The following is a 55,879-nucleotide window of genomic DNA, read 5'->3' on the forward strand; positions in this document are numbered from 1 at the left end:
GCTTGCCTTCGCTCGACATCCCCCCGAAGCTATACGCCTTCAGGAGAGCCCGATGAACCTTGTTGAACTGACCGAACGCCTGCACGCCATTCGCGACCGCAATGACTGGCGGCAATTTCACAGCCCGAAAAACCTGGCCATGGCCGCCAGCGTGGAGATGTCCGAACTGGTGGAAATCTTCCAGTGGCTGACCGAAGACCAGTCCCGCGAACTGCCGGCGGACAAACTCGCCCACGCCGGGCAGGAAGTCGGCGACATCGTTCTGTACCTGTTGCTGCTGTGCAGCGAGCTGGGGCTGGACATGAATGAAGTGGTGCGCAGCAAACTCGCCGACAGCGAACGGCGGTTCAGCTGATGAGCGACCGTCATTTCGATCAGTTGGCGACCCGTTTCGCCGAAAAAATCTACGGCGGTGCAAAAGGCGCGATCCGCCTCGCGGTGTTGCAGGCCGACCTCTCCGAAGCCTTGCCGGACCGTCCGCTGCGGGTGCTGGACATCGGCGGTGGCCTGGGCCACATGTCGCTGTGGCTGGCCGAGCGCGGGCACGAGGTGACCTTCACCGAGCCGGCCGAGCCGATGCTTGAAGGCGCACGCCAGCGCTTTGCCGACGCCGGGCAAACCGCGACGTTCATTCAGGCGCCCTGGCAGGAACTGCTTGGCCAGCTCACCGAACCCTACGATCTGGTGCTGTGCCATGCGGTGCTGGAATGGCTGGCCGAGCCGCACGCGATCCTGCCGGTGCTGCATCAGTTGACCACGCCCGGCGGCTGGTTGTCGCTGGCGTTCTACAACCGCGATGCGCTGATTTACCGCAATCTGCTCAAAGGCCATTTCAAGAAAATGCGCAAGAACGACATGGCCGGTGAAAAGCAGAGCCTGACCCCGCAGCAGCCGCTCGATCCACGGGAACTGGCAACGCAACTCGCCGGGTTGTGGCAGGTCGAAACCCAGAGCGGGGTGCGCGTTTTCCACGATTACATGCCGGTGGAATTCCAGGCCCGCGCCGAGTTGATTGATTTGCTCGAGATGGAACTCGCCCACCGTCGTCACCCAGGCTTCGCCGGGCTTGGGCGCTACTTGCACTGGATCTGCCGGCCGATCTGATCGGAGCGAGATATGAAAGGTCATTCAGGGTTACTGCTGATCTGTCTGGGGTTGGCCGCTTGCCAGGGCAGCAACCCCTACGTAGCGCAGTCGCGACCGTTGCCGCCGGCCCCTCCGCAGGCAGCGACCACTTTCGACCGCAGCGCTTATCCTGCGCCGCCACGGGATTACGGGCGCTATCGCAGTTGGGCGTGGCTCAACGGTCAGCTGCCGCCGGGCACGGCCTGGGCGGATTCGGCGCAAGTGGCCGAAGCCGTCAGCAGTGCGCTGGATCAGCGCGGCTTGCGCCCGCTGCATGACAATCGCCCGGCCGACCTGCTGGTCAGCGCCAACCTGAGCCTGGAAACCCGCCTGCGTCAGGTGCAGGACGATTACGGTTACTACGGCGGCTATGGTGGTTATGACCGTTACGGCCGCGGTTACGGGATGTACAACACGGTGCCGATCGTCCGTACCTACCAGGAACAGGTCGTGGTGGTGCGAGTCGATCTGTTCGACGCCGGCAGTGGTCAGCCGGTCTGGAGCGCCAGCGCCGAAACCGGCACGCAAGGCAAGCAAAGTGATCGCACCGACGCGATTCGGGAGGCTGTCGAAAAGGCCATGTCGGCGTATCCTCCCGGTTAGCTTCTGGCAAATGAGAAGCTCCTCCAGGTTCATGTCTTCCACCGGAGAAAAACCATGTTCCGCCGTCTCGCTTTACTGGCTGTGGCCGCGCTGCTCAGTGCCTGCGCCGCCAACCAGGTCAACCATGACTTCGACGCCAGCCGCGACTTTGCCGCTTACCGCAGCTGGAGCTGGAAAGACCCCGCCCTGCAATACCGCCCCGACGATCCAAGGATCAAGAGCGACCTGACCGAACAGCGCATCCGTCAGGCCGTCGCCGACCAACTGGATCAGCGTGGCCTGCGCCCGGCCGCTTCGGGCGCCCGAGGCGATCTGTTTGTGCAGACCTACCTGATCGTCGAGGACCGTCAGCAACAGGTGACCACCAACTACGGCGGCGGTTGGGGCGGCCCGTGGAACGGTTACTGGGGCGCCCCGATGTACAACGAAACCCGCAACATCACCTATAAGGTAGCGACCATTCAGGTCGATCTGCTCGACGGCAAGGACGGCAAACTGGTGTGGCGCGGCAGCGACGAGCAGATGCTCAGCCGCACGCCGAATCCGGCGGATCGCAGCAATGCCATCCGCGAGACGGTGGCGCGGATCCTGTCCAACTATCCACCGCGTTAATCTGTTGAAAAAGTACGGGAGCCAGATGGCTCCCGTTTTTTATGGGCGGGTAAAACTGGCGTCTTGCCAGCAGTGTTGCCTGCGCGTGTCTACACTCATACCCATCCATGGAGGTTGCGCCCGGCCGTGCGCCGGCAAAGGAGTGCGCCATGTCCCGCCATTCGCCGTTCATCGATCCTGCCCGACAACGCGGGGCCATTGGCCTGATGGCGGCGCTGACTTTGGGCATGGCGCTGGTGTTCATCCTGGTGGTGGTCGACAGCGGTCGCTTGTACCTCGAGCGTCGTCATCTGCAACAGATCGCCGACGTCGCCGCCCTCGAAGCCGCGACCCGTGGCGGTAATTGCGGCGCCGGGGCCACGGCCAACGCTTATGCGCAGGCCAGCGTCGTGCGGAACAATTTCCCGATTCCCAGTGCCGGTCGCACCTTGGCCGTCGCCTGTGGCACGCTGAACCTGGACGCCAGCAATCTGCGGGTGTTTGCCGCCAACGCCGCCAGCACTGATGCGATCCGCGTTGTCGTCAGCCATACCGTGCCTCAGAGTTTTGCCGGTGCCATCGGTGGACTGTTCGGCGGCGCAGGGCGCAATGCAACCATCAACCTCAGCGCCACGGCAGTGGCGGCGTTGCCACCGCCGTTGGCTTCACTGACCATCCGCAGCACCACATTGAGTGTCGATACTGGCCGGTCGGCCGTGCTCAATGCGCTGTTCGGCGGATTGCTGGGCGGCAACCTCACGCTCAGTGCCGCAAGCTGGAACGGGCTGGTCAACACCAACATCAACCTGCTCGGCTATCTGGACCGGTTGAAGATCGATATCGGGCTCAGTGCCGGCGGCTACAGTGAAGTGCTCGGCAACACGATCAGGGTCAGTCAACTGGTCCAGACCGCGATCAACGTCCTCGACCCCAACGGCACCCTGAGCGCCACGGCGACCATCCTCGGGTTGCAGGCGATCAAGGCAGCGGCCGGTGCGACACAAGTGGTGCTGGGCAACCTGTTGAACGTTCAGGCCGGCACTCAGGCCACGGCGCTGGCGGTGGATTTGCGGGCATTCGATCTGATTCAGGGCTTCGTGCAACTGGCGAACAAGCAGAACGGCCTGGTGGCCAACCAGACGATCAACCTCGGCGTGGCGCAAATTACCGCCCGGGTGCAGGTGCTGGAGCCGCCGCAATTGTCGGCTATCGGTAACCCTCGGCTGGCAGCCGCCAACCCCTTGGGGCCGAACCGGATCTATGTGAAGACCGCGCAGGTGCGAACCCTGTTGTCGGTCAATCTGCCTTTGCTGGATACGATTTTGTCGCTGGTCAACGCCGTGGCCGATCTCGCCGGGCCGCTGACCAATACGCTCAATGCCCTGCTCAGCCTGAATCTGGTGGGCGTGATCGATTCGCTGACGTGCGCCCTGGGCGCGCCTTGCCAGACACCGTCGATCGAGGTGCTGCCCGGGCCGATTCGTCTCGACGTGGCGCTGGATGTGGCGGCGGCCAACAGCTACGTCACCGCATTCAGCTGCCTGACGCCGACCAACAAGACCCTGACCACCAACACCACGACTTCAGTCGCCAACCTGAAAATCGGCCGGATGGATCCGGCAGCGGTGTTCGGCAATAACGTCACCCCGCCGGCCGTGGTGGTGCAACCGTTGAAGGTGATCGATATCGGCGTGAAGACCTGCCGACGCTTCCTGGTGCTGCCGGTCAGTTGCGATCCGCGCATCCCTTCCGTCGGCGGCGGCCTCGACATCTCGGCCGATACCACCGTCGGCCAGAACGCCAACATCCCCCATGTCTACTCCGCACCGCCGGCTGCCAGTCTGCCGGAGATCAACCAGCCGCCGTTCTATTACAGCTACAGCACCGGCAACGTGGTCAGCAGCCTGAGCGACACCCTGAACAACCTCAACCTCAACATGCATGGCCCGACGGGCAGTCTGGTCGGTGGATTGGGGGCGATTCTGAGCTCCGTGAAGACCTTGCTGGTCACCACCATCAATACGGTGCTCAGTCCGCTGCTCGACACCCTCATCAACACGCTGTTGATGGCCCTGGGGATCAACCTCAATCAGGTCGATGTCGGCGCCAATCTCAGTTGTCAGTCGGGGCGGGCGACGCTGGTGATCTGATCGTCGAGGGCGATCGGCAATTCGATGCAGAACCGGGCGCCGTCGTCGCCGTTGCGCACGCTCAGGCGTCCGCCCATGTTCTCGACGATGCCGTAACTCACCGACAAGCCCAGGCCAGTGCCGACGCCCACCGGTTTGGTGGTGAAGAACGGCTCGAAAATCCGCTCCAGCAAACGCGGATCGATGCCGCCGCCGTTGTCCTCGACCCACAGCCGCACCACGTGTTCGTCGTGTTCGGCATGCACGGCAATCCACGGCTGGAAGTCGCGATTGGATTCACGCTTGCTCAACAGCGCGTCCCGGGCGTTGACCATCAGGTTGATCAACACCTGTTCCAATTGATCGACGTACCCGCGCACCTGCAGCTGGAAGTTCGCCTCGCCGATTCGTAGCTCGACGCCTTTGCCGCGCAGACCTTCGGACAGCAACGACAAGGTGCCTTCGATGGCGTCGAGCGGATTGAACGGGTGCTGTTCGATTTCCGAGCGCCGGCCGAACACCCGCATATGATCGACCACCCGCGCCGCTCGCTGGACCTGAGTGTCGATACGGTTGAGTTTGTCGGTCAGGTAATCGATCTGCACATCGCCGTTGCCCAGACGTTTGAGCACGTTGACGATGGCCATGCGCATCACGTTCAGCGGCTGATTGATCTCGTGGGCCAGCCCCGTGGCCATCTCGCCGAGGGTGGCCATTTTCGCGCTTTGGGTCAGTTGTTGCTGCGAACGCCGGACCTCGGTGTTGTCACGGCCCACCGCTTGCACTTCAAGCAGACGGCCCTGCTCGTCGAACACTCCGCGATCCGACCAGATCCACCACGCATGTTCGCGCCCCGGCAGGCGCAGGTTGATTTCGGCACTGCTCACCGGCGCGTCCGGAGTCAGTTGCGCCAGGCGCTGGACGAAGGCCTCGCGTTGTTCGTCCGACATCCAGCTGCCCAGATTCACCCCCGGCAGTTGCTCCGGGGCGCACTCCAGATACATCGCCAGTGGCCGGTTGCCGAAGGTCAGGGTCAGGTCGGGGCGATAGCGGCAGATCATGGCCGGCGAATCTTCCACGAGGATGCGATAGCGTTCTTCGCTGGTCTTGATCCGCTCGGCGGCGAGGGTCGCGTCGGTAACGTCCAGCCACAGCCCGACAGCCTCCACTGGCAGACCGAGATCGTCGCGCAACAGTTTGGCTTCGTCGAGCAGCCAGTGGGTGTTGCCCTGGGTGTCGAGCATCCGGTAGCGCGTGCTCACCGAACCTTCGCGCAACAACTGCCGGGTGCGTTCGAAATACGCCGCGCGATCGTCGGGATGGACATGATTCACCAGCGCACCGTCGGCGCAGTCGGCAAGGCTCCAGCCCAGCAATGGTTGCAGGCTGGCGCTGAAAAACGTCGGCTGCAGCGCGCCCTCGACATAGCGCTGCACGTAGATCACCGCTGGCGCGCTGGCGATCAGGTTGTCCAGTCGCGCATGGGCAGCGGCGGCCTGCTGTTGCTGGTTCTTGATGTCGCTGATGTCGAGCATGAAGCCTACGAGACGCCGCTCGGCGCCGATGCCCAGTGACTGGCCCTGCAAGCGGAACCACTGCGGTTGCGCCTGATCAACGGGTTGCAGGCGCACGCACAGCTCCAGCGCCTGACCTTCGTCCTGCAAGGCTTGCAGGCGGCTGCGCAGTTCTTCGCGGTCGGCCGGGTGCACCCGGGCGAACCAGGCCTGAATCGGCAGGCGCCCGGCGCTCAAGCCGAGGCTGACGGCCAGCGCATCGGCGAGCAGCACTTCGGCGCTGTCGCTGAACACCTCCCACCAACCGGTGCCGAGCAGGCTTTGCAGGATTTCCAGACGTTCCAGCTGCAAGTGGTGACGATGTTCACGCAGGCGTTCCAGCAGCGGCGCGGCGACGGCGGCGGCCAGTTGCAGCCAGTCGTGATCGCTCAACTCGGCGGTGTGTGGCTGCGCGCTGAAACAGCCGAAGAGCAACCATGCCGCCACGCCATGGGCGTCGCGGTAAGGCACGGCAAACCCTTCGGCGGGGCCGAACACGCTGCTCAGGCGGGGATGCTCGGCGGGCAGCACGCGTTGCGGTGCGGCGCCGTTAAGGCTGTCGAGTCCGGTACCCAGGCGCTGCGCCATATCCCACAGTCGCGGGGCGTCGGGTGCGCTGTAATGCTGATGAATCTGCCAGCCCTCGGTCTCTTCATCCAGCAGCGCTACGGCCAGGCAAGGCACCTGAAAACGCTGGCTCAGGCACTGCAACTGTTCGCCCAGCACCTGTGGCAGACGCGCCAGGCCGCAGAGCCGCAAGTGGTCGCGGATGTGTGCGGCGAGCCACTGGCATTGCTCGCGGCTGTTCGCCTGACGTCTTTCGCTCAGCAGGTCGCCGATATCCAGCAGTTGAAGAACCCAGCCATCCCCCTGCGGCTGTACCCAGCCGCGCAAGTGCAGCGGCGGACCGGCGAGGCTGAAAAAATCCAGATCGAGCAACTGTCCCTGCCAGTCGGCGGGCACGCCTTCGACCGCAAGCGCGCTGTGCGGCAGCAGGTAATCGAGCAGATGCGGCGTGCGAGCGGCGGACAGTTGTTGCGCCAGCACATGGCGCAGTGGCCCGGTCAGGTGGATGACCTGGCCTTCGCCATCCAGATGCAGCTGCAAACCGACGCCGGGCACCACGGGGTCGTCCATGACCGCTGGCGGTGTGGACGTTTGACGATTGAGCAGGCGGTCGAACAGCTTGTCACCGGAACTCAAAATTGCAGGCTCGAGCTGGCGGTCAGGTTGGCCGGTAGATTGGGTACCGCCCCGATACCGGGCAAGACCAGAAACGGTAACGCCTGATTGAGCTTGTTGGTCGGGTAGTTGATGGTCACGGTCAGCAGGCCGCCCACGTAGGTGATCGTGGCGTCGGTGGCCGCGTTGAAGTTCAGTGCTGACGGTAGCCACGCCAGGCGTCGGGTCAGTTCGGCGCGTGCCACGTTCTGGATCGCGGTCGCGTAGTTGGCGGTCGCCGGATCCAGTGCCACGCCACGCCGCACTGCTTCGGACGTCGACTGGGTAAAGGCCTGCATCAGCAACATCGGCAGGCTGTAGCTCACAATCCCGTAAAACACGGCAAAGAAGATGACGAAGACCAAGGCGAATTCGATGGCGGCGGCGCCTTTTTGCTTGCGGGGGAGGCCGGTTTTCATGAGTGCGTCTACCCTGACAGTCACTACGTAGTATCAGCATAGAATCATTCAGCCAAAACGGACGATTTTTACCGGATGCACAGCTTTGTCCTACTGATCTGGCTGACACTCTGCGCCGCGCAGGATGCCCGCGAACGCCACATCGGCAACGGCCTGACCCTCGGCGTCGGCGCGCTGGCGCTGGTCTGGTTGCTGGTCACCGGCAGCACCTGGCTCGGGGCGGATGCGGCGCAGGGCGGCTGGGCGGTGTTGCTGGCGCTGGCGCTCACGCTGCCGGGTTACCTGCTGGGGCGAATGGGCGGCGGCGATGTGAAACTAATGACAGCCCTGGCCCTCGCGACAGACGGTCAGCACCTGCTCGGCGCGTTTATCGGCGCTGCTCTCTGCAGTGCGATGTGGGTGCTGCTGGTGCCAAAAGTCTGGCTGCATGCCAGTCAAGGGGTTAGAGAACGTCTTCGATATTTCAGTCCTGAAATGTCAAAAAAGCTGCCATTTGCGCCGTTTGTGCTGGTTGGAACAATCCTGACTTTTTATTGGATCCATTAGTCGCCACTCGCCACTACTGCTATGTACATAGTCGGAAAGTGCGTCTACTTTCAAATGAGCGGTTATACAGCCATAGGCTGGCGGTACAGGAATGGTCAGCTTTGGCCCGGGCATGGAGTGGCACGTGAACAAGCTTACGTCGGCGGTAAAAGTCCTTGTGGTCGATGATCAGGCGCTGATCGTTGAAGAACTCTGTGAGTTTCTTGAGAGCAGCGGTTATCGCTGCGTGCCCTGTGAGTCCAGCAGCGAGGCGGTCACGCGTTTCAGTGAAGACCCGGCCATCGGCCTGGTGTTGTGCGACCTGCACATGCCGGACATGGACGGCATCGAGCTGGTGCAGGCGCTGCAGGGGGTGTCCGGCAAGAGCCGGGCGTTCGAAGCAATCATGCTTACCGGCCGCGCCGACAAGCAGGATGTGATCAAGGCGTTGCGCGCGGGGATTGCCGATTACTACCAGAAACCGGTGGATCTGGATGAGTTGCTGGAGGGGTTGCGGCGTCAGGAAACGGTGCTGCAGGAGCGGCAGAAGACCCTGCAACTGGGGCACCTGAATCAGAAGCTGCAGGATCTTTCTTCGTCGATCGATGATTTGTATCAGGATCTGGACAAGGTTCGGCGCGGGCCTGCGCCGGCTGCCCAGACCGTGGCAGAGGGTGACAGTGCAGAGATACCGGCGATTTTCGAGCAGTTGTCGCCGCGCCAGCTCGATGTGGCCCGGCTGGTGGGCAAGGGGCAGACCAATTATCAGATTGCCTGTGAGTTGGGGATTACCGAGAACACGGTGAAGTTGTATGTGTCGCAGGTTTTGCGGTTGACGCATATGCATAATCGGACGCAGCTGGCGTTGGCTCTGGCGCCGGGGAGTTCTTCTGCTGTTCGGCGGGGGGTTACGGCGCATTGACCTTGGCGGCCTTTGGGCCGGCCAGGCCTTGGGTTTGTTTTGGGTGAATATCCGTTTCTTTGGGTGTTGCGGCTGGCGGTTCCGCCCTTACGGCGGGTCACTTTTGGCAAACGCCCCAAAAGTAACCAAAAGGTCTAGGCCCCTGCGTTCGGCACCTCGCTTTGGCTCGGTGTTCCTTCGTTCCGGGATTCATCCGGGGGCATCGCCTACGGTTTGCTTCGCTGCACCTCCTCTCGATGCATGCGGCTGCGCCGCACGGTCGCTGCGCTCCCCCCCCGGATGAATCCCTCCACTCAGCCTTCCGATGGGGCCGGCACGTCAAAAGCTTTACTCGAGCTAACGCTCATCGTGTTGAGTGGTGGGAGGCAAAGCCAAAGCCAAGCCAAAGCAGGGGGAGTTTTGTGTTTTTAACCTGAGTTCACCTCGGTGTCTCAAGTCGGCGTATCCCTCCCATACACCTCGGTCGGTCCCCTCTCCCTTCGGGAGAGGGCTAGGGTGAGGGCAGCGTCCTGACTGACCTACCACATACCGTTCTCCCGCAGAGATTTCATCAGCATTTATGCCGGATATCGACTGACCTCGACGTTATCCAGTACTCGATTCACCGCCAGTTCGGCGAGCATGATGACTTGTTGTATCCCCAGAATCCGGTGCCGTTGCGGTGAGTCGACATAGGCCGCCACATCACTGGCCATGACGCTGGCCGAGGCCAGGGATTCGCAGGCGTGGGCCAGCAGGCTTTCGTCGTCCATGTCCGGTGAGATCTGAAACATCTGGCTCGGTTTACGGCCGGGGCATTTTTTCGGGAGGGGATTGAAGTGGTGATCGAGGGCGCGTTCGGCGGCTTCGTGGAGTTTCCTGGAATCGGCGGATTCGTAGGGAGAGGTTTCGTCAGTTTCGGGTGGATTGGGCGTCGGTTTCTTCATGAAAACATTACTCGATGGCTGGTTGAGTTGAAGCTGCCATCTTTCGTTTTCCAGGCGAAAGGGTGGCAGCTGTGCACGGACTGGAAAAACCGGTCAACCATCCAACCCGGCAGGCCCAAGAGCCTCCCGCGCACAGCCGCCATAACACTGCGAGCTGAAAAGGGCCGCAGTATGCCACGAGCATGGTTGGTCGAAATCGGGTTTTCCAGACCCGGCCGCTGATGCGTCAGCGACCCCCAAAGCCTATCCACCCCGTTTCCGAGGGACAACCGACGCGACGCGTCGGAAACATCCCCCAAAATCACGCCATCTGTAGGACGACAAACACGTTTGGAAATGTGTGCTTGCGCCGCGTTTATCCTCCCGACCCACTGTCCACAGTCCCACCCTGCTTCTGATCAAAGAATTCCGGAATCTCGTGTGTGTAGCTCTTCAGCCAGCGTTGCATGCTCAGTTCGCGTTCGTTGGGGGTGCTAGTCTGGGGTTTCGTGGAGGCGGCTTTGTTGCGGCTTTGCAGGAGCAGCCAGCCTTCGGTTTCCTGTTGTTGCGCCGAGGCGGGGCCGGGGTCGATGGCGTGGGTGGTCAGGGGCAGGGCGAGGAGGGTGAGGCAGAGCGCGGTGGCTTTCATGGCGGGGCTCCTTATTTGAGCATCGCGGTGGCGGCTGCGGTGACGGGGCTTGGGGTCTTGAGTTTCTGGGCGCGGGTCTGGGCCTCGTTGAATTGCTCAGGGCTCAGGTTCAGGCGGCTGACCAGTTCGGCGGCGCGGGTCCAGTCGTCCTGGTAGAGCAGCAGCGTCACCAGATTCAGGGCGGCCAGCGAATCGCTCTGCTTGAGTTCCATGGCGGTGAGGAATTCGAAGCGGGCGTCTTCTATGCGCAGTTGGTTGAGGTACACCACGCCGAGGTCGTTGCGGATTTTTTCGTCGGTGGGGGCCAGGCGGGCGGCGCGTTGCAGGTGAGCCTGGGCCTGGCCGTAGTCGGCGCGGGCGGCGGCGAGCTGGCCGAGGCCGTGTTCGGCTTCGGCGGCCAGGCAACTGCCGAGCAGGCCGCGATACAACGGTTCGGCTTCGCTGCGCCCCAGCAGGCGATAGACCTTGGCCTTGCGCAGGCGGACGTCGGCGAGGTTGTCCGGCAAGCTTTGCAGGTTGGCCAGGCTGGCGTGCAGTTTGCCGTCATTGGCCATGTCGTCGGCCAGGGTCATCGACAGCTGTTGTTCCTGGCTCAACGGGCCGCAACCGGCGTTCGGGTTCAGGGCGCTCCACGGCGTCTGGCCGTTGCTGGCGCAGCCGCCGAGCATCAGCAGGGTCAAGCTGGCAATCATTGCTTTCATGGCGATTCCTTCTATGAGCCCAGCGCCCGCGCCAGGGCGCTGAAGCCCGGGCCTGCGAGAACGATCAACAGCGCCGGGAAGAGAAACATCATCATCACGACGGACATTTTGGCGGACATTTTCGAGATGTATTCCTGCAGCCTGGTCAGGCGTCGGTCATCGAGCAGTTGCTTGAGCGCCAGCAGCGATTTCATCGCGCCCCCGCCCTGTTGCAGCAGTTGCTGAAGGATCACGCAGGTGTCGGTGAATTCGTCCACCGCCAGCAGGCGCGTGGCCTTGTTCAGTTCCTCGCCCAGCTCCAGGCCCGAGTCGACCCGGGCCAGCACCAGACGCAATTCCTGGGTCAGCACCGGCAGCAACGTCTGGCCTTCATGGCTGAGCACGCGCAACGCCTGCTCGACGGCCATGCCGGCTTCGAACAGGATGCGCAGCAAAGGAATGAAGGTGGAGATTTCCGTGGCCAGTTGTTTTTGCCGGCGGCCGGCGGCCATCGCCAGCAGGCGTTTGGGCAACAGGTAGCCGATGCCGAGGGCAAACAGCGGGGCGATCCATTGACGCTCGATGTGAGGAAACAGCACCCCTTGCAGCAAGACCGCCACGCTCAGCAACAGCAGCGGCGTACCGATCTGGCAGGCGGCGAACAGCGAACGCTGGCGGGCGCTGCGCCAGCCGAGGCGGTTCAGCAGGGTCTGGGTTTCGTTGTCGAGCTTGACTGCGCGCTGGCCGAGGGCGCTGCCGCCAAGTACTTGCAGCAGGTTGCCGAAACGATTGTCGCGCAGCAGCGCACCTTCCAGCCGCCGCGTGACCTGTCGCGCGCGACGGCGGCGGTCGAGCAGGCCGCTGATCAGCAACAGTGCAGCGCCCAGCATCAACAGGGCGCTGATCATCAGAGGCATGGTCATAGGCTGCGCAACATCCGCCAGAGCAGCAGGCTGCCGATCACCTGCAGGCCGAAGGCGCTGGCGAGCATCATCTGGCCGGAATGGTCGTTCCACATGGCGATCAGGTATTTGGGATTGGACAGCAGAAAGTACCCGGCCAGCCCCACCGGCAGCAGGCCGAGCACCCAGGCGGTGATGCGGGTTTCGCCGGTCATGGCGCGCAACTGGCGCGATGCCTGGTCACGTTCGCGGATCATCCGGATCAGGTTTTCCAGCAGTTCGCTGGCGTTGCCGCCGTAGCGATGATTGACCTTCAGTCCAACGGCGAACAGACGCAATTCGTCCTTTTCATACAGCTCGGCCACATCGCCCACGGCCTCCGGCAGGCTCACCCCCAATTGCACGTTGCGTTGTACCCGGCCCATGGCGTGTTTCAGCGGGTCTTCGCTGGCGTCGATCGCGCCCAGTACCGCGTCGGCCAGGGTGCGTCCGGATTTCAGGCTGCGCACCGTGTGATCGAGCAGTTGCGGCAGTTGCTCGATCATCCGCCGCAGACGGCGCTGATAGCGCCAGCTGACATAAAGACGCAACGCCAGCGGTGGCAGCACCAGCAGCAACAGAAAGCCGATCCAGCCACCGATTGCCAGGCCGATCAGGCTGCCGAAGGCCCACAGCAGCAACCACAATTCGAGGCGATCCGGGCGGCCGAGACCCGCCCGTAAAAAGGCTCGCTCCAGTCCGGCCCAGCGCGGTTTCTCCGCCAACAGCTGAGGTTGTCCCTGATTCAAGCGATCCAGCACCCGTTCGGTGCCGCCCTGGCGCCAACCGTTGTAGAACAGGCGCAGCGACAGCCCGAGCAACGCCAGACAGATCAGGATCAGCAACAGCGGTTTGAGCATGCCGTAGCCCTCACTGTGACAGCGCCGATTCACGGCGCAATTTGTCACCGGCCGGGTTGACCGCTTCGCGCAGAAAACCGAAACCGGTGCGGCGGTCGAGACGGAACAGGGTGTTGGTGACGTAGACGTCGTCGCGCACCCCGACCACTTCCACCACTTCGCTGACGCAGCGGCGGCCGTCGGGCATGCGTGTCAGTTGAATGATCACGTCGAGTGCCGCGCAGATCATCTGGCGCAGGGTGCGTTCGGCAATGGTGCGGCCGGTCAGGCCCACCAGGGTTTCCAGGCGCAGCAGCGCGTCCTGGGCATTGTTGGCGTGGACCGTGCTCATCGAGCCGTCGTGGCCGGTGTTCATTGCGGTCAGTACGTCGACCACTTCGACCCCGCGAATCTCGCCGAGGATGATCCGGTCGGGGCGCATCCGCAGGGCGTTGCGGATCAGGTCGCTGGCCTTCACTTCGCCGTGGCCCTCGGCGTTCGGCGGGCGGGTTTCCAGGCGCACCACATGCGGATGGCCGAGTTGCAGTTCGGCGACATCTTCGATGGTCACCAGCCGTTCGTGGGGGTTGATCAACTGGCTGAGAATGTTCAGCAGGGTGGTCTTGCCGGTGCCGGTGCCGCCGCTGATGAGGATGTTGCAGCGCTTGCCGACGGCCTCGGCGATGAAATCGAAAATCGCTTGGTCGATGGTCTGCATCGCCAACAGGTCGGTGCTTTTGAGCATATCCTTGCGAAACTTGCGGATCGACAGGCACGGGCCGTCGAGGGCGATCGGCGGGATGATCGCGTTGACCCGGCTGCCATCGGGCAGGCGCGCATCGACCATTGGCGACGACTCGTCGAGGCGCCGGCCGAGCGGGGCGAGGATGCGCTGCATCACCCGTTCGACGTGGTGCGCATCGATGAAGCGCAGGTCGCTCAGGTGCAGCACGCCCTCTCGTTCGATGAACACCCGGTGTGGGCCGTTGACCAGAATCTCGGTCACGGCGCTGTCGCGCAGCAGCACTTCCAGCGGGCCGAAACCGGTCAGCTCGTCGACGATTTCTTCAGCCAGACGCTCCATTTCGTAGCGGGAAATCGCCAGGTGCAGGCGGGCGATGTATTCGCCGACCTTGTCGATGACGAACTGCGACAACACTTGCCGCGAGCCTTCCAGCAGGTTTTTCCCCGATTCTTCGATGGCGTCGATGATGTAGCGGTGCAGCACCAGTTTCAGGCCGTCGTGGTCGGTGTTGCCGGTGGCGTTGCGCTGTGGCCCGCCAAACAATTGCTCGCTGCTCATGAGCTGCCTCGCAAGCGATCGAACCAGGTGACTTTGGGTTTGGCCAGGCCTTCGGAGCGCTTGGCCAGTCGTTCGCCGAGGGTGCGCAGACTCTGGCTGATGGCTTCGCGCGGGGCGAGTTCGAACAGGGTCACGCCCTGGTTCTTGGCATTCAGGCGCACTTCCGGGCTGTAGGCCAGCACTGCGATGACTTCCAGGCCGAAGGTCCTTCCGAGGGTGTCGGAGTCCGGCGCGACATTGCGCAGGTAGCGATCCACCAGCAGCCGGCCGTGATCAAGCTTCATGCCTTTTTCGCGCCACAGATTGAGCACTGCGAGGTTGCGTCGACAGTCGAGGACGTTCTGGTCGGTGTACCACAGCAGCTTGTCGCAATGGCTGACGAAGGTGCGCAGTGCTTCGCTGTCGGGCTGGCCGGTGAGGTTCACCACGATGTGCTGGAAGTGCTGGCGCAGGGCGCTGAGCAACATGTACAGCTCGGCGGCGCTGGTGCGTTCCAGCGGTTCGTCGCCGGGGGCATAGGCGAGAATGCGCAACCCGGCCTCGGCACTGGTGAAGGCGCTGTCGATCAGCGTTGCGTCGAGGCGACGCAAATGACGCAAGGCATCGCCGAAATGAAACGAACTCTCCAGCCCCAGCAGGGCCAGGCTGTCGCCGCGCGGCAGGCCAAGGTCAAGCAGCAAGGTCTGCTGGCCGCTCTTCTGCACCACCAGCGCCATGTGATTGGCCAGCAGTGCACCGTCGGCGTTGTTCTGGATGCTGTACAGAACCGTCAATCCGCCGAGCTGGGCGTTCGGCGTCACCGCCGGCAGGCGTTTGCTCAGGCGCCGCACCAGCCCGGCGACTTCGCTGGAGCGCGAGCCGTAGGCCACGAAATCCCGGGCACCGGCGCGCATCGCATTGAGCACCAGCTGATTGTCCATGCCGTCGCCGAGGGCGACGATCGCCAGCATCGGCTTGGCTTCGAGCACGCCTTCGATCAACGCACTCTGGGCCACCAGATGTTCACGGTCGAGGCCGACGAACACCAGGCTGGCGAAGGTCACGTCGACCAGCGCCAGCAGTTCGTCGAGGCTGCCGCCACCGGCGCTGACCACCTGGCCCAGCGGCGCCAGCGCGCCTTGCAGCCACTCGAGATCGGTGGTGTTGCGGGTGATGGCGAGAAAGGTCTGGCTCAGGCTCTGGCTCATTGCGATAACCCGCTGCGTTTATCGAAGTTGCCGTTTTCCAGGAAGTACAGGCGATACCAGTTCGGGTCGTAATTGCGCAGTTTCTCGCCGGGCAATGACGGCAATGGCGCGTTGACGGCCAGCGGCTGCACCAGGTGCGGGGTGACGATCATCAGCAGCTCGCGTTCTTCGCGGTTGATCGACGAGTTGCGGAAAAACGCGCCGAGTACCGGAATGTCGCCCAGCCCCGGAAACTTGTTCACCTCCGAGGCATTGCGGGTACTGATCAGGCCGCTGATGACGAAGCTTTCGCCGTCTGCCAGGGAGATGCTGGTGTCGGTGCGGCGAATGGTGAAGGCCGGCACTTTGGTGCCGCCGATGGTCACGCCGTTGTTGTAGTCCAGCTCACTGACTTCCGGGGCGACCTTGAGGGCGATCCGGTCGTTGCTGACCACGGTCGGGGTCAGGGTCAGGCGGATACCGAATTCCTTGTACTCGATGGAGTAGCTGTTGCTGTTGGCGCTGGGCACCGGGATCGGCACCTCGCCACCGGCGAGGAAACTCGCACTCTGTCCGCTCAAGGCAACCAGGCTTGGCCGCGCGAGGGTGTAGGCGAAACCGCTGCCTTCCAGCGCGTTGACGATGCCGAGGAACTTGCTGCTGCCACCGCCCCAGACGATGTTGAACATGTCGTTGGCCAGCGGAATGCTCGGCGCGGCGATGCGTGGGTCGATGTTGAGCAACGGAACCACACCCGGCGTGACCCCGGTGTTCGGCACGGTGCCCGGGGCGCCGAACAGAAAATTGTTGGAGCCTTTGCCATAGATCGACGTACCCGCTTCCTTGAGTTTGGTGCGGCTGACTTCGACGAAGCGGATGTCTGTCTGCACTTGCGAGGGCAGGTTCGGTTCGCTGCTGGACGGCAGCGCCGCCGCAGTCATCGCCGCACTGGCCTTGCCCTGCACGAACACCATGCTTTGACGCGGTGTGCTGGCGCAGGCGGTCCAGATCATCAACGTGGTGGCGCCGGGGCCGACGCCGGTGAGCAACACACCCTGATCGCCGGTCACGCGCACATCGGCGATCTTCGGATCGCCCACGGCCACCCGAGTGATCGCCACCGGCGATTGCACGGCCTGTTGCAGGCCTTCACCGACTTCCAGCACGGCCGGTAGCGGCGCAAGCGCAGCGCAGTTGCCGGTGGCGGCGGCCGCGCTGCCGATCGAAGCCACGCTCAGCAAGGAAAACTGCAGCCAGTGGAACAGGGGCGTAAAGCGTTTGCGCATGGAGGTGCATCCTTGCTCGATTCAGTGCGTGGGTTCGGCGGATTCGGTGCCGCGAATCACTTCCACGGCCGGTTTTCCTGGAACGGTCTGACTGGCGACCGCCATGGGTTTGGGTGGCGGTGTCAACGACAGTTGGCTGAACTCGATCAACTCGCGTCGAGGGCTGTCGAGGCCGGCGGCGACGTTGTTGTCGCCGGCCCAGTAGCGGGCCAGTTGTTGTTCGTCGGCGCTGCGCACGGCCAGCCGCAATACGCCGGCGCTGGAGGCCAGCATCAGGCGGTTGAGCAACGGCTCAGGCACCGCGAGCACCACGCTGCGGGCGGCGGCGCGCAGTTGTTCCTGCTTGAGTTTTTCTTCTTCGCTGTGGGCGGGACTGGCGGGCTGGCCGCTGTTGGTCAGGCCCATCTGACTGCCCACGCCCAGCACCCGCACGGCAGGCACCACCAGTTGGGCGGTCGGCTGCGGGTTGTTCTCATCCTTGCGCAAGAACAGCAGCACATCGACATAATCCCCCGGTGCCAGTTGGCCGCCGGCATTGATCACTTCATCCACCGCGACCGCCAGTGCGCGTTCGCCGGGACGGATCATCCGCGCCAGCGGGCTGCCGGCCTCGAAGCTTTCCTGGGTCAGCCAGGTGCCGGCGGACAGGGCGCGCCAGGGTGTGCGGCCGATCACCTGATCGACGCTGGCCAGGCTGCCGGCGGGGGCGGTGCGCAGTTTTTCCACGGCGACATCGGCGGCGGTGATGGTCACGAACGGTGCGATATCGCGCACCAGCACCACCACCGGCTGGCGAGTCGGATCTTCTACCGGTGGCGGGGGGGCGATCGGGTTGGCAGGAGCGGCAACCACGGGTTCGGCAGCCGGGGCCTGGCGACTCAAACTGAGCCCCCAGTAACCGGCGATGACGGCACCCAGCAACAAAATGCCGGCCAGACCCAGAGTGACGCGACTGTTCATGACGGCTCTCCCTTTCCCGCTGCGCTCTGTCTCTTGCAACAACCCGTGACGTCCAACGAGATAACTTCGCAATCAGGCAGCTATGAACGAGTAACTATTTCGCTATTTGACGGTAGCGCAGCCCGAACAAAATGCCATTACGCGGGCCGAAATATCCGCCGAAAGCAGGGGACTAAAGCGCCAAACATGGTTTTTTGCCGTTGTATGGGTCGCTAATACTTTGGTGTTAATCCGTTCTTACAGTTGTAGGTCCGGACATTGCCGACAATGCTGATGCTGGCACGGGGAAATCATGTTGCGAACGCATAACACCCGGTGCCTTCAAGGAGAATCAGTCATGTCCTTCGCAAAAAAAGCCGTGCAGACAATCAAATCCCAGGTCGCCTTCTACAAGGGGCTGGCCAAGGACACCGAAGGGGCATCCGGTATCGAATACGCGATCATCGCCGGGATGGTGGCCGTGGCGCTGGCGGTGTTCGTGGGGCCGATCTCCGGTGCCGTGACCACGATGTTCGGTACCATCCGGGACGCGCTGATCGGCTGATGTACATCAGGCGTCAGCTTGCGAATGCGTTCAAGGGGTTCTAACGTCAGCGCTCAGTCCATCGCAAGGTAATGCCTTATGTCTCCCTCCCCGACTCCCCGCCAACAGTTGCTTCTGGTCGATGACGAGGAGGACGCGCTGTTGGAGCTGGCGGAGTTGCTGGAGGGGGAGGGTTTTGTCTGTCATACCGCGACCTCGGTGAAACTGGCCCTGCATCATTTGACCCGGCATCCCGATATCGCGCTGGTGATTACCGATCTGCGCATGCCGGAGGAAAGCGGCATGTCGCTGATAAAGCGATTGCGCGAACACACCTCGCGCCAGCATTTACCGGTGATTGTGACTTCCGGGCATGCGGACATGGAGGATGTGAGCGACATGCTGCGGTTGCAGGTACTGGATCTGTTTCGCAAGCCGATTTATCACGTTCGGTTGCTTGAGACGCTGGATAATCTGTTTCCCAAGCCTCGGGTGAATGTTTCTTGAGGGTTTGACTTGGCGGCCTTTGGGCCGACCATGTTGTTGGGGTTTTGGGTGAATATCCGTTTCTGCGGGTGCGCCTGCTGGCGGTTTCGCCCTTACGGCGACTCACTTTTTTGACAAACGCCCGGAGTGCCGGCCCAGTCAAAAAGTAAGCAAAAAAACGCTTGCTCCTGCGTTCGGCCCGCTCGCTGGGGCTCGGGGTTCCTTCGTTCCGGGTTTCATCCGGGGGCATCGCCTACGGTTTGCTTCGCTGCACCTCCTCTCGATGTGTTTGGCTTCGCCAAACGGTCGCTGCGCTCCCACCCCCGGATGAATCCCTCCACTCAGCCTTCCGACGTCGCCCGTAGATCAAAAGCGGTACTCGAGCTAACGCTCATTGTGTTGAGTGGTGAGGAGCGATAAGCGATAAGCGAAAGCGGACTGCTTTTGTTTGATCGTTCCCACGCTCTGCGTGGGAATGCAGCCTGGGACGCTCTGCGTTCCGATCTGGGATTCGCCGGCGATCAAGCGGCTTACAACTGGTAACTGAAACTGATGCTGTAGCGTGGTCTGCGGTTGAACGTATCCAGCGCTTCATCGGACATCGCCTTGGCGGCTTCCAGGGCGATGTTGTAGTACTTGGCGTCACCGAATCTCAGGCCGAACGCCGCCGATGACAGGTTGTTGGCCTGCACCGGCAATTCATTGAACCAGCTGCGCGAGCGGTCGAGCACGAAGTACGGTTGCAGGATGCGCACCCAGTTGCCGTCGCGGTTGAAGCTGTAGTTGATTTCGTAAGCCACGCCCCAGCCCTTGTCGCCGGACGCCTGGTCGTCGGGATAGCCGCGGCCGAAGTTCTGGCCGCCGAATACGGCGCGCTCGCTGTCGGGCAGGGTGTCGTCACTCCAATACAACGCGGCTGACAGTACGCCTTGCCAGTTATCAAAGAACTTGTCGCTCTGCACCCCCGACAGACGCACCCGGAAAAAATCCAGGTCGATGGCGCTGTTGTTGGTGTGCGCTCCAAGGCTGTCGAAGCCTTGATACACCCCGCCACTGAGAATTCGCAGTTGCCGGGCATCGGCCTTGCGCCAGTCGCTTTCGAAGGCGAGTGCGCGGATGTCGGTGCGTTCTTCGACGCTCAGCGGGTAGCCGATGACGTTGTAACGGGTCTTGTCGTTGACCGCGTACAGGCGCGATCCGGCTGTCAGCAACTCATCCGAAGCGGCAATCAACGGCAGGCTGAAGCCGAGGGAGTAACGATCATTTTCGCGATGCGGCTTGAGTTCCAGACCGTTATTCAGCAGTACGTTGGTGCCGGGATCGGCCCGGTAGCGTGAGGCCGACAGGCTCAGTTGCGCACCTTCGTCGTTGATGAACTGGTTGTAGTCCAGCCGGTAGTAACGCTCATGGTCATCCCCCGGTGGAAACAGGCCGCTGAGGCTCAGCTGTTCGCCCATCGAGGTTTTTGAATTGCTGCTGATACCGAGCAAAGCCTGGGTGCCGTTGCGGTTGTCTTCGGTGGTGCTCAGGGTGCTGGTGAACGGTTTGCGGCTGGCCTGGGCGATCAGCGTGGTTGCGCCATCGGTGGTGCCGGGCGGTGGCACCTGGGCCTGAATCGTCACGCCGGGAATGCGGGTCATCAGTGTGGTGTAGCGCTCGAACGTCTTGCGTGTGAGAGGGCGCTCGGCCTGGAGCTTGGCGGCCAGTCGGTCGAGCAGGGCTTTGACCCGCCCCACGTCGCCCGCGATCTGCACGTCCCGGACATAGCCTTCCACCAGTACGACGCGCGCCACGCCGTCATTGAAGGTCTGCTGTGGCAGGAAGGCGTAGGACAGCAGATAGCCGTCCTGTTGATAACGTCGAGTGATCGTGCGGGTGGCTTCGATCAGGTCGGCGAGGCTGCTTTCACGACCGATCAGGGGTTTGTAGATTTCTGCCAGTTCATTCAGCGGATAAAGCGTGCCGCCCTCGATCTGCACGGTATTGAGTCGGATCTTCGTGCTCGTCATCAACGGCTCGGAGGCGCCGGGCTCCGGCACTTGCAGTGGCGCAGCACCCGGTCGATAGGCATCGGCGGGCAGGTTCGGCACCGGCAGGTTGCGGATCGTTTCGTTGCTGTTGAGAAAGCTCGGCAGGGTGTCGGCAAGGGCAGAGGAACTGAGACTGAGAAACAGCAGGGATGCCATAACGCGCATAGGACACTCCATGTTCAACCCCCGGCACCGGGCGGGTGTTCTCCTAAGAAAAAAGCGGAAGACTCGTGGGAATCTTCCGCCCTCAACCAAGCGTAGGCGCTGTAGGTTCGGCCGTCGAATCGGCCAGGTGCAATTTAGCGTTTGTTACCTCCCAATGCGCCGGTGAGACCACCGAGTACGCCGCCCAGACCTGCGCCGCTGCCGCCGTTGGTGGCGCCTGCGAGCGCTCCGCCGACGGTATTGACAGTGTTGCTGACGACGGTTGTTACAGGGGTCGTGGCCGGTGTACCCGCACCGCCGTTGAGCAGACCGCCGACGGCGGTTACCGTGCTGCCCACCGTGCCGACGGTACCACCGACTGCAGCGACTACCGGATTGGTTGTGGTGCCGGCGAGAGTGCCACCCAGATTGCTCACGGCGCCACCCACTTGCGCTGTGAGACCGGCTACAGGCCCGCCAAGCCCGGTTGTATTACCGACATTTTGCGTCAGGCTGGTCACTGCACTGGTCACAGGGCTCAGGCCTGCGCCGACGGCGTTGCCGACACTGGCCAGTGCCGTGGTGGGTGTGGTGATGGGGGTGCCGGAGCCACCCAGTGCGGTGTTGAGCGAAGCCACGGTGTTGCCTGTCGATACCAGCACATTGCCGGGTGCGCTCAGCGTAGTGTTGCCGGCTCCCAGACCGGCACCGACATTGGCCACGGCGCCACCGACCGTTTGCAGCAGACCGGTGCCGCCGAGACTGCCACCGATACCGCCCGAATTGCCACCCGTGCCGTTGGCTACCAGCCCGCCGGCCTTGCCAACTGTGGTGCCGACGTTGCTCAGCGCACCGCCGAGGGTGTTGGTAAGGGCATTGCCCTTGCCGGCCGCTGTCACGTTGTCACCGAGACCGTCCACGGTACCGCCGACTTTCTGGAGAACGCCGTTGAGGGGGGCACCAAGACCGGTGGTGCTCCCGAGTTTGTCGGTGGTGCTTTCAACCATGGCAATCACCGGCACCAGTTTCTGACTGACCTGGGTGGTGAGTCCGCCGAGCGGTCCGGTGGTCGTGGCGGTGCTGAGCGTGTCGCCAAGCATCGTGACTTTTTCGCCAACGCCGTCGAGTACCGGTGCCACTTTGGTCACCACCCCGCCGACTACCGGAATACTGCCGGTGGCGGTCGCCAGTTTGCCACTGACATCCGAAACACCGTTGCCAACATCCTGCACCACTCCGCCGACCGCCGAGGCGGTTACACCCACGCCATTCGGGGTGCTGGCCAGTTTGCCGATGCCATTGGACACACCATCACCCAGCGTGCCGACCACATTGCCAGCGGTATTGGCAACGCTCTGCACCACCCCTCCAACGACCGGGACCGTGCTGAGAGAGTCGCCCACCTGGCCGACACCATCGCCCACACCACTGACGGTGTTGCCGACATCCTGTACCAGGGTGGTCGTCACCAGCGTAGGGGTGGTGGGGTTGGTCGGGTTCGTTGGGTCAGTCGGATCAGTTGGATTGGTCGGATCGGTACCGCCCGTGCCACCGGTTCCTCCGGTACCACCAGTGCCAGCCGTGCCACCAGTCCCGGTCCCGCCGGTTCCACCCGTACCACCGGTGTTGCCCGTGCCTCCGGTTGCGCCCGTACCACCACTGCCCGCGGCGGCGCTGTCCGGGGAGGAGCTGCCGGAACTGCTGTGATGACCGCCACCGCCGCTGCTGCAGCCGGCCAGGCTCAGGGAAAGAATCAATGTCAGCGCTGTTGCCGATTTGCACCACTCTTGAGTTTTCATGTTGGGTATTCCTTGCACCTGTCACAACGTTCGTTGACTTCGATGGCCCGCCGATTCTGTTGCCGGCAATGCCTTCGTCCGTTGTGCTCATATCAGTCGCAAGGCCGGATCCACGCCATTCTCAAGTTGGTATTAACGCCTTTATGCAGGGGGCTGCGAGTGCCGCCTAACGACTAATACCGAGGATATAGGCGCGCAAAAAAAAGCCTTGAAAATCAAGGCTGGTTATTGGCGAAGAAGATGTACGCGGCGCGGGAAAACTTTAGTGATATATACACAATTGAGCAGGTTTTCCCGGCCTCGATGTCAGGCTACCGGCTGCCAGTTGCCCACCATGTGCTCCAGATCCCCGGCGCCGATCAGGCGTAACTCACCGCTGGAACCGGCCGCGCTGGCGAACAGACTCACCTCGCTCGGCAGCCGCACCGGTTTGCGAAAGTGCACGGTGACCTCAAGGTTGGCCTTGGGCAGATGATCCGCCAGTGCCGCCAGTGTGCGGGCCTTGTTCCACAAACCGTGGGCGATGGCTGTAGGGAAACCGAACAACTTGGCGCTGGCGGCACTCAGGTGGATCGGGTTGTAGTCGCCGGAGACTTTCGCGTACTGCCGGCCGATGTCCGCCGGCGCCTTCCACTGCGCCACTTGCGCGAGGGGCAGCGTCGGCTCCCAGGCCCGTTCGACCGGTTCACCTTCAAGCTTCACGCCGCGACAGAGCATTTGGCTTTCGGCTTCCCACAACGGCCCGAGTTGATCGTCGAGGGTGGTCAGCAGATCGAAGGTCGCGCCCTTCGGATGCGGTTGCAGGTTATGCACCCGGACGCTGACTTGCGCGCGACTGATCCCGCCCATTGGCCGCAATATGCGGATGCGGTTGCTCAGATGAATCAGCCCCAGCAGCGGGAACGGAAACTCTTTGGCGGTCAGCAATTGCATCTGCAGGGCGAACGCCAGGATATGCGGATAGGTCGGCGGCAGCAGACCGTCATCGGCGAAACCGCAGACCTTGCGATACGCCGCCAGACGTTTGCCCTCCACCTCGACGGCGCAACGCAAACCGCTGTCGGGCAGGGTGGTGCCGGTGATTTTGCGTCGGGTCGCCGCCCGGGCATACAGCCCCGGCAGACTCGGCTCGTGGTGCAGCGTATGCCATTCGATGGTCATGGTCAGGCTCCCAGAACGCTTTGGCCGCACACCCGCAGCGCTTGTCCGGTGAACGCGCCGGTGCCCGGTTGGGCCAGCCAGGCCACGGCTTCGGCGACGTCTTGCGGCAGGCCGCCCTGGCCCAGCGAACTCATGCGCCGCCCGGCTTCACGCAGGCCGAACGGAATGTGCGCAGTCATCTGGGTCTCGATGAACCCCGGCGCCACGGCGTTGATGCTGATGCCACGTTCCAGCAACGTCGGCGCCCAGGCCTGGGCCAGCCCGATCAGTCCGGCCTTGCTCGCCGCGTAATTGGTCTGCCCGCGATTGCCGGCGATGCCGCTGATCGACGCCAGCAGAATCACCCGGGCGTTATCGCGCAAGGTGCCGCTGTCGAGCAGGGCCTTGGTCAGTACTTGCGGGGCGTTGAGATTGACCGCCAGCACCGCGTCCCAGAATTCCGGGGTCATGTTGGCAAGGGTCTTGTCGCGGGTGATGCCGGCGTTGTGCACCAGAATGTCGAGGCCGTCCGGCAGCTGTTCGATCAGTTGCGCAGCGGCGTCTTCGGCGCAGATGTCGAGGGTAATGGCGCGACCGCCGAGGCGAGCCGCCAGGGCTTCGAGATCGGTCTTGGCTGGCGGTACGTCGAGCAGGATCACCTCGGCGCCGTCGCGAGCCAGAGTTTCGGCAATCGAGGCGCCGATGCCGCGCGCCGCACCGGTGACCAGCGCCTTGCGCCCGGCCAGTGGGCGCGTCCAGTCGGTCACTGGCGTGGCGCAAGGGTTCAGGCGAATCACTTGCCCGGAGACGAAGGCGCTTTTCGGCGAGAGGAAAAACCGCAGCGGCCCTTCGAGCTGATCCTCTGCACCTTCGCCGACGTAGATCAGTTGCAGCGTGCCGCCGCTGCGCAGCTCCTTGGCCAGCGAGCGGGAGAAACCTTCGAGTGCCCGTTGTGCGCTGGCGGCGAACGGTTCGCGCAGGTTTTCCGGGGCGCGACCGAGGATTACCAGATGCGCGCTGCTGTCGAGGTTCTTCATCAGTGGCTGGAAGAATTCGCGCAGTTGCTTGAGCTGGTCGGTGTGCTGCAAATCGCTGGCGTCGAACACCACGGCCTTGAGTTTCGGGCCATGTCCGGGAATCCATTGAATGGCAGACGCAGGCTGATCGCCGTAGCGATAAATGGCATCGGTCAGCCGATTGGCGAATGCACTGACCCGCTCGGCCAGCGGCCCGCCGCCGATCAGCAGCGCACCCTCCACTGGCCGCAGGCGCCCGGCCTGCCAGCGTTCCAGCCGCACCGGCGACGGCAGGCCCAGAGCTCCGACCAGACGGTGGCCGATGGACGAGTTGGCGAAGTCGATATAGCGGTCAGACATGGAACGCTCTCCAGAAGATGGGGTTCAAAGTGTGGACTGCGAAGGGCAATCAATCGTTCGATCCACGCAATAAGGCCTACGCTAGAACAGCAGAGTAGTTTGCCCTCGGCGCTTTTGTGGCCCGACCGGGTTTTCAGCGCTCGATTTTCAGACCGGATATTTCACAAGGAGCATTTCATGAGTCAGCTGCGCCGCGTCGCGATCATTGGTGGCAACCGTATTCCGTTCGCCCGCTCCAACGGGCCGTATGCCACCGCGAGCAATCAGGTGATGCTCACCGCCGCCCTCGAAGGCCTGATCGAACGCTACAACCTGCACGGCCAGCGCATCGGCGAAGTGGTCGCAGGGGCGGTGCTGAAATTGTCACGGGATATGAACCTGACCCGCGAGTGCGTGCTTGGCTCACGCCTGTCACCGGCCACCCCGGCCTACGACATTCAGCAGGCCTGCGGAACCGGCCTGGAAGCGGCGTTGCTGGTGGCGAACAAGATTGCCCTCGGCCAGATTGATTGCGGTATTGCCGGCGGCGTCGACACCACGTCGGACGCGCCGATCAGCGTCAGCGAAGGCCTGCGCAAGATCCTGCTGCAAGCCAACCGCGCCAAGACCACCGGCGACAAGCTCAAGACCTTTCTGCAATTGCGCCCGAAACACCTGATCCCCGAATTCCCGCGCAACGGCGAACCGCGCACCGGCCTGTCGATGGGCGAGCACTGCGAGTTGATGGCGCAGACCTGGAACATTCCCCGCGAAGAACAGGATCAACTGGCCTTCGAAAGCCACCACAAACTGGCGGCGTCCTACAGCGAAGGCTGGCACAACGACCTGATGACCCCGTTCCTCGGCCTGACCCGCGACAACAACCTGCGCCCGGACCTGACCCTGGAAAAACTCGCGACCCTGAAGCCGGCCTTCGAGAAAAGCGCCAAGGGCACGCTGACCGCCGGCAACTCCACGCCGCTGACCGATGGCGCCTCGGTGGTGTTGCTGGGTAGTGAAGAGTGGGCGAAGGAGCGTGGTCTGCCAATCCTTGCGTATCTGCGCGACGGCGAAGCAGCGGCGGTGGATTTCGTCAACGGCGCCGAAGGGCTGCTGATGGCTCCGGTCTATGCGGTGCCACGCTTGCTGGCCCGCAATGGAATGACCTTGCAGGACTTCGACTACTACGAAATCCACGAGGCCTTTGCTGCGCAGGTGTTGTGCACGTTGAAGGCCTGGGAAGATCCGGAATACTGCAAGACCCGGCTCGGGCTGGACGCGCCGTTGGGGGGGATTGATCGTAGCCGCTTGAACGTCAAGGGCAGCTCACTGGCGGCGGGGCATCCGTTTGCCGCGACGGGCGGGCGGATCGTGGCGAACCTGGCGAAGTTGCTGGATGCGGCGGGGCAGGGGCGGGGGTTGATTTCGATTTGTGCGGCTGGCGGACAGGGTGTGACGGCGATCATCGAGCGCTAGAAGAGCAAAAGCTTGCCCTCACCCTAACCCTCTCCCGGAGGGAGAGGGGACTGATTGGGGGATATTGGAGAGGTTCACCGACGTGAGAGATTGGTTATGAATCCATAATCGACACTTTTTTTCAGGTCGATGTATGACGCAAGACAACTCGGTCGGCTCCCTCTCCCTCCGGGAGAGGGCTGGGGTGAGGGCGCTTTTCAAGCTGCCCCCCAATCTCAAGTCCGGAACCGCCGCACCAACCCATCCAGCTCATTCGACAACCCCGCCAGACTCTGCGAATCCAGCCGCGCCGAATTCGCCAGTTCCGCCACCAACTGCGCATCACCATGAATCTGGCTGATGTGCCGATTGATGTCCTCAGCCACCTGATGCTGCTCTTCCGCCGCCGTAGCAATCTGCGTGTTCATATCGCGAATCACATCCACCGACTCACGAATCTGACCAAAGCTCTCCCGCGCTTCGCCGATGCGTGCCACCGATTGCTGCGACACATCGAGGCTGGCGCGCATTTGCTGGGTCACCGCGCTGGTGCGCTTGGCCAGGTTGCCCAGCAGCCCGTCGATTTCCGCCGTCGAATCCGCCGTGCGTTTGGCCAGTGCGCGAACCTCGTCGGCCACTACCGCAAAACCACGCCCCTGCTCACCGGCCCGCGCTGCTTCGATGGCCGCGTTGAGCGCCAGCAGGTTGGTCTGTTCGGCGATGGAGCGGATGGTGCCGAGGATCGACTGGATGTCGTTGCTGTCGCGCTCGAGTTGCTGCATCGACTGCGCCGATTGCTCCAGCTCCTGGCTCAGTTGATCGACGCTGTGCACCGCCGCATCGATCTGCTGCTGACCTTCGCGGGCCTGGCGCTGGCCGCTGTCGGCCGACTCCGCCGCCTGGCTGCACGAGCGGGCGACTTCGTTGGCGGTGGCGACCATTTCGTGGAACGCGGTCGAGACCATGTCCACCGCTTCGCGCTGGCGCCCGGCCGCTTCGGCCATGTCGCCGGAGACCCGGGTCGAGCTCTGCGAAGTGGCGAGGATTTTCCCGGCCGCGCCGCCGATGTGCTGGATCAGACTGCGGATCGCGGTAAGGAACTGGTTGAACCAGTTGGCCAGTTGCGCGGTTTCGTCGCTGCCACGGATGTCGAGGTTCTTGGTCAGGTCGCCTTCGCCCTGGGCGATGCCTTCCAGACCGCTGGCCACGCTGCGGATCGGCCGCACGATCAGGCTGGCGAAACTGGCGCCGACCACCGCGAAGAACACCGCCAGCACGGCAGCGATGATTGCGATCAGCCAGGTGAGTTTAGTGGCCGAGCTCATCACGTCGTTCTGTTTGATCAGGCCGATGAAGGTCCAGCCCAGTTGCTCAGAGGGCCAGACATTGGCCATGTAGCGCTCGCCGTTGAGCTCGATGTCAACCAGGCCTTTACCGGCCTTGGCCAGTTGCGCGTAGCCGTCGCCGAGGCTGTCGAGTCGTTTGAAGTTGTGCTCCGGTTGCTTCGGGTCGACCAGCACCGTGCCGGTGTTTTCCATCAGCATCAGATAACCGCTTTCGCCGAGCTTGATCTGTTTGACGATCTCGGTCAGCTGCTTGAGCGACACGTCAATGTTGACCACGCCACCCTGGGCACCCAACTGGTTGGCGACCGCGCGCACGGTGCTGACCAGTACCGCGTCATCGCCGGCCCAGTAGTAGGCTTCGGTGCGCAGGGTCTTGCCCGGGTTGGCCATGGCGGTCTTGTACCAGGGGCGGGTGCGCGGGTCGTAGTTGGCCATCTTCGGATCGCCCGGCCAGAAGGCATAGCCGCCGCTGTTCAATCCATAGGACACGTAGGAGTAGGCCGGGTGGGATTTGGCCAGCCCCTCGAACAGTGCAAACAGTTGTTTGTCGATCTCGCCATCCGAGGTGTCGGAAGCGTTGGCGCTCATGCGGCTGCGCACGCTGCCGTCGGCGTTTTTGACCAATGGTTGCGCCGCCAGGTAATCGACGTTCTGGCTGATGCCGTCGAAAAACAGCTGCATGGCATTGCTGACCTGACGGATCTCGCGCCCACTACTGTCGACAAAATCGTCCCGGGCATCGCTGCGCAGGTTCAGTACCACCAGCGTGGCGACCAGCACCACGGGCAAGCAGGCGATGATTGCAAACGCCCAGGTCAACTTCTGTTTGATGTTCATCCGCGCTCCAGATTTTCTTGTAGGCCCACGCAGTGCAGATGACTCGCGGTTATTGGCAGCCGAAAAACCTATTTCTCACCCGTTTCCTTGGGTGCGACATCGACATTTTTTTGGGAACGATTGTCGGACAAATTCCTCTGTCACAGAGGAATTCGGCCGCACGAGAGGGAAATTGAGGCCGGCAGAGAAAATTCTTACGAGCTGTGTGCAGCGGGATGTCAGATTCTGTCGCAAATGCCCTCAAGTCCTGTCTCCAACAACTTCGGCAGCCTCGGCTATGATTCGCAGCGGTCGATAAAGAGGCGGATCGGCCCGGTTTATCCGGCACAGTGTGTGCATCTTCAGGTTCACAGGTCGGCAACCCCTCCCCGCGATGCGAGGATTGCCGTATAACGAGTGACATTCGCGTGTTTGGTAATAAAGGACCCACAATAAAAGCTGATGAAGACTCCAAAACGCATTGAACCCCTGATCGAGGACGGTCTGGTCGACGAAGTGCTGCGTCCACTCATGAGTGGCAAAGAAGCAGCTGTTTATGTGGTGCGCTGCGGCAATCAGTTACGTTGCGCAAAGGTCTACAAGGAGGCGAACAAACGCAGTTTCCGCCAGGCGGCCGAGTATCAGGAAGGCCGCAAGGTTCGCAACAGCCGACAGGCCCGGGCCATGGCCAAGGGTTCCAAGTTCGGGCGCAAGGAAGCCGAAGACGCCTGGCAGAACGCCGAAGTCGCGGCGCTGTTCCGCCTCGCCAACGCCGGAGTGCGTGTGCCCAAGCCGTACGACTTCCTCGAGGGCGTGCTGCTGATGGAGCTGGTGGCCGACGAATACGGCGATGCCGCGCCGCGTCTGAACGACGTGGTGCTGGAGCCGGATCAGGCCCGCGAATATCACGCGTTCCTGATTTCGCAGATCGTGCTGATGTTGTGTACCGGTCTGGTGCACGGTGACCTCTCCGAGTTCAACGTGCTGCTGACGCCAACCGGCCCGGTCATCATCGACCTGCCGCAAGCGGTGGACGCCGCCGGCAACAACCACGCGTTCAGCATGCTCGAGCGTGACGTCGGCAACATGGCTTCGTACTTCGGTCGCTTCGCCCCGGAGTTGAAGAAGACCAAATACGCCAAGGAAATGTGGGCGCTGTACGAAGCGGGTACGTTGCACCCGGCCAGCGTGCTGACCGGCGAGTTCGACGATCCCGAGGACCTGGCCGATGTCGGCGGGGTGCTGCGCGAGATCGAAGCGGCGCGTCTGGATGAGGAGCGCAAGCAAGCCATTCGCGCGGCGGACGACGAGCCCAAGGGCAAGTCCGACGAACCGCCTCCGCCACCGTGGATGCAGTGAGCATCTGAAAAAGAAAACCCGGCTTCGGCCGGGTTTTACACATTCAAGGATTGATTGTGACCACCATTTCCCGCAATTCCCGGCTGATCATCACGGCCCGGCTGATTTCCGATTTCGGCGCTTTCCTGAACATGGTTGCGCTGGCCACTTATGTCTACCTGCTGAGCAACAGCGCGATGAGCGTGGGGATTTTTCTCGCCAGTCGCGTGGGCGGCGGAATCTTTGCGAGTCTGATCGGCACCGCGTTCTATCGTCGATGCAGTGGCCGTCTGCCGTTGATGGCCTTCGATCTGCTGCGCGCCGCTGTGCTCGGGCTGTTGCTGATCGTGCCGGTCAGTCAGCAGGCGTTGTTGCTGCCGCTGATCGCGTTCGGCCTGGGCTTTGGCAATTCGATGTTCGCCATCGGCCTCAACAGCCAGTTGCCGCGCTTGATCGAGCCGGCGCAGTTGCTCAAGACCAATGCCTGGATCACGTCCGCCTCGTCCATGGCGATGGTCGGCGGCAGTCTGGTGTCCGGGTTGTTGGTTGCGGGGTTTGGTTTTGAAACGGTGTTCGCGCTGAACGCGGTGACCTATCTGCTGGCGGCAGTGTTGATTGCGCCGCTGCGGTTCAGTGCACCTGAGCCGGTGGCCGAATCAAGCGATGAGCGCAGCGAATGGTCAGCGTTGGTCCAGGGCTTGCGCAGCGCTCCGGTGGTGGCGGCGATGCTGGCGGTGACCATGGCCGACACCCTTGGCAGCGCTGCGCACAACGTCGGTTTTCCGATCATCTCCAAACTGCTGACGCCGGACTCGGCCAGCACCACGCTGGGCCTGATGCTTGCGGTGTGGGCCGCCGGCAAACTGCTCGGCGCGCGGATCGCCAGTCGCCTGAACGGCTCGGAAAACGTTCATCTCGAGCGCCGCTATTTCGGTGGCGTGCTGCTGATGTCCTGCGGTTTCATCCTGATGTTCCAGCAGCACAGCGTCGTCGGTCTGTTGCTGTTTTCGCTGCCGGCCGGACTGGGCGACGGATTCTCGGAAGTCGGTCTGATGTCACGCCTGCAACGGGAGCCGGAGCCCTTGCGCCTGCCGATCTTCAGTTTCCTGACGCTGTTGCAGATGACCGGATTCGGCGTCGGCATGCTGATCGCCGCACCGTTCTATGAGTGGTGGGCGCCGGGTGCCGTGGTGCTGCTGTTCCACGGCATTCCCCTCGCCACAGTGCTGTCGATGAAAATCCTGCTGCTCAGGCGCGCGCGGGTTGCGCGCAGCAGCCCGACGCCAGTTCCTTGAGGATCGGACAGTCCGGGCGATGGTCGCCGTGGCAGTGCTCGACCAGATCCTGCAGGGTGTCGCGCAGTTCGCCGAGTTCGCGGATCTTCTGATTCAGCTCGTCGATGTGCTGGCGGGCCAGGGCCTTCACATCGGCGCTGGCGCGCTGGCGATCCTGCCAGAGGGTCAGCAGCTTGCCGACTTCCTCCAGCGAAAAGCCCAGGTCCCGCGAACGCTTGATGAATGCCAGCGTGTGCAGGTCATCGTCGCCGTAGATGCGATAGCCGCTGTCGGTGCGATGGGCAGCCTTGAGCAGACCGATCGACTCGTAATAACGGATCATCTTCGCGCTCAGGCCACTGTGGCGGGCCGCTTGGCCGATGTTCATCGGTTGTCCTCCAGATCCTCGGGTTTCCAGGTTTTCAACAGTAGCGCATTGCTCACCACGCTGACGCTCGACAGGGCCATCGCCGCACCGGCCAGCACCGGATTGAGGAAGCCGAACGCCGCCAGCGGAATGCCGATCAGGTTGTAGACGAAGGCCCAGAACAGGTTCTGGCGGATCTTCGCATAGGTCTTGCGGCTGATCTCCAGGGCGGCCGGCACCAGCCGCGGATCGCCGCGCATCAGGGTGATGCCGGCGGCGTGCATGGCCACGTCGGTGCCGCCGCCCATGGCGATGCCGATGTCGGCCGCGGCCAGCGCCGGTGCGTCGTTGATGCCGTCGCCGACCATGGCCACGACGCCGGTTTTTTTCAGCTCGGCGACGGTGGCGGCTTTTTCCGCCGGCAGCACTTCGGCATGGACGTTTTCGATGCCCAGCGCTTCGGCGACCACCCTGGCGCTGCCGCGGTTGTCGCCGGTCAGCAGGTGGCTGTGGATGTGCTGGGCGGCCAGTTGTTGGACCGCGTGCAGCGCGCCTGGCTTGAGGGTGTCGCCGAAGGCGAACAGGCCGAGTACGCGGGGCGCCGGACTTTGCTCGATCAGCCAGGACAGCGTTCGCCCCTCGGTTTCCCAAGCCTTTGCGGACTCGCTCAGGTCTCCGGCATTCAGACCGCTTTCTTCCAGCAAGCGCCGGTTGCCCAGCGCCCGGCGCCGACCATCGAGGCTGCCGGCGATGCCGCGCCCGGGCAGGGACTGGCTGTCGCTGACATCGGGCACCGTCAGATTGCGCTCGCTACAGGCATCCAGTACAGCTTTGGCCAGCGGATGTTCGCTGCCGCGTTGCAGCGCGCCGGCCGCTGTCAGCAGGGCGTTTTCGTCACCGTCGACTGCACTGAAATGTGCGATGCGTGGCGTGCCGGAGGTCAGGGTGCCGGTCTTGTCGAACACCACGGCGCTGACTTCATGGGCACGTTCCAGTGCCTCGGCGTCCTTGATCAGAATCCCGTGCCGCGCGGCCACGCCAGTGCCGGCCATGATCGCGGTGGGTGTCGCCAGACCGAGGGCACAAGGGCAGGCGATCACCAGCACCGCGACGGCGTTGATCAGCGCGGTTTCCAGCGGCGCGCCGTACAGCCACCAGCCGATCAGCGTGGCCAGGGCCAGCAGCAGAACCGTCGGCACGAACACCTGACTGACTTTATCCACCAGTTTCTGGATCGGTGCTTTCGCGGCCTGGGCGTCCTCCACCAGACGGATGATCCGCGCCAGCACGCTTTCCGCGCCGAGCGCCGTGGTGCTCACCAGCAAGCGGCCTTCGCCGTTGATCGCCCCGCCGGTGACCTTGTCGCCCGGTTGTTTGGGCACCGGCAGGCTTTCGCCGCTGATCAACGCTTCGTCGGCATGGCTCTGGCCTTCCAGCACTTCGCCGTCCACCGGGAAACGTTCGCCGGGTTTGACCAGTACGAGGTCACCGAGGCGCAGGGCGCTGATAGCGACGTCCTGTTCGCGGCCATCGATGACTTGAATTGCCCGCTCTGGCCGCAACGCTTCCAGAGCACGGATGGCGCTGGCGGTCTGGCGTTTGGCACGGCTTTCCAGGTATTTGCCAAGCAGCACCAGCGCGATGACCACTGCCGAGGCCTCGAAATACAGGTGCGGCATGCGCCCGGCGGCGGTGGCCCACTCATAGAGACTCAGGCCGTATCCGGCGCTGGTTCCCAGCGCTACCAGCAAGTCCATGTTGCCGGCCCCGGCGCGTACGGCTTTCCAAGCGGCGACGTAGAAGCGTGCGCCGAAGATGAATTGCACCGGGGTGGCGAGGGCGAACTGCACCCAGGCCGGGAGCATCCAGTGAATGCCGAACGGTTGCAGCAGCATCGGCAGCACCAACGGCAAGGCGAGGGCGATGGCGCAGATCAACGCCCAGCGCTCATGGTTCAGGCGTTGCTGGCGATTGTCTGTTTGCGGGTGTTCGAGTTCGAAGAGACTGGCCGAATAGCCGGCCTTGCTCACGGCGGCGATCAGGGTTTGCGGGTCGACCGCGCCGAGCAATTCGAGGTGGGCGCGTTCATTGGCGAGGTTGACGCTGACGCTTTTCACCCCCGCAACCTTGTTCAGGGCGCGTTCGACGCGACCGACGCAGGAGGCGCAGGTCATGCCGTCGATGTTCAATTCCACGGTTTGCTGCGGCACGCTGTAACCGGCGCGTTCGACCGCCTCCATCAACGCCGGCAGGCTGTCGCCGGGGGCCTGCACCCGGGCCTGTTCGGTGGCGAGGTTGACGCTGACGGCACTGGCGCCGCTGACTTTGCTCAACGCCCGCTCGACACGGCCGGCGCAACTGGCGCAGGTCATGCCGCTGATGGGCAGATCGAACGTGATGGAATCGGACATCGGTCGTACTCCCTGTAGAAGAGGCCTACAGGATCAACCTTGCCATGCTGGCAAGGTCAAGCGCCAATCCGAAAGTGTCAGTAACCGAGGCCGGTCGGCTTGAGGTACATGCCTTCCTGGTTCATCGCGATGCGGAATTTCAGGATGTCACCGGCATGCAGTTTTATCTCCTGCGAGCCCGGCGCGAGCATGCCCGGGTTGCAGCCCGGCATTTGTCCCGGCAGCAGTTTCAGGCGCAGCGAGACATTGCCCGGCGGCAGGTTGAACGACGTGCTTTGCTCCTGGAACAGGCGCGCCGACAGTTGATCCTGGATGTACACGCCGATTTCGCACGAGGTCGCGACTTCCAGGCGCTCGCGGGAAATGATCAGCACCCCGTAATCTTCCCCGGCGGCATGCACCGAAGGGATCGCGGCAAAAAGGCTGAGTACGCCAAACAGGCTGAAAGCTGACCAGCGCATGGCTGAATCTCCTGAATTCATGTCATTGATGCATGCAGCTTGGCCGAGCGCGGCGCCGATTGCCAGCCCGGCAGTTTTTTGCAGAACTTGACCTTGCCATCGTGGCAAGCCCGAAACTGCCGGCAACCTCACTCAAAGGAGTCATTCCATGCAAGTGTTCACTGTTGAAGGCATGTCCTGCGGTCACTGTGTCAAAGCCGTCACCCAGGCGGTGCAGAGCAAGGATCCGGCCGCCAGCGTGCGGGTCGATCTGGCGGCGAAGGAAGTCGGCGTCGAGAGTGCGTTGAGCGCCGAGCAGGTGATCGAGGCGATCAGCGAAGAAGGTTACGCCATCAAACTCGCCTGATCTTTTTAATAGTTAGCGAGCTACCGGAATGTTCAAGGCGTCCTCGCGCGGCTAGACTGTCGGGCTGCACTCCATCGAAGTGCCCCCCAACTGCCTGCCAGACCTGGACGCCTGATGAACTTCCGTACCCTTCTGATTCTCGGTGCCCTGACCGCTTTTGGTCCGTTGGCGATCGACTTCTATCTACCCGCCTTTCCCACCATGGCGCTGGCGTTCGGCACCGATGAGAAACACGTCCAGCTGACGCTGTCGGCTTACTTCTTTGGTCTGTCTATTGGTCAACTGGCTTACGGGCCGGTGGCGGATCGCTTCGGCCGGCGGATTCCGCTGCTCATTGGCCTGACGCTGTTCACGCTGGCGTCAGTGGCCTGCGCCTACGCGCCGAATCTGGAATGGTTGATCGGCGCGCGGCTCGTGCAGGCGCTGGGCGGCTGTGCGGGGATGGTGATTGCCCGGGCGGTGGTCAGCGACAAGTGCGATGCGGTGGGTTCGGCAAAAGTCTTCTCGCAACTGATGCTGGTGATGGGGCTGGCACCGATTCTGGCGCCGATGCTCGGCGGTCTGCTGGTCAACACCACGGGCTGGCAGTCGATCTTCCTGGTGCTGACAGCGTTCAGTGCCCTCGCCGGGCTGGCGGTGGCCCTCGGCCTGCCGGAAAGTCTGCCGGCGCATGTTCCGCGTCAGCCGTTGTCCGGTGCCCTGCGTCAGTACGGCCGGCTGCTGGCCGATCCGGTCTACATGGGGCATGCCCTGACCGGCGGCATCGCCATTGCCGGGATGTTTGCCTACATCGCCGGCTCCCCGTTCATTTTCATCAAGCTGTATGGCGTACCGGCCGAGCATTTCGGCTGGCTGTTCGGCACCAACGCGGCCGGGTTCATTCTGGTCGCACAGGTCAATGCGCGCCTGCTGGCCAAGCGCGGTCCGGCCTTTCTGCTGTCACGGGCGGTCTGGGTTTACCTGGCCGCCGGGCTGACGCTGCTCGCGGTCAGCGCCTTGCACACCGAGGCCCTGTGGCCACTGCTGATTCCGCTGTTCATCTGCGTGGCCAGCCTTGGCTGCATCAGCCCCAATGCGGCGGCGTGTGCGATGAACGGGCAGGGCGGTCGCGCCGGCAGTGCTTCAGCGTTGCTCGGCAGCATGCAATTCAGCGTCGCCGCCGGGGCTTCGGCGCTGGTGGGCATCCTGCACGATGGCAGCGCCGTGCCGATGGCCATGGTCATCAGCCTGTGCGGTCTGTTGGTCGTCTGCGCGGCGACACTCACCCGGCGCATGCAGAATGCCCGGGCGCTGGCAAAGGCGCAGGCCGAAATCCAGTAACGAAAGCCTCAGCCGACAGCGCGTTGCTGGCCGAGGTCGGGAATCTGATGGGGCGCGCAAATACGCGCTTCGAGGGTGCGAGTGAAGGCGCGGGCCTCGGCCTCACTGCGGAAGGTCACGGCGTGCTGGTCGAGACGAACTTGCCATTGGGACTTTGCCACTTCTTTTATCAGGATCTTCATTGCTGACCTCCCGGACGTAAAAGATTGCATCGCAGAGGACTCGATTGTAGTCCTGAATACGATCGCAATTGTGACAAGGGTCAAGCATCTGACTGACGGCAAAACGCGACCGCAGCCCCCGAGCCAGCCACATCGGAGGCTGGAGAAGGCTGCGGTCTCGCGAGTTTTAGAAACCTTCTAAAACAATTTTCCCCTTGGCCTTGCCGCTTTCCAGCAATTCATGGGCACGGCGCAGGTTGCTTGCGTTGATTGTGCCGAAGTGTTCGCCGACTGTGGTTTTCAACGTTCCGCTGTCGATCAGCCCGGCCACCCGGTTGAGCAGTTTGTGCTGCTCGATCATGTCCGGCGTTTCGAACAGCGAGCGGGTGTACATGAACTCCCAGTGCAGCGACAGGCTCTTGCGCTTGAGCTTGGTCACGTCCAGCGCCTTCGGATCGTCGATCAGCGCCAGTTTGCCTTGCGGCGCCAGGGCCTCGACCAGTTGATCCAGATGTTGTTCGGTCTGGGTCAGGCTGGCGACATGGGTCACGTGAGTGACACCGGTGCGTTTCAGTTCCTCGCTCAGCGGCTGACTGTGATCGATCACCAGATCAGCGCCCAGCTCCGTCACCCAGTCACGGGTCTCCGGGCGGGAGGCGGTGCCGATCACCTTGAGTCCGGTCAACTGGCTGGCCAGTTGGGTGAGGATCGAACCGACGCCGCCGGCCGCGCCGACGATCAGCAGGCTCTGGTCTTCATCGGTGTTGCCTTCGCGAATCTGTAGCCGTTCAAACAACAGCTCCCAGGCCGTGATCGCAGTCAGCGGCAGGGCGGCGGCTTCGGCGAAGCCGAGGGTTTTCGGCATGTGGCCGACAATCCGCTCATCCACCACGTGCAATTCGCTGTTGCCACCGGCCCGGGCGATGGAGCCGGCGTAGAACACCTTGTCGCCGGCCTTGAACAGGGTCACTTCACTGCCGACCGACTTGACCACACCAGCCACGTCCCAACCCAGCACCTTGGCGGCGCCGCCTTCCGGCGCGACGTTCTGGCGAACCTTGGTGTCGACCGGGTTGACCGAAATCGCTTTGACTTCGACGAGCAAGTCGCGCGGGCCGGCAACCGGCTCCGGCAGTTCGATGTCTTGCAGGGATTTTTCGTCGCTGATCGGGAGCGAGGCGTAATAGGCGATAGCTTTCATGGAGAACTCCGAAAGTGAATAAAGGAAGGCTTCAGGCGATGACGCGCAGACGCTTGAGTTCGAAGTGTTCGAGGAACGCCTCGGCCTGGCTGCGGAAATGCTGGATATGGGCGCTGGCATCGTGGGCTTGCAGGGCTTCGTCGCTGGCCCACTGCTCAATCATGTAGAAGGCCAGCGGATTGGCCAGGTCCTGGTGCAGTTCGTACTGACCGCAACCGGCTTCGGCGCGGGTCGGTTCAATCAGGGCGCGCAGGTGCTGTTCGAGGGCGTCCTGCTGGCCAGGTCGGGCAATCAGGGTGGCGATGGCGGTGAAAGGCTGGGACATGTTCGACTCCGGGACGGGATGAATTCGATGGATGGCATGATTGGCTATTTCTGCCGGAGATAAAACCGGCTAAAAGAGCAGTCTCTTTCAATATTTTTTTGATAATCGGGGCTGGGAATGCTGCGTTTCGATGACTTGCAGTTGTTTGTCCGGGCGGCGGATCTGGGCAGCCTGTCGGCGGCGGCTCGGGTGATGGACCTGTCCGCCGCTGTGGCCAGTGCCGCGCTCAAACGTATAGAACAGCAACTGGGCGCGCGGCTGTTGGCACGCTCCACTCGCAGTTTGCGGCTGACGGCCGAAGGCGAGGGGTTTCTCGAGTACGCCCGGGCGGCGCTGAGCAACCTCGATGAGGGTCGGCGTCTGCTGGCCAGCGGGCAGGATCAGGTCAGCGGGATTCTGCAGCTGTCGGCGCCTTCGGATTTCGGTCGCAACCTGCTGTTGCCGTGGCTCGACGATTTTCAGCACGAACACCCGAAGCTGACGGTACGTCTGCTGCTGGGTGACCGCATCGCTGATCTGTTTCGCCAGCCGGTAGACATCGCCTTGCGCTACGGCGAGCCGGAGGATTCGAGCCTGGTGGCGTTGCCGATTGCCCCGCACAACCGACGGGTACTGTGCGCATCCCCCGCCTACCTGGCCAGGCACGGCGAGCCGCTGCATCTGGAACAACTCGCGCAGCACAACTGCCTGCTGTACATGCTCGGCGGCCGGGTACATGACCATTGGAGTTTTCATGACGGCAGGCGCGAGGTCGGCCTGACCGTCAGTGGCGACCGCTTCAGTGACGACGCCGATGTGGTTCGCCTGTGGGCGGTGGCGGGAGCCGGCATCGCTTACAAGTCCTGGCTCGATGTGGCCGGTGATGTGCTGGCGGGACGGCTGAAAGTGCTGTTGCCGGAGTTGCTCTGCGAACGCGCTCCGCTGAATCTGCTGTGCGCCCATCGCGCACAATTGAGTAAGCCGGTGAACCTTCTGAGGGAAATGCTCGCCAGTCGTTGCGCCGAATTGAGTAGCCGATTTCCCGTTTTCACGGAGACTGATCATTAGTCGCAGGTAAATAGCGAAATTTCTCTCAGGAACAATCACCAGCCACGGGCGCTCCGGCAGAGGACGCAGCGAGCAACCCGCTTATACTAGCGGCCGCCTGATGCCCGTACCAAAAGGCCGATGCGAGAACGATCAGACCGCAACCGTCCGGGTAGGGACGAGGGTTGCGACATTGCTGCGGTTTTCTCGCTGCGGCGCGCTGCCTCGCTTCGGCTCAAGGTCTTTTGCGCGCCTTGGCCGACGACTGATTACTGGTCAAGATGTCTATGAGCTGTAGACGATACGATTCAACAGGGAGTGAATAGATGGAACATGCACCTTGCATCAGCCAGATCGCCACGTTGCTGGCCGATCCCAAACGCAGCGCAATGATGTGGGCGCTCATGGATGGCTCGGCGCGGCAGACCGAGGAACTGGCGTTGCTGGCGGGGCTTTCTCCGTCGTCAGCCAGTGCGCATCTGGGGCGCTTGTCCGCTGGCGGTCTGTTGAAGGTCGAGGCGCGCGGCCGCAAACGCTTCTTCCGCCTGGCGGCGCCCGAAATCGGTGCGGCCATCGAAGCCCTGGCCAGCGCCACTCTGGCCAGCGCTCCGCGAGAAATCCCTGCCGTGTTCAAGCGTGCCTCGCCGGCCGTCAGACCCCAGGCCGCCCCCTCGTCACTGCTGCGCGCCCGGTTTTGCGACGACCATCTGGGGGGAACGCTGGCCGCCGACCTGTACCAGCGACTGCTCGACGCCGGCTGGATCGAGCAGCTTGAAAACCGGGTGGTCGTGACGCACAAAGGCTCGACACAATTGGCTGGGCGCGGTGTGTACATCCAGGCGCTGGCCCATCGCAACGTCCAGGTGGCGTGTGCCTGCCCGGACTGGAGCGAGCGTCGCCCGCACATGGGCGGATCACTGGGGGCGGCATTGCTGCAGTTGTTCATGCAGTCGGGGTGGCTGGTGCTGCCCAACGATTCCCGTGCCCTGCAATTGACGGCGGCGGGCCAGCGGGAAATTCATCGATTTGCCTGTGAAACCGAGCTGGAAATGGCGTTGTAGAGCGTTCTCTTCCACTGATGTGCTACTGGCGTCGCCAACGGCTGCGAACACGTCGCATCTGGCACAGGCGCGCAACCGCTATCGCGCACACTCGATCCGGGGACTTTTCGGATTGAGGAGGTGGTATGGACACGGGAAACTTCAGCGCGGCAGATCGACTGGAGCGCCTGCCAGTCAGCGGTTATCACCGGATCATCTTCATCATCATCGCCCTGGCGTTTTTCTTCGACTCCATGGATCTGGCGATGATGACTTTCCTGCTCGGCTCGATCAAAGCCGAGTTCGGCCTGAGCAGTGCGCAGGCCGGCCTGCTGGCCAGTTCGAGTTTTTTCGGCATGGTGCTGGGGGCGTCGCTGTCCGGTCTGTTGGCTGATCGGTTCGGTCGCAAACCGGTGTTCCAGTGGAGCATCGTCCTGTGGGGGCTGGCCAGTTACCTGTGTTCCACGGCGCAGACGGTCGAGAGCCTGACGCTGTTTCGCATTCTGCTGGGAATCGGCATGGGCATGGAGTTTCCGATTGCCCAGTCGATGCTGTCGGAGTTGATCCCCGCCCAGCGTCGGGGTCGTTATATCGCGTTGATGGACGGTTTCTGGCCGCTGGGTTTTGTGGCTGCCGGGGTGCTGTCGTATTTCCTGCTGCCATTGATTGGCTGGCGCGACATCTTTCTGGTGCTGGCGGTGCCGGCGGTGTTCGTCCTGGCGATCCGCTTTTTCATTCCCGAGTCGCCGCGCTGGCTGGAACAGGCCGGCAAGCATGACGAGGCGGACAAGGTTTTACGCGGCATCGAGGCGCGGGTACAGGCCTCACTCGGTGGTGCCGCATTGCCGGAGCCGGTTCGCCTGCCGCGAAGCGTGACACCTCCGGGCCATTTCCTTTCGGCGCTCAAACAGATCTGGTCGCCGCTGTATCGCCAGCGCACGACGATGATCTGGAGCCTGTGGTTCTTCGCGTTGCTCGGTTTTTACGGCCTGACCTCGTGGCTCAGCGCGTTGCTGCAACAATCGGGTTTTGCCGTGACTCAGTCGGTGTATTACACCGTGCTGATTTCCCTCGGCGGGATTCCCGGCTTCCTGATGGCGGCCTGGCTGGTGGAGCGTTGGGGCCGCAAGCCGGTGTGCATCGTCACGTTGCTCGGCGGTGGGGTGATGGCGTTTCTGTACGGACAAAGCGCCGTGTTTGGCGGTAACGTGGCGCTGCTGATCGGTACGGGGCTGTTGATGCAGTTTTTCCTGTTCGGCATGTGGGCGGTGCTCTACACCTACACGCCGGAGCTGTATCCGACCTCGGCGCGGGCGACGGGCTCGGGGTTCGCCTCGGCCATTGGACGCGTAGGTTCTCTGCTCGGGCCATTGGTCACCGGGCTGGTGTTCCCGATCACCGGGCAGGGCGGAGTGTTTGCGCTGGGAGCGTTGTGCTTTACGATTGCGGCGGGGGTGGTGTGGCTGTTCGGGATGGAGACCCGGGGCAAGACGCTGGAAGAGTTGACTGAAGCGGTTGTGCGCTGAGAACTGAAAAGCCGTTCGAACACGGGTGTGTTCGAACGGCCTTGTGCTGTTACGGTTTCACCAACCGCGCATCCAGGCTGTTCTGCGCCAGGCGTTTGGCCTGATCCTGGGTCATGCCCAGATGTTCGTGCAGCGCATGGAAGTTCTCGGTGACATAACCGCCGAAGTACGCCGGGTCATCGGAGTTCACCGTGACCTTCACGCCACGCTCGAGCATGTCGAGGATATTGTGCTGGGACATGTGATCGAACACGCAGAGCTTGGTATTCGACAGCGGGCACACGGTCAGCGGGATCTGCTCGTCGATGATCCGCTGCATCAGACGCTCATCTTCGATGGCGCGTACGCCATGGTCGATGCGCTGGATTTTCAGCAGGTCGATGGCTTCCCAGATGTACTCCGGCGGGCCTTCTTCGCCAGCGTGAGCCACGGTCAGGAAACCTTCATGACGGGCACGGTCGAACACGCGCTGGAACTTGCTCGGCGGGTGACCCATCTCGGAACTGTCCAGACCCACTGCGACGAACGCATCACGGAACGGCAGCGCCTGGTCGAGGGTTTTCTGTGCTTCTTCCTCGCTCAGATGGCGCAGGAAACTCAGGATCAGGCCGCTGGTGATGCCCAGTTGCTGCTCGCCATCCTTCAGCGCGGCGGCGATGCCGTTGAGCACCACTTCAAACGGGATGCCACGGTCGGTGTGGGTCTGCGGATCGAAGAACGGCTCGGTGTGAATCACGTTCTGTTCTTTGCAGCGCAGCAGATAGGCCCAGGTCAGGTCGTAGAAATCCTGGGAGGTGCGCAGCACGTCGGCGCCCTGGTAATACAGGTCGAGGAATTCCTGCAGGTTGTTGAAGGCGTAAGCCTTGCGCAGGGTTTCGACGTCGCTCCACGGCAGGGCGATCTTGTTGCGTTCGGCCAGGGCGAACAGCAGCTCGGGCTCCAGCGAGCCTTCGAGGTGCAGGTGCAGTTCGGCCTTGGGCAGGGCGTTGAGCCAGTCGTACATATTCTTTTCTCATCAGGTGCAATGGCGAGCATTCTACAGATGCCCGCCGAAACAATTGGCAAAACCTGACCAACCGATCCATCACACCGCTTCCTGCTCCCGTCGATAGGCGTAGGTATCGGCGAAGCGCGACAGCAGGAATTCGGCGCAGGTGGTGGTCGGATATTTCGCCGGATGCTGTGCGTCCTGGCAACCGGGCAGGCACTCGATGCGAGTATCCGGATGCGGCTCGGCGAAGAATGGCATCGAGTAGCGATCCACGCCGAGCGGGCTGATGACCCGGTGCGGGGTCGAGCGATAACGGTCGTTGCTCCAGCGCGCCATCATGTCGCCGAGGTTGACCACGAAGGTGCCGTCGATGGGCGGTGCGTCGATCCACTGGCCTTTGACATTTTTCACCTGCAAGCCGCCGGCCGCGTCCTGATACAGCAGCGTGATGCAGCCGTAATCGGTGTGCGCGCCCGCACCTTGCTGTTCGGCGGAACTGGCGGTGTGGCGCGGCGGGTAGTGGATCATCCGCAGCACGCTGACCGGCTCGTTGAAGCGCGTGTCGAAGAAGTCGCGCTCGATGCCCAGCGCTAACGTCATGGCACGCAGCAGAGTTTGCGCGAGCGCTTGCATGTCGAGGTAGTGCTGTTCCATCAACGTTTCCCAGCCGGGAATGGCCGGATGACGGTTGGGACCGCGCAAGGGTTTTACTGCCAGCACCTCGGGATGATCGGCCGGCAGGTGCAGGCCCATGTCGAAGGTTTCCTTGAGGTCGCTGGGTTTGTCCGGGTCGAGCTGTTCGGTGGCGATGGCCCCGTAGCCGCGGTGATGACGGGTCTGGGTGATGTCGATCCTGAGCTTTTCTGCTTCCGGCAGCGCGAAGAAGCGTTGCGCGTGATCGAGCAGGGATGCAATGCGCTGCGCAGAAATCGGATGCCCCTTGATGTAGAAGAAGCCCCATTCGCGGCAGGCGTGGTCGATCTGTTCGGCGACGGCCGGCCAGGCGTTCTGGTCGTCGGAGTAGAGCGGCGAGATGTCGATGATCGGAAGTTGGTTCATTTTCGAATGCTCGTTAGCGACCGCTCCGATGCAGAGGGAGCGGTCAGGGGCAGGTGGATTACTTCGGCATCTCGGCCTTCATGCCTTCGACGTAGTAATTCATCGACGCCAGTTCGGCGTTGGTGGCGCTGACCCCCGCCGGGATTTTCTCGGCCCCGGCCTGATCCTTGATCGGCCCGGTGAACGGTTGCAGGGTGCCGCTCTTGATGTCAGCGATGATCTGCTCGGCTTCGGCCTTCACCGGTGCCGGCACCAGATCGCTGATCGGCAGTTCGACTGTGCCTTCCTTCAACCCGCCCCAGTAGTCCTGGGATTTCCAGTTGTGGTCGATCACGCTCTGGGTCGCCTGAATGTAGTGCGGCGCCCAGTCGTTGACGATCGAAGTCAGCACCGCTTTCGGGCCGAAGTGCGCCATGTCCGAAGCGTAGCCCACGGCATACACACCGCGTCGCTCGGCAGCCTGGATCGGCGCCGGGCTGTCGGTGTGCTGGAACACCACGTCCACGCCCTGATCAATCAGCGCGTTGGCCGCGTCGGCCTCTTTGCCCGGGTCGAACCACGAGTTGACCCACACCACTTTGATTTCGGTGCCGGGGTTGTACTTGTTCAAGGCCAGTTGAATGGCGTTGATGTCACGGATCACTTCCGGGATCGGGAACGAGGCGACGTAGCCGATTTTTTTGCTCTTGGTCATCTTCGCCGCGAGGAAACCACCGACGTAACGGCCCTCGTAGGTACGCGCGAGATAGGTGCCGAGGTTCTTGTCCTGCTTGTAGCCGGTGGCGTGTTCGAAGGTCACCTTGGGAAACTGTTTGGCGACTTTCACCGTCGGGTTCATGTAGCCGAACGAGGTGGTGAAGATCAGGTCGTAATTGTCCTTGGCCATGTTGCGGATCACCCGCTCGGCGTCGGCGCCTTCGGCGACGTTTTCCACGTAGTTGGTGGTGATCTGCGTGCCGAGTTTTTCCGCCAGCGCCTTGCGCCCCTGTTCATGCTGATACGTCCAGCCGTGGTCGCCGATGGGGCCGATGTAGACGAAGCCGACTTTCAGTGGATCGGCGGCACTGGCGCTCAGGCTGAGGCCAAGGCCCATGGCGATGCACAGCAGTGTTTGCAGTGGACGGTTTTGCATGAACGCGAACTCCCTTTTGTTGTGTGTGGGGAGGGCAATGCAAAAGGCTGACCAAGCGGACAACAATCTGGCTTGAAACCGAGGCGCGCCCATCGCGGGCAAGCCCGCTCCCACAAAAGCACCGCGATCCCTGTGGGAGCGGGCTTGCTCGCGAAGAGGCCGTAAAGTCCAATAAAAGTGCAGGCGTAGATAAAGCTGCCATCCACTGGTGCGCTAAGGTGTAACGAAACGTTAGCGCCACCCCGCAGTCAGTAGCTCATTCGCACTCTTCGGCAAAAAGGCCCGTCATGTTCACCATCCTCAAGCAAGAAAGCTTTCTGCTGTTGGCCGTCATCGCCACCTGTGTTGCGTATCCGCTGGAGCACTGGCTGCTGCACAGTGGCCAGTTTGTCGCGCTGACGGCCGGGCTGGTGCTGATCGCCTTCATCGTCGCCGCCTCGATGCGCGTTGCCCATCAGGCTGAACTGCTCGCGGAAAAAGTCGGCGATCCGTACGGCACGATGATCCTGACCCTCGCCGCCGTGCTGGTGGAAGTGGTGATCCTGGCGATCATGATGAGCAACGAAGCTTCGGCCACACTGGTGCGCGACACGATCTATTCGGCGGTGATGCTCGACATCAATGGCATCCTCGGCCTCGCCGCGCTGATGGGCGGGATCAAGCATGGCGAGCAGTCCTACAACGACGATTCGGCCCGCAGTTACAGCGTGATGATTCTCACCGCCATGGGCGTGTCGATGGTGGTGCCGGAGTTCATTCCCGAGGCCAACTGGAAAATCTATTCGGCCTTCACCATCGGCGCGATGGTGGTGCTTTATGCGTTGTTCCTGCGCATGCAGGTCGGGCCGCACAGCTACTTTTTCAGCTACAGCTACCCGGACAAACGCCGCAAGAAAGAGCCGGTGGAACAAGAGCCGAAACCGGTCAGCCTGGCGCTGTCGATCGGCATTCTGGTGTTCGGTGTGGTGGTGATCGGCGCACTGGCCGAGGTGATGTCCAAGACCCTCGATCTGGGCCTGGAAGGGACGGGCGCACCACCGGTGATCACGGCGATTCTGGTGGCAGCGATTTCCGCGGCGCCGGAGATTCTGACCGCGTTGCGCGCGGCGTTGGCCAACCGTATGCAGTCGGTGGTCAACATTGCGATGGGGGCTTCGTTGTCGACGGTGATCCTGACGGTGCCGGTGATGGAGGCGATGGCGCTCTACACCGGGCAGCCGTTTCAGATGGCGATGACGCCGGTGCAGACGGTGATGATCTTCATCACGCTGATCGTCAGCGCGATCAACCTCAATGACGGGGAGACCAATGCCATCGAGGGCATGACCCACTTTGTGCTGTTTGCGACGTTCATCATGTTGTCGCTGCTTGGGTTGTAATTGATCGTTGACCGATCGTTCCCACGCTCCGCGTGGGAATGCATACCGGGACGCTCTGCGTCCCAACGTCGGACGCAGAGCGTCCATGGCTGCATTCCCACGCAGAGCGTGGGAACGATCAGAGACTTCCGCTTGGATCAGGTACCGGCAATCAACTGCCTAGCCGCCTGGCTGTGATCGGCAATCAGGCCTTTGAGATCCAGACCTTCAACCTGCCCGTCAACCACACGCCACTTGCCGCCGACCATCACCCGATCCGCCCGGTCCGCGCCGCACAACAGCAGCGCCGAAATCGGGTCATGGCTGCCGGAGAAGCGCAGTTCATCGAGCTTGAACAACGCCAGATCCGCCTGCTTGCCGACCGTCAGTTCACCGATGTCGGTGCGACCCAGCAGGCTCGCCGAACCCTTGGTCGCCCAGCCCAGCACACGTTCCGGAGTGATCTTCTCGGCGCCGTAACGCAAGCGCTGGATGTACAGGGCCTGACGCGCTTCGAGGATCATGTTCGACGCATCGTTGGACGCCGAGCCATCCACACCGAGACCGAACAACGCGCCGGCATCGGTCAGTTCGATGCTCGGGCAGATGCCGGACGCCAGACGCATGTTCGAGCTCGGGCAATGACAGATACCGGTGCCCGCCGCGCCGAGACGGGCGATTTCGTCGGGGTTGAAATGGATGCCGTGGGCCAGCCACGTGCGCGGGCCGAGCCAGCCGACGCTGTCCAGATAATCCACCGTGCGCAGGCCGAAGCGTTGCAGGCAGAAGTCTTCTTCGTCGAGGGTTTCGGCGAGGTGAGTGTGCAGGCGCACATCGAGTTTGTTCGCCAGTTCGGCGCTGGCGGACATGATTTCCGGGGTCACCGAGAACGGCGAGCACGGCGCCAGAGCGATCTGGATCTGCGCGCCGTCGCCACGTTCGTGGTACTCGTGAATCAGACGCTGACTGTCGTCGAGAATTACTTGGCCTTCCTGCACGGTCTGTTGTGGCGGCAGACCGCCGTCCTTCTCGCCGAGGCTCATCGAACCACGGGTGAGCATGGCGCGCATGCCCAGTTCACGCACGGTTTCGACTTGCACGTCGATGGCGTTTTCCAGGCCATCCGGGAACAGGTAATGGTGATCGGCAGCGGTGGTGCACCCCGACAACAGCAACTCGGCCAGTGCGACTTTGCTGGCGAGGGCAAGTTTTTCAGGCGTCAGGCGCGCCCAAACCGGATACAGGGTTTTCAGCCACGGGAACAACGGCTGATTGACCACCGGCGCCCAGGCGCGGGTCAGGGTCTGATAGAAGTGGTGATGGGTATTGATCAGGCCCGGAAGGATCACGTGCTCACGGGCATCGAACACTTGATTGCATGGGGTCGATGGCTGCTGACCGGCGCCGAGCACTTCGGTGATCACACCGTCTTGCAGCACCAGACCGCCACGGGCATCGAGACCGTTGGCCGTGAAAATGACGAGGGGATTTTTTAACCAGGTACGGGTCGCAGGCATTGTGGCCGGCTCCTCTGAAAGTGGGGTTCAGGGTTGCCAGCTCAGTGTTGCCCTGTCTGCTGATCCAGGGTCGCCGCGAGGGGCGAGGTGCGGAGTTTCGAACAAAATGTTGCGACGGGCAAGCCCAACCCGACCAGACACCGGCATAACCCTGCGGAGGCAAGCCCCCCACAGGGTCCAGTGATTACCAGGGAATGGTTTCACCCTTGTAGTTCACGAAGTGATGGCCGCCCTTGCCGGCGAACGCATCCACCTGATCCACCAGGCCACGGGTGCTGGTCTCCACGTCGATGTCGGCACCTTCACCGCCCATGTCGGTTTTCACCCAGCCCGGATGCAGCGACAGCACCGTAAGTTTCTGCTCGCCCAACTGCGTGACGAAGCTGTTGGTCATCGAGTTCAGCGCCGCTTTGCTTGCCTTGTACAGCGCCAGTTCCGGCGCGTCGGGCATGGTCACGCTGCCGAGCACCGAACTCATGAACGCCAGCACGCCACTGCCGTCGCGGATCTGCCCGACAAAGCGCTGGGCCAGATTGATCGGTGCCACCGCGTTGGTGAAGAACAACTGACCGACTTCCGCCAGCGTCGCGCCGCCCGGGGTCTGCACTTCGGGGCCTTTGACCCCGGCGTTGACGAACAGCAGGTCGAAGGTCTGGCCCTTGAGCTTCTGGCTCAGGGCGATCACCGCTTGCTGGTCGTCCATGTCGAGTTTTTCGATCTGCACGTTGCCCAGAGCTTCGAGAGCCTCGGCATTGGAAGGATTGCGAACCGTGGCGGTGACTTGCCAGCCGTCGGCCAGCAGGGTTTTCACCAGTCCCAGGCCCAGGCCCCGGGAGGCGCCGATGATCAGTGCGTGCTTGGCAGGATTAAGTGCGGACATGACGGGCTTTCCTTGAAAGTTGAAAGATCACGGGTTCAATGGACAGCGTTGACCGAGCCGATGCTGCAATTCGAGGCGCAGCTCGCCGAGTTCGGCCATGCGGGTTTCGACCAGCTTGAGTTTGTCTTGCAGCAGTTGCGTGACGGTGGTGTCAGGATTTGGCGATTGCCACAGCGCGCCAACGCTGCTGCCGATCTCGCCGAGAGTAAAGCCCAGACGCTGCGCCGTTTTGATGTAGAGCACCAATTGCACCATCTCCGGCGGATAGTCGCGATAACCGTTGGCGCTGCGTTGCGCCGCGATCAATCCGCGCTCCTCGTAAAAACGCAGCGTGTCACGGCTGACATCGCAGGCCTGGGCCAACTCACCGATGCGCATCTTGCAGGTCTCGAAAGTGTTTGACCCTGGAGCATACTCCAGGCTTTACCGTGGTTGCTCCCTGAATTTTCGGAGCAAGGATGATGTGGACTTCAACGCAGTATCGGCAGGTGGTGCGCGGCAGCGCCTGGTATGACTTGATCGTGACGGCGGCGTTTGTCACACCGTGGAGTTTTGCTGTGTTGCACGGGTTGCTGACGGCGCTGAGTCAGGCGCTGGAGCTGCCCGGCGAGCTGCCGCCGTTCGAACCTGCGCATCTGTTGATCGCCAATTTGTTCGGTTCGGTGGTGTGCATGTGGGCGGTGCTGCGGATTCGTGATCCGCAGCCGGTTTATGGGCGCTATGACGCGGTGACGCGATTTCTGTTCGCCGCGTGGATGACGTATGCCGTGGCCCACGGCGCCAGTTTGTTGGTGGTGGGATTCCTGGTTCTCGAAGTGGCATGGGGCATTGCTCAGGCGTTGCCGGTTCGGTCGCTGTCGCGAGCCGTAACGGCTTAGTGCCCGGCCTGCCACGGCTGCCCCAGTGATACCGGCGCATACAGCCGTGTACGCACTGCATCGCGCGACAACAGCACCAGCACCAGAATGGTCGCGACGTACGGCAACATCGCCAGCAGACTCGAAGGAATCGCCAGCCCCAACCCCTGCGCCACCAGGTGCAGGATGCTGGCGAGTCCGAACAGATACGCGCCGAGCAGCAACCTCCATACCCGCCAACTGGCGAACACCACCAGCGCCAGGGCAATCCAGCCGCGTCCGGCGGTCATGTTCTCGGCCCACATCGGCGTGTAAGCCAGCGACAGATATGCCCCGGCCAAACCGGCCATCGCCCCGCCGAACAATACCGCCAGTGTGCGCACGGTCAGCACCGGCAAACCCATGGCACTCGCCGCATCCGGGTTCTCGCCGACCGCTTGAATGATCAGCCCGACACGGCTTTTCACGATCACCCACGCCACCAGCGCAAACAGCGCGAATGACAGGTAAACCAGCAGGTCCTGGGCAAACAGCATGCGGCCGATCAGCGGGATTTCACTCAAGAATGGAATCGCCAACGGCTCGAATCCCGCCAGCGGTTTGCCGACCCACGCCGCGCCGACAAAGGTCGACAGGCCGACGCCGAAAATCGTCAGCGCCAGCCCGGTCGCCACCTGATTGGCGTTGAACACCAGCGCCACCAGAGCAAACAGCGACGACAACAGCATCCCGGCGAGCATCGCCAGCGCCACACCGAGCCACAGGTTGCCACTGTTGAACGCGACGATGAAACCGATCACCGCGCCAAACAGCATCATCCCTTCCTGGCCTAGGTTGAGTACGCCGCTCTTCTCGCAAATCAATTCACCCAGCGCCACCAATAGCAGTGGCGTACCGCAGCGCACCATGGCGTAGAAAATATTGCTCAACAGATCGATATCCATCACAGCGCTCCGGCGGTTACGGCGGTGGTAGAAGTGCGCCGCACCCAGCGCAGGTTAAGACGTGGCCGATAGAGGATCAGCACGTCACAGGCCAGCAGGAAAAACAGCATCATTCCCTGGAACAACTGAGTGATTGCCTGCGGCAGATTCAGCGTCATCTGCGCACTCTCGCCACCGATGTACAGCAGCGCCATCAACAGGCTGGAAAACAGAATGCCGATCGGATTGAGCCGCCCGAGAAACGCCACGGTGATCGCCGCGTAGCCGTAGCCCGGCGAGACCTGTGGCACCAGTTGACCGATCGGCCCGGTGACTTCGCAGACACCGGCAAGCCCGGCCAATCCACCGCTGATCAACAGTGCGAGCCAGATCAGCCGCTTCTCGCGAAACCCGACAAACCCTGCGGCTCGCTTGTCCAGGCCCAGCACCTTGATCTGGAAACCGACGAAGCTTTTCTGCAACAACACCCACACCGCGACCAGCGCGAGCAAGGCGAAATACACGCCGATGTGTGCCCGACCGTCCTCCATCAACAGTGGCAGGCGGCTGGCGTCGCTGAACATTGCCGACTCGGGAAAGTTGAATCCGGCCGGATCCTTCAGCGGCCCGTGTACGCAGAACAGCAACAGGTTCAGCGCGATGTAATTGAGCATGATGCTGGTAAGGATTTCGTTGGCGTTGAAGCATGTGCGCAACCAGGCGGTGAGCCCGGCCCACGCGGCGCCGGCGAAGGTACCGGTAAGCAGGATCAGCACCAGCGCCCAACGGCTTTGCAGATCGATGATGTTCACCGCCAGCGCACTGCCGGCCAACGCACCGAGCAGCAACTGGCCTTCGGCGCCGATGTTCCAGATCCGCGCCTGATAAGCCACTGCGAGGCCCAACGCACACAAGAGGATCGGCAGGGTTTTGACCAGCAGTTCGGAGACGCCATACAGGTCGCTGACCGGGGCGATCAACAACGTGTGCAGGGTTTTCAGCGGGTCGTGACCGAGGGCGACGAACAGCAAAGATCCGCAGACCAGCGTCAGCGCCGCCGCCAGCACCGGCGAGCACCAGAGCATCAGGCGCGATTGCCGGCCACGGGGTTCGAGGGAAAGCAACATGGAAAAACTCCGTTAAGCCGTGGCCGGTTGTGATTGAGGGGTGTCGAACTGGCCGGCCATCCAGCCGCCGACGTCGCTGAGGCGGGTTTGCGCCGTGTCCTGCAACGCCGACAGGCGCCCGCCGCACAGCGCGCCGAGGCGGTCGCTGATCTGGAACAGTTCGTCGAGGTCTTCAGAGATCACCAGAATCGCCGCCCCGGCATCGCGCAGGGCAATCAGCGCGCGGTGAATGGTGGCCGCCGCGCCGACATCCACGCCCCAGGTCGGGTGCGCGGCGATCAGCAGTTTCGGTTGTTGGAGGATTTCCCGGCCGAGGATGAATTTCTGCAGGTTGCCGCCGGACAGGCTGCGGGCGGCGGTCTGGGTGTCCGGGGTTTTCACGCCGAAGCGCTGGATGATCGTTTGTGCCAGGGCTTCGACCTTGCCGCGCTCGATCAAGCCGTGGCTGACCAGGCCTTGTTGAAAGGCGGTGAGCAGGGCGTTGTCCGCCAGGCTCATGTCCGGCACCGCGCCATGCCCGAGGCGTTCGGCGGGGACGAAGGCCAGGCCGAGTTTGCGTCGCGCATCCGGGCGCTGATCGGCGACGGCGTGTTCTCGGAAGCGGATGGTTTTCGCTGTGTCGCGATGCAGTGTCTGTTCGCCGCTGAGCAAAGCCAGTAATTCGTCCTGACCGTTGCCCGCCACGCCGGCAATGCCGACGATTTCACCGCTGCGCACCTGTAGATCGATGTCGCTCAGGGAGCAGCCGAAGGGATCCGGGTTGTGCCAGTTCAATCCACTGACTTGCAAGTACGCCGCGCCACCGGTGACCTTCGTGAACTCGCCGATCAATGTCGCGGCTTCTCCCACCATCAATTGCGCCAGTTGCCGATCAGTGCAGTCGGCCGGTACGCAATGCCCGGCCACTCGCCCACCACGCAGCACCGTGGCGCTGTGGCACAAGGCGCGCACCTCGCCGAGTTTGTGGCTGATGAACAGAATGCTGCAGCCCTCGGCCGCGAGTCGGCGCAGGGTGATGAACAACTCGTCGGCTTCCTGCGGCGTGAGCACCGAGGTCGGCTCATCGAGAATCAGCAGGCGAATGTCCTGCATCAGGCAACGCACGATCTCGACCCGTTGCCGCTCGCCGATCGACAGGCTGTGGACAAGTCGCTGGGGTTCCAGCGCCATGCCATATCGGCGCGACACTTCACGGATTTTCGCCTCAAGCTGTTTCGGCGAACCGGCCGCTGCACCCATCGCCAATGCAATGTTCTGCGCCACGCTCAAGGTCTCGAACAGCGAGAAATGCTGGAACACCATGCCGATGCCCAACTGCCGCGCCTGGGCCGGGTTGCGCATGATCACCGGTTGACCCTGCCACAGCATCTCACCCGAATCGGCCTGGGTGACGCCGTAGATGATCTTCATCAACGTGCTTTTTCCTGCACCGTTTTCACCGAGCAGCGCGTGGATTTCACCGCGGCCGATGCTCAGGTCGATGGCGTCATTGGCAAGGCAACCGGGATAACGTTTGCTGATTTGGCGCAGTTGCAGCTGCGGTGTGGACGTGGGGTTTGGCATGACAGGCTCGGGTCGCTTGGAGTTGTGCCTGTGGATAAAGCAATTTCCTGGCCATTGAGTCAGGAACGCAGGTGGCTGCTGTTTGCCAGCCTGTGGCGTAGAGCCTGTGAATCGAATTCGGTTGCCTGCACGGCACCACTTGAGGGCAAAGCCTTTGATCAGGCTCCAGTTTTGCCCGCAACTGGCTGATCAAAAAACGAGCAACCGCGCCGAAGCCATGCAGAACCTGCGACTGCGCCAGCCATGAACGGCTTATCCACAGGTTGCTCCACAGTATTTGTGCGCAAGAAAAAATCCCGGGCATAAGCACTGGCGGGCTTTCTTCTAAAGGCGATAAACAACGCTAAGCGATTGTTTTTACGTGAAATTGTTCATTGTGATGGGCGATTGGACGAAAAGTGAGCAAATCCCGCAAAGCCACGTGACAGAAGGGTTACAGCCTCCTGTGCTCAGGTTATCCACAGCCGGGTGCACAGCGGATGTGGGCAAGTCTCGGGTATAAGCAAATCGGCTTGTGCCCTAAAACATGGCGGGGCTTCAACGCTGCAGCAGGATTCGCCCACGGCTCAGATCGGCCAACTGAGTTTGCAACAACTCGATGTGCGCTTCGCCCACGGCCAGTTGCAATTCGACGCCGTTGGCGGTGAAGTTTTCTTCCACCACCAGTCCGCCCAGGTCCGCGACCCGCAGCTTTACCAGCGCCAGTTCGCCAAAGGCGCAGGCGCAATGCACGGGCACGCGGCTGATCAACTCGATCTTCGGCGCGGCTTGCAGGCACTTGTTGGCGCCGCCGCCATAGGCCCGGGCCAGGCCGCCGGTGCCCAGCTGAATGCCGCCGTACCAGCGGATCACCAGCACCGCGACCTGATCGCAGTCCTGCGCTTCGATGGCTGCGAGGATCGGCCGCCCGGCACTGCCACCGGGTTCGCCGTCGTCGTTGCTGCGGTACTGATCGCCGAGTTTCCACGCCCAGCAATTGTGCGAAGCGTTCAAGTCGCTGTGCTGCTCGATGAAGGCTTGCGCCTCAGCGGGGCTGGTGATCGGCGCGGCGAAGGTGATGAAGCGGCTTTTGCGAATCTCTTCGCGGAATTCGCAAAAGCCCCTGTGGGTGTATGGCATAAAACGACTTATATAGAAGAAGTGAGGCCGCAGCCTTTGAGGATGATGCGGATCAGGTTGTTGCCGGCGTCTTCCATATCCTGTTTGGTCAACTTGCTGCGACCGGTCACCCGGCAGATCTGGGTGGCGAAGTCGGCGTAATGCTGGGTGCTGCCCCACAACAGGAAGATCAGGTGCACCGGGTCGACCGGGTCCATCTTGCCCGCGTCGATCCAGGCCTGGAACACGCCGGCGCGGCCCTGGAACCAGGCGCGGTAATCCTGATTGAAATATTCGGTCAGGCATTCGCCGCCGCTGATCACTTCCATCGCGAAGATCCGCGACGCTTGCGGCTGGCGACGGGAGAATTCCATTTTCGCGCGGATGTAGCGGGTCAGCGCTTCGGCCGGATCGTCCTTGGCCGTCAGGGTATTGAAGGTGCTGTCCCACAATTGAAGGATGTTGCTCAGCACCGCCACGTACAACCCGAGCTTGTTGGTGAAGTAGTAATGCAGGTTCGCCTTGGGCAGTCCGGCCTTGGTGGCGATGGTGTTCATGCTTGTGCCTTTGTACCCGTGACGGGCGAACTCGTCTTCGGCGGCTTTGATGATGGTCTCTTCGTTCTTCTGACGAATGCGGCTGGCGGGTTTGCCGCCGTGGGCTGGGACTTCAAAGGTCATAGGCACTTCCGGGTTTGTCTGTGGGGTGCAACCAGTTGCGTTGATAGCGCAACCACCGGCGCGGGACAAGCCCCGGGCGAATAAAACCCCGGTCGTCAGCGGGTGGCGGCGAGGCTTTCGAGAAAACTTTCCAGTACCAGATGAGGGCGACGGCCCTTGCGGGTAACCGAGGCAAGGCTCAAATCATAGAAGCGGGTACTGGCCTTGAGCGCGCGCAAGCGACCTTGTTGAACCCAGAGACTGGCATAGTGATCCGGCAAATAGCCGATGTAACGCCCGGTCAGAATCAGGAACGCCATGCCTTCACGGTCGGATGCGCTGGCGGTGCAATTGAGCGCCTGATAGTGCGCCTGGATCTCCGCTGGCAAACGGAAGGTCGGGGCGATGGCGTCCTGGCTGTTGAGGCGCTCGTCATCCAACTGTTTATCGTCAACGTAAAACAACGGATGACCAACTGCGCAGTAGAGCAACGAGCGCTCGCTGTACAACGGCTGATATTCCAGTCCCGACAATGCGCTGGCCTGCGGCACCACGCCGACATGCAGGCGGCCGTCGAGCACACCTTGTTCGACTTCGTTGGGGGCGATCATGCGGATCTGGATTTGCACGTCTGGCCCGCGTTCCTTCAATTGGGCCAATGCGTGGGTGATGCGCATGTGGGGCAGGGTGACGAGGTTGTCAGTCAGGCCGATGATCAACTCGCCGCGCAAGTGCTGGTGCAGGCCATTGACCTCGGTGCGGAAACTTTCCAGTGCACTTAGTAGCTGCAACGCCGATTGATAGACCTCGCGGCCTTCTTCGGTCAGGGAGAAACCGGCGCGCCCGCGTTGGCACAGACGCAGGCCGAGACGTTGTTCCAGATCACTCATCTGCTGGCTGATCGCCGAGCGACCGATGCCGAGTACGGTTTCCGCCGCCGAGAAGCCACCGCACTCCACCACGCTGCGAAAAATCCGCAGCAGGCGAATGTCAAAGTCACTGACCTGG

Annotated in this window: 53 protein-coding genes and 1 pseudogene (1 of these 54 running past the window's edge); 19 read left to right on the forward strand and 35 right to left on the reverse strand. The window is 62.4% G+C overall.

The window, feature by feature from the left end; translation table 11 throughout:
* Nucleotides 1-52: 52 nt before the first annotated feature.
* The 5 genes from JKA62_RS08405 to JKA62_RS08425 all read left to right on the forward strand — a co-directional run bounded on the left by JKA62_RS08405 (nt 53) and on the right by JKA62_RS08425 (nt 4,469).
* Nucleotides 53-355 carry a MazG-like family protein gene (locus tag JKA62_RS08405; RefSeq protein ID WP_011332275.1) on the forward strand — a complete coding sequence of 101 codons (303 nt, stop codon included), beginning with the start codon at nt 53-55 and terminating at the stop codon, nt 353-355.
* A complete protein-coding gene (locus tag JKA62_RS08410) occupies nt 355-1,104 on the forward strand; it encodes a methyltransferase (RefSeq protein WP_201817316.1) in 750 nt (249 codons plus the stop codon). Before JKA62_RS08405 ends, JKA62_RS08410 begins: the two co-directional genes overlap by 1 nt.
* A 12-nt stretch (nt 1,105-1,116) precedes the next feature.
* Nucleotides 1,117-1,728: a DUF4136 domain-containing protein gene (locus JKA62_RS08415; RefSeq protein ID WP_064379241.1), complete on the forward strand. Its 612-nt coding sequence runs from the start codon at nt 1,117-1,119 to the stop codon at nt 1,726-1,728.
* Nucleotides 1,729-1,782: 54 nt separating this feature from the next.
* Complete coding sequence (locus tag JKA62_RS08420) at nt 1,783-2,340, forward strand: DUF4136 domain-containing protein (RefSeq protein ID WP_007951006.1); 558 nt, start codon at nt 1,783-1,785, stop codon at nt 2,338-2,340.
* Between the two features lie 149 nt (nt 2,341-2,489).
* Nucleotides 2,490-4,469, forward strand: coding sequence for a TadG family pilus assembly protein (locus tag JKA62_RS08425; RefSeq protein ID WP_201817317.1), 1,980 nt, complete (start codon nt 2,490-2,492; stop codon nt 4,467-4,469).
* Here the strand turns inward: JKA62_RS08425 and JKA62_RS08430 are convergent.
* Nucleotides 4,439-7,204: a PAS domain-containing sensor histidine kinase gene (locus JKA62_RS08430; protein WP_201817321.1), complete on the reverse strand. Its 2,766-nt coding sequence runs from the start codon at nt 7,202-7,204 to the stop codon at nt 4,439-4,441. The two genes, JKA62_RS08425 and JKA62_RS08430, sit on opposite strands and share 31 nt — an antisense overlap.
* Nucleotides 7,201-7,641 carry a TadE/TadG family type IV pilus assembly protein gene (locus tag JKA62_RS08435; RefSeq protein ID WP_011332280.1) on the reverse strand — a complete coding sequence of 147 codons (441 nt, stop codon included), beginning with the start codon at nt 7,639-7,641 and terminating at the stop codon, nt 7,201-7,203. The genes JKA62_RS08430 and JKA62_RS08435 overlap by 4 nt, the downstream gene beginning before the upstream one ends.
* A gap of 75 nt (nt 7,642-7,716) precedes the next feature.
* Here JKA62_RS08435 and JKA62_RS08440 point away from each other — a divergent pair, with 75 nt between their 5' ends.
* Together JKA62_RS08440 and JKA62_RS08445 are read left to right on the forward strand one after the other, a co-directional pair.
* On the forward strand, nt 7,717-8,187 hold the full coding sequence (locus tag JKA62_RS08440; protein WP_011332281.1) for an A24 family peptidase: 471 nt from the start codon (nt 7,717-7,719) through the stop codon (nt 8,185-8,187).
* 124 nt (nt 8,188-8,311) lie between these two features.
* Nucleotides 8,312-9,088, forward strand: a complete 777-nt coding sequence (locus tag JKA62_RS08445; RefSeq protein WP_041475496.1) for a response regulator transcription factor — start codon at nt 8,312-8,314, stop codon at nt 9,086-9,088.
* A gap of 557 nt (nt 9,089-9,645) precedes the next feature.
* Here JKA62_RS08445 and JKA62_RS08450 read toward each other — a convergent pair.
* From JKA62_RS08450 to cpaB, 9 genes are all read right to left on the reverse strand, one after another.
* A complete protein-coding gene (locus JKA62_RS08450; protein ID WP_011332283.1) occupies nt 9,646-10,014 on the reverse strand; it encodes a DUF6124 family protein in 369 nt (122 codons plus the stop codon).
* A gap of 355 nt (nt 10,015-10,369) precedes the next feature.
* Nucleotides 10,370-10,642, reverse strand: a complete 273-nt coding sequence (locus JKA62_RS08455; protein ID WP_011332284.1) for a DUF3613 domain-containing protein — start codon at nt 10,640-10,642, stop codon at nt 10,370-10,372.
* An 11-nt stretch (nt 10,643-10,653) separates the two neighbouring features.
* Nucleotides 10,654-11,343 carry a tetratricopeptide repeat protein gene (locus JKA62_RS08460; protein ID WP_201817323.1) on the reverse strand — a complete coding sequence of 230 codons (690 nt, stop codon included), beginning with the start codon at nt 11,341-11,343 and terminating at the stop codon, nt 10,654-10,656.
* Between the two features lie 11 nt (nt 11,344-11,354).
* Nucleotides 11,355-12,245 (reverse strand): type II secretion system F family protein, encoded by an 891-nt coding sequence (locus JKA62_RS08465; protein WP_201817325.1) that lies wholly within the window; start codon nt 12,243-12,245, stop codon nt 11,355-11,357.
* On the reverse strand, nt 12,242-13,123 hold the full coding sequence (locus tag JKA62_RS08470) for a type II secretion system F family protein (RefSeq protein WP_201817327.1): 882 nt from the start codon (nt 13,121-13,123) through the stop codon (nt 12,242-12,244). The genes JKA62_RS08465 and JKA62_RS08470 overlap by 4 nt, the downstream gene beginning before the upstream one ends.
* A 10-nt stretch (nt 13,124-13,133) precedes the next feature.
* Nucleotides 13,134-14,405 (reverse strand): CpaF family protein, encoded by a 1,272-nt coding sequence (locus JKA62_RS08475; RefSeq protein WP_201817329.1) that lies wholly within the window; start codon nt 14,403-14,405, stop codon nt 13,134-13,136.
* On the reverse strand, nt 14,402-15,592 hold the full coding sequence (locus JKA62_RS08480; RefSeq protein WP_011332289.1) for a pilus assembly protein CpaE: 1,191 nt from the start codon (nt 15,590-15,592) through the stop codon (nt 14,402-14,404). Before JKA62_RS08480 ends, JKA62_RS08475 begins: the two co-directional genes overlap by 4 nt.
* On the reverse strand, nt 15,589-16,857 hold the full coding sequence (locus JKA62_RS08485; RefSeq protein WP_011332290.1) for a type II and III secretion system protein family protein: 1,269 nt from the start codon (nt 16,855-16,857) through the stop codon (nt 15,589-15,591). Before JKA62_RS08485 ends, JKA62_RS08480 begins: the two co-directional genes overlap by 4 nt.
* Before the next feature lie 21 nt (nt 16,858-16,878).
* Nucleotides 16,879-17,817, reverse strand: coding sequence for a Flp pilus assembly protein CpaB (cpaB, locus tag JKA62_RS08490; protein WP_201817332.1), 939 nt, complete (start codon nt 17,815-17,817; stop codon nt 16,879-16,881).
* Between the two features lie 337 nt (nt 17,818-18,154).
* Here cpaB and JKA62_RS08495 point away from each other — a divergent pair, with 337 nt between their 5' ends.
* Together JKA62_RS08495 and JKA62_RS08500 are read left to right on the forward strand one after the other, a co-directional pair.
* A complete protein-coding gene (locus tag JKA62_RS08495; RefSeq protein ID WP_201817335.1) occupies nt 18,155-18,361 on the forward strand; it encodes a Flp family type IVb pilin in 207 nt (68 codons plus the stop codon).
* Nucleotides 18,362-18,439: 78 nt separating this feature from the next.
* Complete coding sequence (locus tag JKA62_RS08500) at nt 18,440-18,847, forward strand: response regulator (RefSeq protein WP_201817338.1); 408 nt, start codon at nt 18,440-18,442, stop codon at nt 18,845-18,847.
* Between the two features lie 509 nt (nt 18,848-19,356).
* Here JKA62_RS08500 and JKA62_RS08505 read toward each other — a convergent pair.
* The 4 genes from JKA62_RS08505 to JKA62_RS08520 all read right to left on the reverse strand — a co-directional run bounded on the left by JKA62_RS08505 (nt 19,357) and on the right by JKA62_RS08520 (nt 25,315).
* Complete coding sequence (locus tag JKA62_RS08505; protein ID WP_041475131.1) at nt 19,357-21,021, reverse strand: ShlB/FhaC/HecB family hemolysin secretion/activation protein; 1,665 nt, start codon at nt 21,019-21,021, stop codon at nt 19,357-19,359.
* A gap of 134 nt (nt 21,022-21,155) precedes the next feature.
* Nucleotides 21,156-22,799, reverse strand: coding sequence for a collagen-like triple helix repeat-containing protein (locus JKA62_RS08510; protein ID WP_201817344.1), 1,644 nt, complete (start codon nt 22,797-22,799; stop codon nt 21,156-21,158).
* A 306-nt stretch (nt 22,800-23,105) separates the two neighbouring features.
* Nucleotides 23,106-23,960, reverse strand: a complete 855-nt coding sequence (locus JKA62_RS08515) for a MaoC family dehydratase (RefSeq protein ID WP_011332296.1) — start codon at nt 23,958-23,960, stop codon at nt 23,106-23,108.
* A 2-nt stretch (nt 23,961-23,962) separates the two neighbouring features.
* Entirely contained in the window at nt 23,963-25,315 is a 1,353-nt protein-coding gene (locus JKA62_RS08520; protein WP_201817346.1) for a 3-oxoacyl-ACP reductase, read from the reverse strand.
* A gap of 177 nt (nt 25,316-25,492) precedes the next feature.
* Here JKA62_RS08520 and JKA62_RS08525 point away from each other — a divergent pair, with 177 nt between their 5' ends.
* Nucleotides 25,493-26,770, forward strand: coding sequence for an acetyl-CoA C-acetyltransferase (locus tag JKA62_RS08525; protein ID WP_201817348.1), 1,278 nt, complete (start codon nt 25,493-25,495; stop codon nt 26,768-26,770).
* 215 nt (nt 26,771-26,985) lie between these two features.
* Here the strand turns inward: JKA62_RS08525 and JKA62_RS29220 are convergent, their stop codons facing one another.
* Complete coding sequence (locus JKA62_RS29220) at nt 26,986-27,753, reverse strand: methyl-accepting chemotaxis protein (protein ID WP_371850984.1); 768 nt, start codon at nt 27,751-27,753, stop codon at nt 26,986-26,988.
* 90 nt (nt 27,754-27,843) lie between these two features.
* Nucleotides 27,844-28,932, reverse strand: a pseudogene (locus tag JKA62_RS29225) (cache domain-containing protein); the annotation flags it as partial.
* 441 nt (nt 28,933-29,373) lie between these two features.
* Between JKA62_RS29225 and JKA62_RS08535 the strand changes: the two are divergent.
* Both JKA62_RS08535 and JKA62_RS08540 read left to right on the forward strand, forming a co-directional pair.
* Nucleotides 29,374-30,270 carry a PA4780 family RIO1-like protein kinase gene (locus tag JKA62_RS08535; RefSeq protein ID WP_011332300.1) on the forward strand — a complete coding sequence of 299 codons (897 nt, stop codon included), beginning with the start codon at nt 29,374-29,376 and terminating at the stop codon, nt 30,268-30,270.
* A 56-nt stretch (nt 30,271-30,326) separates the two neighbouring features.
* Nucleotides 30,327-31,544, forward strand: a complete 1,218-nt coding sequence (locus tag JKA62_RS08540; RefSeq protein ID WP_201817349.1) for an MFS transporter — start codon at nt 30,327-30,329, stop codon at nt 31,542-31,544.
* On the opposite strand, the gene cueR is transcribed toward JKA62_RS08540, so the two are convergent.
* The 3 genes from cueR to JKA62_RS08555 all read right to left on the reverse strand — a co-directional run bounded on the left by cueR (nt 31,498) and on the right by JKA62_RS08555 (nt 34,762).
* Nucleotides 31,498-31,911 (reverse strand): Cu(I)-responsive transcriptional regulator, encoded by a 414-nt coding sequence (cueR, locus tag JKA62_RS08545; protein WP_011332302.1) that lies wholly within the window; start codon nt 31,909-31,911, stop codon nt 31,498-31,500. The genes JKA62_RS08540 and cueR overlap by 47 nt on opposite strands.
* Nucleotides 31,908-34,301, reverse strand: a complete 2,394-nt coding sequence (locus tag JKA62_RS08550) for a heavy metal translocating P-type ATPase (protein WP_201817350.1) — start codon at nt 34,299-34,301, stop codon at nt 31,908-31,910. Before JKA62_RS08550 ends, cueR begins: the two co-directional genes overlap by 4 nt.
* Before the next feature lie 77 nt (nt 34,302-34,378).
* The gene (locus JKA62_RS08555) at nt 34,379-34,762 is read right to left on the reverse strand and encodes a hypothetical protein (protein ID WP_011332304.1); all 384 of its coding nucleotides are present in this window, start codon (nt 34,760-34,762) and stop codon (nt 34,379-34,381) included.
* 148 nt (nt 34,763-34,910) lie between these two features.
* On the opposite strand from JKA62_RS08555, the gene JKA62_RS08560 reads away from it, so the two are divergent.
* Together JKA62_RS08560 and JKA62_RS08565 are read left to right on the forward strand one after the other, a co-directional pair.
* Nucleotides 34,911-35,108: a heavy-metal-associated domain-containing protein gene (locus tag JKA62_RS08560; protein WP_007958490.1), complete on the forward strand. Its 198-nt coding sequence runs from the start codon at nt 34,911-34,913 to the stop codon at nt 35,106-35,108.
* A 114-nt stretch (nt 35,109-35,222) separates the two neighbouring features.
* The gene (locus JKA62_RS08565; RefSeq protein ID WP_011332305.1) at nt 35,223-36,428 is read left to right on the forward strand and encodes a multidrug effflux MFS transporter; all 1,206 of its coding nucleotides are present in this window, start codon (nt 35,223-35,225) and stop codon (nt 36,426-36,428) included.
* An 8-nt stretch (nt 36,429-36,436) separates the two neighbouring features.
* Here the strand turns inward: JKA62_RS08565 and JKA62_RS08570 are convergent, their stop codons facing one another.
* From JKA62_RS08570 to JKA62_RS08580, 3 genes are all read right to left on the reverse strand, one after another.
* The gene (locus JKA62_RS08570) at nt 36,437-36,610 is read right to left on the reverse strand and encodes a hypothetical protein (protein ID WP_011332306.1); all 174 of its coding nucleotides are present in this window, start codon (nt 36,608-36,610) and stop codon (nt 36,437-36,439) included.
* Between the two features lie 166 nt (nt 36,611-36,776).
* Nucleotides 36,777-37,790, reverse strand: a complete 1,014-nt coding sequence (locus tag JKA62_RS08575) for a zinc-binding alcohol dehydrogenase family protein (protein ID WP_011332307.1) — start codon at nt 37,788-37,790, stop codon at nt 36,777-36,779.
* Between the two features lie 31 nt (nt 37,791-37,821).
* Nucleotides 37,822-38,115, reverse strand: coding sequence for a putative quinol monooxygenase (locus JKA62_RS08580; protein WP_011332308.1), 294 nt, complete (start codon nt 38,113-38,115; stop codon nt 37,822-37,824).
* A gap of 117 nt (nt 38,116-38,232) precedes the next feature.
* Between JKA62_RS08580 and JKA62_RS08585 the strand changes: the two genes are divergently transcribed.
* From JKA62_RS08585 to JKA62_RS08595, 3 genes are all read left to right on the forward strand, one after another.
* On the forward strand, nt 38,233-39,162 hold the full coding sequence (locus JKA62_RS08585) for a LysR family transcriptional regulator (RefSeq protein ID WP_011332309.1): 930 nt from the start codon (nt 38,233-38,235) through the stop codon (nt 39,160-39,162).
* Nucleotides 39,163-39,467: 305 nt separating this feature from the next.
* Complete coding sequence (locus JKA62_RS08590; protein ID WP_011332310.1) at nt 39,468-40,202, forward strand: ArsR/SmtB family transcription factor; 735 nt, start codon at nt 39,468-39,470, stop codon at nt 40,200-40,202.
* A 125-nt stretch (nt 40,203-40,327) separates the two neighbouring features.
* Nucleotides 40,328-41,707 (forward strand): MFS transporter, encoded by a 1,380-nt coding sequence (locus JKA62_RS08595; protein WP_011332311.1) that lies wholly within the window; start codon nt 40,328-40,330, stop codon nt 41,705-41,707.
* Between the two features lie 49 nt (nt 41,708-41,756).
* On the opposite strand, the gene JKA62_RS08600 is transcribed toward JKA62_RS08595, so the two are convergent.
* The 3 genes from JKA62_RS08600 to JKA62_RS08610 form a co-directional block, all read right to left on the reverse strand.
* A complete protein-coding gene (locus JKA62_RS08600; RefSeq protein WP_201817351.1) occupies nt 41,757-42,710 on the reverse strand; it encodes an adenosine deaminase in 954 nt (317 codons plus the stop codon).
* A gap of 81 nt (nt 42,711-42,791) precedes the next feature.
* Nucleotides 42,792-43,757, reverse strand: a complete 966-nt coding sequence (locus JKA62_RS08605) for an isopenicillin N synthase family dioxygenase (RefSeq protein WP_011332313.1) — start codon at nt 43,755-43,757, stop codon at nt 42,792-42,794.
* A 58-nt stretch (nt 43,758-43,815) separates the two neighbouring features.
* The gene (locus JKA62_RS08610) at nt 43,816-44,889 is read right to left on the reverse strand and encodes a BMP family ABC transporter substrate-binding protein (RefSeq protein ID WP_201817352.1); all 1,074 of its coding nucleotides are present in this window, start codon (nt 44,887-44,889) and stop codon (nt 43,816-43,818) included.
* A gap of 287 nt (nt 44,890-45,176) precedes the next feature.
* Here JKA62_RS08610 and JKA62_RS08615 point away from each other — a divergent pair, with 287 nt between their 5' ends.
* Nucleotides 45,177-46,268 carry a calcium:proton antiporter gene (locus tag JKA62_RS08615; RefSeq protein ID WP_039773223.1) on the forward strand — a complete coding sequence of 364 codons (1,092 nt, stop codon included), beginning with the start codon at nt 45,177-45,179 and terminating at the stop codon, nt 46,266-46,268.
* Between the two features lie 137 nt (nt 46,269-46,405).
* Here JKA62_RS08615 and JKA62_RS08620 read toward each other — a convergent pair whose 3' ends face one another.
* From JKA62_RS08620 to JKA62_RS08630, 3 genes are all read right to left on the reverse strand, one after another.
* Complete coding sequence (locus tag JKA62_RS08620) at nt 46,406-47,764, reverse strand: 8-oxoguanine deaminase (RefSeq protein ID WP_201817354.1); 1,359 nt, start codon at nt 47,762-47,764, stop codon at nt 46,406-46,408.
* 184 nt (nt 47,765-47,948) lie between these two features.
* A complete protein-coding gene (locus tag JKA62_RS08625; RefSeq protein ID WP_074689711.1) occupies nt 47,949-48,644 on the reverse strand; it encodes an SDR family oxidoreductase in 696 nt (231 codons plus the stop codon).
* Between the two features lie 27 nt (nt 48,645-48,671).
* Nucleotides 48,672-49,022, reverse strand: coding sequence for a MerR family transcriptional regulator (locus JKA62_RS08630; protein ID WP_074689712.1), 351 nt, complete (start codon nt 49,020-49,022; stop codon nt 48,672-48,674).
* 83 nt (nt 49,023-49,105) lie between these two features.
* On the opposite strand from JKA62_RS08630, the gene JKA62_RS08635 reads away from it, so the two are divergent.
* Nucleotides 49,106-49,522 (forward strand): hypothetical protein, encoded by a 417-nt coding sequence (locus JKA62_RS08635; protein ID WP_201817357.1) that lies wholly within the window; start codon nt 49,106-49,108, stop codon nt 49,520-49,522.
* Here the strand turns inward: JKA62_RS08635 and JKA62_RS08640 are convergent.
* The 6 genes from JKA62_RS08640 to JKA62_RS08665 all read right to left on the reverse strand — a co-directional run.
* On the reverse strand, nt 49,519-50,445 hold the full coding sequence (locus JKA62_RS08640) for an ABC transporter permease (RefSeq protein ID WP_201817359.1): 927 nt from the start codon (nt 50,443-50,445) through the stop codon (nt 49,519-49,521). The two genes, JKA62_RS08635 and JKA62_RS08640, sit on opposite strands and share 4 nt — an antisense overlap.
* Nucleotides 50,445-51,551: an ABC transporter permease gene (locus tag JKA62_RS08645; protein ID WP_011332321.1), complete on the reverse strand. Its 1,107-nt coding sequence runs from the start codon at nt 51,549-51,551 to the stop codon at nt 50,445-50,447. The genes JKA62_RS08640 and JKA62_RS08645 overlap by 1 nt, the downstream gene beginning before the upstream one ends.
* A 12-nt stretch (nt 51,552-51,563) precedes the next feature.
* The gene (locus JKA62_RS08650) at nt 51,564-53,114 is read right to left on the reverse strand and encodes an ABC transporter ATP-binding protein (protein WP_201817360.1); all 1,551 of its coding nucleotides are present in this window, start codon (nt 53,112-53,114) and stop codon (nt 51,564-51,566) included.
* Nucleotides 53,115-53,651: 537 nt separating this feature from the next.
* Nucleotides 53,652-54,233 carry an IMPACT family protein gene (locus JKA62_RS08655; RefSeq protein WP_201817361.1) on the reverse strand — a complete coding sequence of 194 codons (582 nt, stop codon included), beginning with the start codon at nt 54,231-54,233 and terminating at the stop codon, nt 53,652-53,654.
* 8 nt (nt 54,234-54,241) lie between these two features.
* A complete protein-coding gene (locus tag JKA62_RS08660) occupies nt 54,242-54,892 on the reverse strand; it encodes a TetR/AcrR family transcriptional regulator (protein ID WP_201817362.1) in 651 nt (216 codons plus the stop codon).
* Nucleotides 54,893-54,987: 95 nt separating this feature from the next.
* Nucleotides 54,988-55,879: the 3' portion of a LysR family transcriptional regulator gene (locus JKA62_RS08665; protein ID WP_007958517.1), read on the reverse strand. Its footprint extends 29 nt past the window's final position; only the last 892 of its 921 coding nucleotides appear in the window; its start codon lies off the right edge, out of view; the stop codon is at nt 54,988-54,990.

Origin of the sequence: Pseudomonas sp. B7, from assembly GCF_016735645.1 — a bacterium.
Lineage (GTDB): Bacteria > Pseudomonadota > Gammaproteobacteria > Pseudomonadales > Pseudomonadaceae > Aquipseudomonas > Aquipseudomonas glycinae.

Bases quoted from the DNA above. Each gene is read 5' to 3' on its own strand.
- JKA62_RS08480 (WP_011332289.1), bottom strand. From the start codon at position 15,592: ATGAGCCAGAGCCTGAGCCAGACCTTTCTCGCCATCACCCGCAACACC.
- JKA62_RS08475 (WP_201817329.1), bottom strand. From the start codon at position 14,405: ATGAGCAGCGAGCAATTGTTTGGCGGGCCACAGCGCAACGCCACCGGC.
- JKA62_RS08415 (WP_064379241.1), top strand. From the start codon at position 1,117: ATGAAAGGTCATTCAGGGTTACTGCTGATCTGTCTGGGGTTGGCCGCT.
- JKA62_RS08620 (WP_201817354.1), bottom strand. From the start codon at position 47,764: ATGCCTGCGACCCGTACCTGGTTAAAAAATCCCCTCGTCATTTTCACG.
- JKA62_RS08420 (WP_007951006.1), top strand. From the start codon at position 1,783: ATGTTCCGCCGTCTCGCTTTACTGGCTGTGGCCGCGCTGCTCAGTGCC.
- JKA62_RS08560 (WP_007958490.1), top strand. From the start codon at position 34,911: ATGCAAGTGTTCACTGTTGAAGGCATGTCCTGCGGTCACTGTGTCAAA.
- JKA62_RS08525 (WP_201817348.1), top strand. From the start codon at position 25,493: ATGAGTCAGCTGCGCCGCGTCGCGATCATTGGTGGCAACCGTATTCCG.
- JKA62_RS08590 (WP_011332310.1), top strand. From the start codon at position 39,468: ATGGAACATGCACCTTGCATCAGCCAGATCGCCACGTTGCTGGCCGAT.
- JKA62_RS08575 (WP_011332307.1), bottom strand. From the start codon at position 37,790: ATGAAAGCTATCGCCTATTACGCCTCGCTCCCGATCAGCGACGAAAAA.
- JKA62_RS08435 (WP_011332280.1), bottom strand. From the start codon at position 7,641: ATGAAAACCGGCCTCCCCCGCAAGCAAAAAGGCGCCGCCGCCATCGAA.
- JKA62_RS08505 (WP_041475131.1), bottom strand. From the start codon at position 21,021: ATGCGCGTTATGGCATCCCTGCTGTTTCTCAGTCTCAGTTCCTCTGCC.
- JKA62_RS08495 (WP_201817335.1), top strand. From the start codon at position 18,155: ATGTCCTTCGCAAAAAAAGCCGTGCAGACAATCAAATCCCAGGTCGCC.
- JKA62_RS08585 (WP_011332309.1), top strand. From the start codon at position 38,233: ATGCTGCGTTTCGATGACTTGCAGTTGTTTGTCCGGGCGGCGGATCTG.
- JKA62_RS08615 (WP_039773223.1), top strand. From the start codon at position 45,177: ATGTTCACCATCCTCAAGCAAGAAAGCTTTCTGCTGTTGGCCGTCATC.
- JKA62_RS08520 (WP_201817346.1), bottom strand. From the start codon at position 25,315: ATGTCTGACCGCTATATCGACTTCGCCAACTCGTCCATCGGCCACCGT.
- JKA62_RS08565 (WP_011332305.1), top strand. From the start codon at position 35,223: ATGAACTTCCGTACCCTTCTGATTCTCGGTGCCCTGACCGCTTTTGGT.
- JKA62_RS08425 (WP_201817317.1), top strand. From the start codon at position 2,490: ATGTCCCGCCATTCGCCGTTCATCGATCCTGCCCGACAACGCGGGGCC.
- JKA62_RS08440 (WP_011332281.1), top strand. From the start codon at position 7,717: ATGCACAGCTTTGTCCTACTGATCTGGCTGACACTCTGCGCCGCGCAG.
- JKA62_RS08630 (WP_074689712.1), bottom strand. From the start codon at position 49,022: ATGCGCATCGGTGAGTTGGCCCAGGCCTGCGATGTCAGCCGTGACACG.
- JKA62_RS08655 (WP_201817361.1), bottom strand. From the start codon at position 54,233: ATGCCATACACCCACAGGGGCTTTTGCGAATTCCGCGAAGAGATTCGC.
- JKA62_RS08660 (WP_201817362.1), bottom strand. From the start codon at position 54,892: ATGACCTTTGAAGTCCCAGCCCACGGCGGCAAACCCGCCAGCCGCATT.
- cpaB (WP_201817332.1), bottom strand. From the start codon at position 17,817: ATGAACAGTCGCGTCACTCTGGGTCTGGCCGGCATTTTGTTGCTGGGT.
- JKA62_RS08650 (WP_201817360.1), bottom strand. From the start codon at position 53,114: ATGCCAAACCCCACGTCCACACCGCAGCTGCAACTGCGCCAAATCAGC.
- JKA62_RS29220 (WP_371850984.1), bottom strand. From the start codon at position 27,753: ATGGCCGAAGCGGCCGGGCGCCAGCGCGAAGCGGTGGACATGGTCTCG.
- cueR (WP_011332302.1), bottom strand. From the start codon at position 31,911: ATGAACATCGGCCAAGCGGCCCGCCACAGTGGCCTGAGCGCGAAGATG.
- JKA62_RS08535 (WP_011332300.1), top strand. From the start codon at position 29,374: ATGAAGACTCCAAAACGCATTGAACCCCTGATCGAGGACGGTCTGGTC.
- JKA62_RS08595 (WP_011332311.1), top strand. From the start codon at position 40,328: ATGGACACGGGAAACTTCAGCGCGGCAGATCGACTGGAGCGCCTGCCA.
- JKA62_RS08470 (WP_201817327.1), bottom strand. From the start codon at position 13,123: ATGCTCAAACCGCTGTTGCTGATCCTGATCTGTCTGGCGTTGCTCGGG.
- JKA62_RS08570 (WP_011332306.1), bottom strand. From the start codon at position 36,610: ATGAAGATCCTGATAAAAGAAGTGGCAAAGTCCCAATGGCAAGTTCGT.
- JKA62_RS08405 (WP_011332275.1), top strand. From the start codon at position 53: ATGAACCTTGTTGAACTGACCGAACGCCTGCACGCCATTCGCGACCGC.
- JKA62_RS08550 (WP_201817350.1), bottom strand. From the start codon at position 34,301: ATGTCCGATTCCATCACGTTCGATCTGCCCATCAGCGGCATGACCTGC.
- JKA62_RS08600 (WP_201817351.1), bottom strand. From the start codon at position 42,710: ATGTACGACTGGCTCAACGCCCTGCCCAAGGCCGAACTGCACCTGCAC.
- JKA62_RS08465 (WP_201817325.1), bottom strand. From the start codon at position 12,245: ATGACCATGCCTCTGATGATCAGCGCCCTGTTGATGCTGGGCGCTGCA.
- JKA62_RS08460 (WP_201817323.1), bottom strand. From the start codon at position 11,343: ATGAAAGCAATGATTGCCAGCTTGACCCTGCTGATGCTCGGCGGCTGC.
- JKA62_RS08485 (WP_011332290.1), bottom strand. From the start codon at position 16,857: ATGCGCAAACGCTTTACGCCCCTGTTCCACTGGCTGCAGTTTTCCTTG.
- JKA62_RS08510 (WP_201817344.1), bottom strand. From the start codon at position 22,799: ATGAAAACTCAAGAGTGGTGCAAATCGGCAACAGCGCTGACATTGATT.
- JKA62_RS08635 (WP_201817357.1), top strand. From the start codon at position 49,106: ATGTGGACTTCAACGCAGTATCGGCAGGTGGTGCGCGGCAGCGCCTGG.
- JKA62_RS08605 (WP_011332313.1), bottom strand. From the start codon at position 43,757: ATGAACCAACTTCCGATCATCGACATCTCGCCGCTCTACTCCGACGAC.
- JKA62_RS08515 (WP_011332296.1), bottom strand. From the start codon at position 23,960: ATGACCATCGAATGGCATACGCTGCACCACGAGCCGAGTCTGCCGGGG.
- JKA62_RS08610 (WP_201817352.1), bottom strand. From the start codon at position 44,889: ATGCAAAACCGTCCACTGCAAACACTGCTGTGCATCGCCATGGGCCTT.
- JKA62_RS08640 (WP_201817359.1), bottom strand. From the start codon at position 50,445: ATGGATATCGATCTGTTGAGCAATATTTTCTACGCCATGGTGCGCTGC.
- JKA62_RS08450 (WP_011332283.1), bottom strand. From the start codon at position 10,014: ATGAAGAAACCGACGCCCAATCCACCCGAAACTGACGAAACCTCTCCC.
- JKA62_RS08555 (WP_011332304.1), bottom strand. From the start codon at position 34,762: ATGCGCTGGTCAGCTTTCAGCCTGTTTGGCGTACTCAGCCTTTTTGCC.
- JKA62_RS08580 (WP_011332308.1), bottom strand. From the start codon at position 38,115: ATGTCCCAGCCTTTCACCGCCATCGCCACCCTGATTGCCCGACCTGGC.
- JKA62_RS08455 (WP_011332284.1), bottom strand. From the start codon at position 10,642: ATGAAAGCCACCGCGCTCTGCCTCACCCTCCTCGCCCTGCCCCTGACC.
- JKA62_RS08500 (WP_201817338.1), top strand. From the start codon at position 18,440: ATGTCTCCCTCCCCGACTCCCCGCCAACAGTTGCTTCTGGTCGATGAC.
- JKA62_RS08645 (WP_011332321.1), bottom strand. From the start codon at position 51,551: ATGTTGCTTTCCCTCGAACCCCGTGGCCGGCAATCGCGCCTGATGCTC.
- JKA62_RS08410 (WP_201817316.1), top strand. From the start codon at position 355: ATGAGCGACCGTCATTTCGATCAGTTGGCGACCCGTTTCGCCGAAAAA.
- JKA62_RS08625 (WP_074689711.1), bottom strand. From the start codon at position 48,644: ATGTCCGCACTTAATCCTGCCAAGCACGCACTGATCATCGGCGCCTCC.